Origin of the sequence: Klebsiella sp. HMSC09D12 (assembly GCF_001808475.1) — a bacterium.
GTDB lineage: Bacteria > Pseudomonadota > Gammaproteobacteria > Enterobacterales > Enterobacteriaceae > Klebsiella > Klebsiella oxytoca.
Map to the genome: position 1 here is coordinate 1 of NZ_KV793383.1, position 57,671 is coordinate 57,671.

At 53.0% G+C, this 57,671-nt stretch carries 52 protein-coding genes and 4 pseudogenes (1 of these 56 running past the window's edge); 29 read left to right on the forward strand and 27 right to left on the reverse strand.

The genetic code is table 11. The features are described from left to right. The first annotated feature begins 123 nt into the window (after positions 1-123). Positions 124-627, forward strand: coding sequence for a GrpB family protein (locus tag HMPREF3178_RS01505; protein WP_017146558.1), 504 nt, complete (start codon positions 124-126; stop codon positions 625-627). 320 nt (positions 628-947) lie between these two features. Here HMPREF3178_RS01505 and HMPREF3178_RS01510 read toward each other — a convergent pair whose 3' ends face one another. From HMPREF3178_RS01510 to HMPREF3178_RS01520, 3 genes are all read right to left on the reverse strand, one after another. Continuing rightward, on the reverse strand, positions 948-1,235 hold the full coding sequence (locus tag HMPREF3178_RS01510; RefSeq protein WP_315942936.1) for a phosphoribosyltransferase family protein: 288 nt from the start codon (positions 1,233-1,235) through the stop codon (positions 948-950). 377 nt (positions 1,236-1,612) lie between these two features. After that, positions 1,613-4,105, reverse strand: coding sequence for an SIR2 family protein (locus HMPREF3178_RS01515; protein ID WP_017146560.1), 2,493 nt, complete (start codon positions 4,103-4,105; stop codon positions 1,613-1,615). Between the two features lie 678 nt (positions 4,106-4,783). Next, entirely contained in the window at positions 4,784-5,695 is a 912-nt protein-coding gene (locus HMPREF3178_RS01520; RefSeq protein WP_017146561.1) for a LysR family transcriptional regulator, read from the reverse strand. Positions 5,696-5,873: 178 nt separating this feature from the next. Between HMPREF3178_RS01520 and HMPREF3178_RS01525 the strand changes: the two genes are divergently transcribed. The 6 genes from HMPREF3178_RS01525 to HMPREF3178_RS01550 all read left to right on the forward strand — a co-directional run bounded on the left by HMPREF3178_RS01525 (position 5,874) and on the right by HMPREF3178_RS01550 (position 10,909). Further along, positions 5,874-6,332: a (R)-mandelonitrile lyase gene (locus HMPREF3178_RS01525; protein ID WP_017146562.1), complete on the forward strand. Its 459-nt coding sequence runs from the start codon at positions 5,874-5,876 to the stop codon at positions 6,330-6,332. A gap of 10 nt (positions 6,333-6,342) precedes the next feature. After that, entirely contained in the window at positions 6,343-7,119 is a 777-nt protein-coding gene (locus HMPREF3178_RS01530; protein WP_017146563.1) for a carboxymuconolactone decarboxylase family protein, read from the forward strand. A 22-nt stretch (positions 7,120-7,141) separates the two neighbouring features. Beyond that, entirely contained in the window at positions 7,142-7,879 is a 738-nt protein-coding gene (locus HMPREF3178_RS01535) for an SDR family oxidoreductase (RefSeq protein WP_004110842.1), read from the forward strand. Positions 7,880-8,078: 199 nt separating this feature from the next. Next, positions 8,079-9,287: an MFS transporter gene (locus HMPREF3178_RS01540; protein ID WP_004110839.1), complete on the forward strand. Its 1,209-nt coding sequence runs from the start codon at positions 8,079-8,081 to the stop codon at positions 9,285-9,287. Between the two features lie 85 nt (positions 9,288-9,372). Next, the gene (locus tag HMPREF3178_RS01545; protein ID WP_017146564.1) at positions 9,373-10,416 is read left to right on the forward strand and encodes an alpha/beta hydrolase; all 1,044 of its coding nucleotides are present in this window, start codon (positions 9,373-9,375) and stop codon (positions 10,414-10,416) included. 64 nt (positions 10,417-10,480) lie between these two features. After that, positions 10,481-10,909, forward strand: coding sequence for a cyclophilin-like fold protein (locus HMPREF3178_RS01550; protein ID WP_017146565.1), 429 nt, complete (start codon positions 10,481-10,483; stop codon positions 10,907-10,909). Between the two features lie 192 nt (positions 10,910-11,101). Here the strand turns inward: HMPREF3178_RS01550 and HMPREF3178_RS01555 are convergent. The 7 genes and pseudogenes from HMPREF3178_RS01555 to HMPREF3178_RS01575 form a co-directional block, all read right to left on the reverse strand. Continuing rightward, a pseudogene (locus tag HMPREF3178_RS01555) lies at positions 11,102-11,635 on the reverse strand (MFS transporter); the annotation flags it as partial. 502 nt (positions 11,636-12,137) lie between these two features. After that, positions 12,138-12,314 (reverse strand): annotated as a pseudogene (locus HMPREF3178_RS31465) (glyoxalase); the annotation flags it as partial. A 26-nt stretch (positions 12,315-12,340) separates the two neighbouring features. Next, complete coding sequence (locus HMPREF3178_RS01560) at positions 12,341-12,592, reverse strand: zinc ribbon domain-containing protein (RefSeq protein ID WP_004110826.1); 252 nt, start codon at positions 12,590-12,592, stop codon at positions 12,341-12,343. A gap of 127 nt (positions 12,593-12,719) precedes the next feature. Beyond that, positions 12,720-13,484 (reverse strand): SAM-dependent methyltransferase, encoded by a 765-nt coding sequence (locus tag HMPREF3178_RS31470; RefSeq protein WP_227499114.1) that lies wholly within the window; start codon positions 13,482-13,484, stop codon positions 12,720-12,722. A 339-nt stretch (positions 13,485-13,823) separates the two neighbouring features. Continuing rightward, a pseudogene (locus HMPREF3178_RS31475) lies at positions 13,824-14,354 on the reverse strand (class I SAM-dependent methyltransferase); the annotation flags it as partial. Positions 14,355-14,365: 11 nt separating this feature from the next. Next, the gene (locus HMPREF3178_RS01570; RefSeq protein WP_004099227.1) at positions 14,366-14,917 is read right to left on the reverse strand and encodes a GNAT family N-acetyltransferase; all 552 of its coding nucleotides are present in this window, start codon (positions 14,915-14,917) and stop codon (positions 14,366-14,368) included. 10 nt (positions 14,918-14,927) lie between these two features. Further along, entirely contained in the window at positions 14,928-15,185 is a 258-nt protein-coding gene (locus HMPREF3178_RS01575; protein ID WP_004110819.1) for a YjhX family toxin, read from the reverse strand. Between the two features lie 581 nt (positions 15,186-15,766). On the opposite strand from HMPREF3178_RS01575, the gene uxuA reads away from it, so the two are divergent. The 5 genes from uxuA (at position 15,767) to foxA (ending at position 22,794) form a co-directional block, all read left to right on the forward strand. Then, on the forward strand, positions 15,767-16,951 hold the full coding sequence (uxuA, locus tag HMPREF3178_RS01580; RefSeq protein ID WP_004099225.1) for a mannonate dehydratase: 1,185 nt from the start codon (positions 15,767-15,769) through the stop codon (positions 16,949-16,951). A 74-nt stretch (positions 16,952-17,025) separates the two neighbouring features. Next, on the forward strand, positions 17,026-18,501 hold the full coding sequence (locus HMPREF3178_RS01585) for a fructuronate reductase (protein WP_004110817.1): 1,476 nt from the start codon (positions 17,026-17,028) through the stop codon (positions 18,499-18,501). A 135-nt stretch (positions 18,502-18,636) separates the two neighbouring features. Further along, positions 18,637-19,413, forward strand: a complete 777-nt coding sequence (gene uxuR / locus HMPREF3178_RS01590; RefSeq protein WP_017146569.1) for a Uxu operon transcriptional regulator — start codon at positions 18,637-18,639, stop codon at positions 19,411-19,413. A gap of 161 nt (positions 19,414-19,574) precedes the next feature. Next, positions 19,575-20,564: a helix-turn-helix transcriptional regulator gene (locus HMPREF3178_RS01595; protein ID WP_017146570.1), complete on the forward strand. Its 990-nt coding sequence runs from the start codon at positions 19,575-19,577 to the stop codon at positions 20,562-20,564. A 121-nt stretch (positions 20,565-20,685) separates the two neighbouring features. Next, positions 20,686-22,794, forward strand: a complete 2,109-nt coding sequence (foxA, locus tag HMPREF3178_RS01600; RefSeq protein WP_016809599.1) for a ferrioxamine B receptor FoxA — start codon at positions 20,686-20,688, stop codon at positions 22,792-22,794. Positions 22,795-22,834: 40 nt separating this feature from the next. On the opposite strand, the gene HMPREF3178_RS01605 is transcribed toward foxA, so the two are convergent. Next, positions 22,835-23,086: a zinc ribbon domain-containing protein gene (locus tag HMPREF3178_RS01605; RefSeq protein WP_004099220.1), complete on the reverse strand. Its 252-nt coding sequence runs from the start codon at positions 23,084-23,086 to the stop codon at positions 22,835-22,837. Between the two features lie 225 nt (positions 23,087-23,311). Here HMPREF3178_RS01605 and gabD point away from each other — a divergent pair, with 225 nt between their 5' ends. From gabD to HMPREF3178_RS01670, 13 genes and pseudogenes are all read left to right on the forward strand, one after another. After that, a complete protein-coding gene (gene gabD, locus HMPREF3178_RS01610; RefSeq protein WP_016809600.1) occupies positions 23,312-24,760 on the forward strand; it encodes an NADP-dependent succinate-semialdehyde dehydrogenase in 1,449 nt (482 codons plus the stop codon). Between the two features lie 336 nt (positions 24,761-25,096). Then, positions 25,097-26,501: pseudogene (locus HMPREF3178_RS01615) on the forward strand (undecaprenyl-phosphate glucose phosphotransferase). Continuing rightward, the gene (locus tag HMPREF3178_RS01620; protein WP_004099216.1) at positions 26,491-27,777 is read left to right on the forward strand and encodes an outer membrane beta-barrel protein; all 1,287 of its coding nucleotides are present in this window, start codon (positions 26,491-26,493) and stop codon (positions 27,775-27,777) included. The pseudogene HMPREF3178_RS01615 and the gene HMPREF3178_RS01620 overlap by 11 nt, the downstream one beginning before the upstream one ends. Beyond that, positions 27,774-28,328 (forward strand): polysaccharide biosynthesis/export family protein, encoded by a 555-nt coding sequence (locus HMPREF3178_RS01625; RefSeq protein WP_017146573.1) that lies wholly within the window; start codon positions 27,774-27,776, stop codon positions 28,326-28,328. The genes HMPREF3178_RS01620 and HMPREF3178_RS01625 overlap by 4 nt, the downstream gene beginning before the upstream one ends. Position 28,329: 1 nt before the next feature. Then, on the forward strand, positions 28,330-30,417 hold the full coding sequence (locus HMPREF3178_RS01630; protein WP_004099205.1) for a GumC family protein: 2,088 nt from the start codon (positions 28,330-28,332) through the stop codon (positions 30,415-30,417). Between the two features lie 5 nt (positions 30,418-30,422). Next, positions 30,423-31,640 (forward strand): lipopolysaccharide biosynthesis protein, encoded by a 1,218-nt coding sequence (locus HMPREF3178_RS01635; RefSeq protein WP_004099203.1) that lies wholly within the window; start codon positions 30,423-30,425, stop codon positions 31,638-31,640. Continuing rightward, complete coding sequence (locus tag HMPREF3178_RS01640) at positions 31,631-33,013, forward strand: hypothetical protein (protein WP_004099201.1); 1,383 nt, start codon at positions 31,631-31,633, stop codon at positions 33,011-33,013. Before HMPREF3178_RS01635 ends, HMPREF3178_RS01640 begins: the two co-directional genes overlap by 10 nt. Further along, positions 33,006-34,031 (forward strand): glycosyltransferase family 2 protein, encoded by a 1,026-nt coding sequence (locus tag HMPREF3178_RS01645; protein WP_004099199.1) that lies wholly within the window; start codon positions 33,006-33,008, stop codon positions 34,029-34,031. The genes HMPREF3178_RS01640 and HMPREF3178_RS01645 overlap by 8 nt, the downstream gene beginning before the upstream one ends. Beyond that, complete coding sequence (locus HMPREF3178_RS01650) at positions 34,012-35,226, forward strand: glycosyltransferase family 4 protein (protein WP_016809607.1); 1,215 nt, start codon at positions 34,012-34,014, stop codon at positions 35,224-35,226. Before HMPREF3178_RS01645 ends, HMPREF3178_RS01650 begins: the two co-directional genes overlap by 20 nt. Further along, a complete protein-coding gene (locus HMPREF3178_RS01655; RefSeq protein WP_017146574.1) occupies positions 35,223-36,338 on the forward strand; it encodes a glycosyltransferase family 4 protein in 1,116 nt (371 codons plus the stop codon). Before HMPREF3178_RS01650 ends, HMPREF3178_RS01655 begins: the two co-directional genes overlap by 4 nt. Next, complete coding sequence (locus HMPREF3178_RS01660; protein ID WP_004110797.1) at positions 36,335-36,745, forward strand: hypothetical protein; 411 nt, start codon at positions 36,335-36,337, stop codon at positions 36,743-36,745. The genes HMPREF3178_RS01655 and HMPREF3178_RS01660 overlap by 4 nt, the downstream gene beginning before the upstream one ends. Before the next feature lie 2 nt (positions 36,746-36,747). Continuing rightward, positions 36,748-38,166, forward strand: coding sequence for a DUF4832 domain-containing protein (locus tag HMPREF3178_RS01665; protein WP_017146575.1), 1,419 nt, complete (start codon positions 36,748-36,750; stop codon positions 38,164-38,166). A gap of 2 nt (positions 38,167-38,168) precedes the next feature. Continuing rightward, on the forward strand, positions 38,169-38,675 hold the full coding sequence (locus HMPREF3178_RS01670; protein ID WP_004099190.1) for a serine acetyltransferase: 507 nt from the start codon (positions 38,169-38,171) through the stop codon (positions 38,673-38,675). 82 nt (positions 38,676-38,757) lie between these two features. Here the strand turns inward: HMPREF3178_RS01670 and crl are convergent, their stop codons facing one another. The 3 genes from crl to gpt all read right to left on the reverse strand — a co-directional run bounded on the left by crl (position 38,758) and on the right by gpt (position 41,023). Next, positions 38,758-39,156, reverse strand: a complete 399-nt coding sequence (gene crl, locus HMPREF3178_RS01675; protein ID WP_004099188.1) for a sigma factor-binding protein Crl — start codon at positions 39,154-39,156, stop codon at positions 38,758-38,760. Positions 39,157-39,213: 57 nt separating this feature from the next. After that, on the reverse strand, positions 39,214-40,458 hold the full coding sequence (gene frsA, locus HMPREF3178_RS01680) for an esterase FrsA (protein ID WP_004099186.1): 1,245 nt from the start codon (positions 40,456-40,458) through the stop codon (positions 39,214-39,216). Between the two features lie 106 nt (positions 40,459-40,564). Beyond that, on the reverse strand, positions 40,565-41,023 hold the full coding sequence (gpt, locus tag HMPREF3178_RS01685) for a xanthine phosphoribosyltransferase (protein ID WP_004099178.1): 459 nt from the start codon (positions 41,021-41,023) through the stop codon (positions 40,565-40,567). Positions 41,024-41,280: 257 nt separating this feature from the next. Here gpt and pepD point away from each other — a divergent pair, with 257 nt between their 5' ends. Next, the gene (gene pepD, locus HMPREF3178_RS01690) at positions 41,281-42,738 is read left to right on the forward strand and encodes a cytosol nonspecific dipeptidase (RefSeq protein ID WP_004099176.1); all 1,458 of its coding nucleotides are present in this window, start codon (positions 41,281-41,283) and stop codon (positions 42,736-42,738) included. A 56-nt stretch (positions 42,739-42,794) separates the two neighbouring features. Here the strand turns inward: pepD and prfH are convergent, their stop codons facing one another. From prfH to dinB, 4 genes are all read right to left on the reverse strand, one after another. After that, positions 42,795-43,394, reverse strand: coding sequence for a peptide chain release factor H (gene prfH, locus HMPREF3178_RS01695; RefSeq protein ID WP_017146576.1), 600 nt, complete (start codon positions 43,392-43,394; stop codon positions 42,795-42,797). Continuing rightward, positions 43,391-44,530 (reverse strand): RNA ligase RtcB family protein, encoded by a 1,140-nt coding sequence (locus HMPREF3178_RS01700; protein WP_004110783.1) that lies wholly within the window; start codon positions 44,528-44,530, stop codon positions 43,391-43,393. Before HMPREF3178_RS01700 ends, prfH begins: the two co-directional genes overlap by 4 nt. Before the next feature lie 175 nt (positions 44,531-44,705). Continuing rightward, positions 44,706-45,161 carry a GNAT family N-acetyltransferase gene (locus tag HMPREF3178_RS01705; RefSeq protein ID WP_029496870.1) on the reverse strand — a complete coding sequence of 152 codons (456 nt, stop codon included), beginning with the start codon at positions 45,159-45,161 and terminating at the stop codon, positions 44,706-44,708. A 2-nt stretch (positions 45,162-45,163) separates the two neighbouring features. Further along, the gene (gene dinB, locus HMPREF3178_RS01710; protein ID WP_017146578.1) at positions 45,164-46,219 is read right to left on the reverse strand and encodes a DNA polymerase IV; all 1,056 of its coding nucleotides are present in this window, start codon (positions 46,217-46,219) and stop codon (positions 45,164-45,166) included. Between the two features lie 160 nt (positions 46,220-46,379). Between dinB and HMPREF3178_RS01715 the strand changes: the two genes are divergently transcribed. Beyond that, the gene (locus HMPREF3178_RS01715) at positions 46,380-47,237 is read left to right on the forward strand and encodes a glycerophosphodiester phosphodiesterase family protein (RefSeq protein ID WP_004099170.1); all 858 of its coding nucleotides are present in this window, start codon (positions 46,380-46,382) and stop codon (positions 47,235-47,237) included. A gap of 32 nt (positions 47,238-47,269) precedes the next feature. On the opposite strand, the gene nqrM is transcribed toward HMPREF3178_RS01715, so the two are convergent. The 7 genes from nqrM to HMPREF3178_RS01750 are packed head-to-tail and all read right to left on the reverse strand — an operon-like array spanning position 47,270 to position 53,329. Continuing rightward, on the reverse strand, positions 47,270-47,485 hold the full coding sequence (gene nqrM / locus HMPREF3178_RS01720; protein WP_004099168.1) for a (Na+)-NQR maturation NqrM: 216 nt from the start codon (positions 47,483-47,485) through the stop codon (positions 47,270-47,272). A gap of 2 nt (positions 47,486-47,487) precedes the next feature. Beyond that, complete coding sequence (gene nqrF / locus HMPREF3178_RS01725) at positions 47,488-48,711, reverse strand: NADH:ubiquinone reductase (Na(+)-transporting) subunit F (protein ID WP_004099166.1); 1,224 nt, start codon at positions 48,709-48,711, stop codon at positions 47,488-47,490. 11 nt (positions 48,712-48,722) lie between these two features. Further along, positions 48,723-49,319 (reverse strand): NADH:ubiquinone reductase (Na(+)-transporting) subunit E, encoded by a 597-nt coding sequence (nqrE, locus tag HMPREF3178_RS01730; RefSeq protein WP_004099164.1) that lies wholly within the window; start codon positions 49,317-49,319, stop codon positions 48,723-48,725. Between the two features lie 6 nt (positions 49,320-49,325). After that, entirely contained in the window at positions 49,326-49,964 is a 639-nt protein-coding gene (locus HMPREF3178_RS01735; protein WP_004099162.1) for an NADH:ubiquinone reductase (Na(+)-transporting) subunit D, read from the reverse strand. Beyond that, positions 49,957-50,751: a Na(+)-translocating NADH-quinone reductase subunit C gene (locus tag HMPREF3178_RS01740; RefSeq protein WP_004099160.1), complete on the reverse strand. Its 795-nt coding sequence runs from the start codon at positions 50,749-50,751 to the stop codon at positions 49,957-49,959. Before HMPREF3178_RS01740 ends, HMPREF3178_RS01735 begins: the two co-directional genes overlap by 8 nt. Continuing rightward, positions 50,744-51,982, reverse strand: coding sequence for an NADH:ubiquinone reductase (Na(+)-transporting) subunit B (locus HMPREF3178_RS01745; protein ID WP_004099158.1), 1,239 nt, complete (start codon positions 51,980-51,982; stop codon positions 50,744-50,746). Before HMPREF3178_RS01745 ends, HMPREF3178_RS01740 begins: the two co-directional genes overlap by 8 nt. A 3-nt stretch (positions 51,983-51,985) precedes the next feature. After that, positions 51,986-53,329: a Na(+)-translocating NADH-quinone reductase subunit A gene (locus tag HMPREF3178_RS01750; RefSeq protein ID WP_017146579.1), complete on the reverse strand. Its 1,344-nt coding sequence runs from the start codon at positions 53,327-53,329 to the stop codon at positions 51,986-51,988. 413 nt (positions 53,330-53,742) lie between these two features. On the opposite strand from HMPREF3178_RS01750, the gene dpaA reads away from it, so the two are divergent. After that, positions 53,743-54,483, forward strand: coding sequence for a peptidoglycan meso-diaminopimelic acid protein amidase (gene dpaA / locus HMPREF3178_RS01755; protein WP_004099152.1), 741 nt, complete (start codon positions 53,743-53,745; stop codon positions 54,481-54,483). On the opposite strand, the gene HMPREF3178_RS01760 is transcribed toward dpaA, so the two are convergent. Beyond that, on the reverse strand, positions 54,454-55,221 hold the full coding sequence (locus HMPREF3178_RS01760) for a class II glutamine amidotransferase (protein WP_004099151.1): 768 nt from the start codon (positions 55,219-55,221) through the stop codon (positions 54,454-54,456). The two genes, dpaA and HMPREF3178_RS01760, sit on opposite strands and share 30 nt — an antisense overlap. A 209-nt stretch (positions 55,222-55,430) precedes the next feature. Further along, complete coding sequence (gene lpcA / locus HMPREF3178_RS01765) at positions 55,431-56,012, reverse strand: D-sedoheptulose 7-phosphate isomerase (protein ID WP_004099149.1); 582 nt, start codon at positions 56,010-56,012, stop codon at positions 55,431-55,433. A 238-nt stretch (positions 56,013-56,250) separates the two neighbouring features. Between lpcA and fadE the strand changes: the two genes are divergently transcribed. Next, positions 56,251-57,671 carry the 5' portion of an acyl-CoA dehydrogenase FadE gene (gene fadE, locus HMPREF3178_RS01770; protein WP_017146580.1) on the forward strand. 1,024 nt of this gene lie beyond the right edge of the window, so 1,421 of the gene's 2,445 nt are visible here — the first part of the coding sequence; its start codon is at positions 56,251-56,253; its stop codon lies beyond the right edge, outside the window.

Here is a 57,671-nt window from a genome sequence, read left to right on the forward strand (position 1 = left end):
AGTGTGTTGCGTCCATCGGTTGAACTCACAGCCAAAAGCGGACGTTGTGGCCTCATGCAACTTCGATGGATCTGCTTTAGGCATTTTTATGTTAAGAACCTCAGGGAAAAGAAGGGGGAATTTATGCGGGAAATAGTTGTGGTGCCATACGATGAAAAATGGCCAGAGATGTTTAAAGCTGAACATTTTCTGATACAAGAATTACTGGGAGACGTGGTTAAGAATGTTCATCATATCGGTAGTACGTCAGTGCCTGGACTCTCAGCAAAACCCGTAATTGACATACTGCTGGAAGTTTCCGACATAAATGAGCTGGATACCTATGGTTCTGCAATGTCCCGTGCCGGGTATGTTGCTCGCGGCGAGAACGGGATTCCGGGGCGTAGATATTTCATTAAGGGAGGTGATCAGCGTAGCCACCAAGTGCATGCATTTACTGTAGGAAATATGCAGATATTAAGACATCTTGCCTTTCGTGATTATCTTAGAGAAAACAGCGACATTGCAGAGAAGTATGCTGAGGTAAAACACTCGGCTGCATTACTCAGCAGGAACGATGTTCATCGCTATAGCGCGCTCAAAGCGAATTTTATAGAGCATCACCTCCAACTCGCGCTAACTGCTTGAGAACGATAGGGACTGAATTTCATATGATAAAAGCATTCAGTCGCCATAAGTAAATGTCTGTTCCTCGCTCACAGCGGACCTTTAGCTTAGTTAGCTTGTCCGCTCCGTGCCAAAAGCGGACATTATTTCGGACTACTGCCAGTCTAGTCATTTTCCGTAATTGACTGTTTTTGTTATCACCACCTGGCCTAGTTCTATCAAAAGTTCTGGGACTGGCGGGAGAGGAATCTGCGAACTCACTGAAAAATGATCCAGATAAACTAACTATTAAAGGCAATTTATCTGTAACCGAGTCCCACTTAATAGAAGTACACTAGTTATTATTTCAGCAATTTAACAATGTTGGGGCGATTATGGTATTTATTATCCCATGGCATACCATAGCCAATGAGTAGGTCATCACTCTCCATTTCATAGGCATAATACTGTTTTACAGGAATATTCACTCTTCTTGGTTTGACGAAAAGGACGGCAACAGACAGCGATGCCGAACTAAAATTATCTAAGATGTATTCAATAAGGCGTTTCATCGTGCCGCCAGATTCAATTGCATCATCTATAAGAATGACATGACGATTTCCAATCTCAATGTTTTGATGATAAACAATAAAAACTTGTCAAATGTCTCATGGCGTGACGCGGACATTTCACACTTCTGCTTAAATGACCAAAATCGGTATGCCACCACAGTGATATTTCTCGCCCTATATTGCCAAAATAGTGACGCAGATAATTGGCTCGGTGTATCGCTTGTCTGGAAAACAATAGCTATCGCCCTAAACGTTCAACGTCAACAAATACCGGCACTGGTAAAGTCACTCTGGTTCTGGAGTTACATTATTCCAATAAGATTGTTATTGTTAAGGGGAAATGGCATATTCTATATTTATGTAGCCAGCATCTAACTGAAGAGAACAGATTTATAGGGAATTTTATGGCGGGATACATTGTCGCCAATGCAAACCCGCCTTTATGGACTTTATTTTTATTGCATTTTTTCTAAAATTCTAATTAACGAAAGTTCACAGGATCTTATTGAATATTCACCTGCATCTATGTTGCTCAGGAATTTCATTTGAGACAGCATGTGCTCACAACATGATTTAAACCCATTTTTATTTTTCACTGAAAGAATATTGTATTTAAGATTAAAGAATCTTTCATATTCTTTTACTTGTCTATATCGATACTTATCATTCTCACACTTAGATAACAAAACATGTGCACTTATAAAATAATCCCACACAGCTTTATCATGCTGTTCTTTTATCGCTTTTTTAATGTAAAGCCTTGCCTGTTGAGTATCTATACTAGATGTTGAATAGTTTCTTATAGCTTGTTTTTCATTAGCCCACTTATATGCTGTCTTTAGATCATTTTGAGCATCATCGAGTCTGTCATTGGCTATTTTAGCCATTGCTAGCTGAAGCCAATAATGAGATTCCCTGCTCAACCACTTAGCTTTTAATATCAGATCGCTATAATAAGTGAAAAGATATGATTTTTTACCATCCATCTCTTTCAGCAAATTATCAATATTACTAAATCTCATTATCTCCTTGATAAGACTATCTTTTAGATGGATTATGTTGCTATCTTTTTCACTGTTCCTCCTCCCTTTTTCAGTTTCAATCAAACCTACCAAATTTAGAAATGTATCAGTCTTGTATTTGTTTGCAAAAAGATTTTTTAATGTTATTCTACAAAAAATGCTAGATTTATTTGTAAATCCAGAATTTCTATCATCGGAGTAAAATAATGAGATGTATTCGTTTTTTTTGAATGAAATTGAGTCAATATAATCACTACCTAGCAATCCTCTTATTATGTAATTATCAATATGGATGTTAAGATATTTAAATAACAATATCAAAAATGATATATCTCTAGTCTTCGGGTCTTTTACTATTGAATCAAGGTACTCGCTTATTTTGTTTATGATATTTTCAGATGAAAAAAGGTCTAATAATGTTTCGCTTATTTGATTTTTATAATCTTCTGCTAATATTTTTCTTTTCGTGTTTATTGGCAATGTTACTTTTTCTTCACCCCAAAAGTTAAGAATATCCACAAGCTCAATTAAATAATCAACTTCACTCTTCAGGCTTTCATCGATGGATTTAGTCGACAGTTCATCTATAATGATGGTGTCAAAATCAACATTCATGAAATCAATTTTATCGTACTCTATATTCCTGATGCTTGAGATTAATATTACATTATTTGCATTTTTTAACATTGAAAAATCAGAAAGCAAATATTGGTTTTGGTTCAGATCATCACATATTATCACTGATAATACATTCGAGTCTCTCAGTTTTTCTAAGTCATCAGAATATGAAGGAGGGCTCGATATATCTATCTCGGTCGGTGTGTATATATTAACATCTTCAGTTTCTGATAAGTGCTTTATTAATTGTTCCAAGAGAACACTTTTTCCATTTCCTATTTCACTTTTTATAAGTATATTTTTGTTTTTTTTGATTTTCTCAACGCATTCCAGAATATAAGTAATCCTGGGGATGAAATGATTTTTTTCGTTATTCAGGAAATTTTTATAATCACTATGTATTTTCTTTCTGTCAATTTTTCCAAACAACAAGAAGTTATTAATGTCAACCATTGTTATTTCTTTTCTGTCATCGCCATCATCATGCTTTACAAGATTCCTTAGCGCATCTTGTTTAATTGGTAATATTATTTCATTGTACTTTCCTCTTATCATTTCAGCGAAAGATTCGGTACCAATATTTAATACGTGACCGTAAATCTTTAACTTGAATAAATCAGATGGGCTAGCGTATGGGGACGTTATAATAAATGTTTTTTCTCTGAATCTATCATTTGATTTAAGAATCTTTTTTATCATCTCATCGTAGAGAGAGTAACCTATGAACACAATTGCTGGTGCACTTTCAAAGTCTTTTCTTAAAAGCTTAAACCAATACGTTTCATCAAATTTATTATGAACATATGATATGTCACCAAGTGCAAATTCATTTGAAAGTGACTCTTTACTTAGTATATTCATATCACCATTAATATGAATGCAAACATTACCATCACGAAGATACTCAGACCCAGTGAGTGGATTTATTGTTCTCATTTTTTTTTGTATATTACTACAAGCTAATTCAAAACCAAAATCATAGTTAGTTGTATAACATCTTCGCCAATTTATACCTGCTAGTTCTCTATGATAATTACACACCTCACTAATTAAAAACTCATCTTCCAAGGTTGCTATTAATTCATTAATTTTGTTTTCATTTATGTAGAAATCAACGATATCTTTAAGCGGTATTTCATTACTATCTACAATCCCCGCATCTTTCAAAAAAATCGCTGACAAATCAGCAACCCCTTTCGGTTGCGAACTTTTTAAGTTAGTCATTCCATAAGAAAAACCTGCTCCTGTAAATAGAACTGGATCTCCAAATTTCATTTTTTCTATTAATAGATCAATTTTCTCTTGCATTAAATTCCCTTATTAAATAGATGAACTACAGCTTTATTTTCGATAAATAACCATTTTGTGTTCGGCAACCAGCCTGGTACGAAATACCCTATTCGGAAGCAGGCTTAATGAATTTACATCCCTGATTTCGTATAAGGTTGATAATTTACCTGTTTGATAGTGACAGACATCACATCAGCACAGAGGGCAATGATATCGATAATACGCCATGATTTTTTTTTGTCTACCCAGTGCAGCGTAATAAACACCTTAACAGTGTAACTAACTGTCTGAGGCAATTAACTTTTTTACTTCCAAAAAGGACGCTCCATGTATGCATCTCATTTGCAAGCAACTATGCGGTTGAAAAACAGTAGCATTTCAAATCTGTCAAGTGGGCAAAATCGCATCCCTGATACTAAAGGTTTTCTTCTCTAAGATGCTGATCTAAAAAAGCTCAGAGTGCAAAAAATGCCAAATTTTATTGTTATCTAGAAAATTTGGCCTCGGTAAATTTCACTTATGGCGGGCTAGCGGCCCGTTAAACCAACGTCGGCTTGATTATGGCAATGTCAATCTTTTGGTAAATCATGATTTTTTCAACAATACCAATACCTTACTATTCAATGTTATTGGTGCTTAGCCTCGAATAGAAGGTCCGCTTATCGCTCATAGCTGACCGTCATTTATCAGGAAAGATTAACTCTGATGCTTCTCGCGTGTTGAATAGCGAAGTTCATCAACTAGCAGGCTAAATGCCGGGGTGGGTTGTCGGTGGCCTGGATAGTAAAGGTGATATCCAGAGTAAGGTTCACACCAATCCTCAAGCACGCGAACAAGAGCCCCGGATGTTATATAGGGTTCAAGCTGCCCTTCTGGTAGATAGGCTAGCCCTCGACCTTCAAGCGCCGCTTTCAGTATCATGCTTCCCGTATTGAAAACCAGTTGCCCATCAACTCGCACATTCAGTTCTCGCCCGTCCTTTTCAAACTCCCATGCATAGAGTCCTCCATGCCCGGAAAGGCGCAGGTTTATACAACAGTGTTCTGTCAATTCCTGTGGAGTAATGGGCGCATGCCGGTTAGTGAAATAATCTGGAGATCCCGCCACTGCCATCCGCATATCTGGCGCAATACGAACAGCAATCATGTCTTTGGCAATAGTTTCTCCGGGACGTACACCGGCATCAAAACGATCTCTGACGATGTCAGTTAGCCCATAATCTGTAAGAATTTCGACTTTAATATCGGGGTATTTTTTAACGAGACGCGACACTGCTGGCCAGAGTATTGACTCTGCTGCATATTCTGTTGCGGTAAGTCGTATTGTACCGGCTGGCTTATCACGTAATTCACTCAGCACCATTAACTGCCGCTGAATATCCTCTATCTGAGGTCCAACTGAAGCGAGTAAACGTTCCCCAGCTTCAGTTGGGACAACTCTTCTGGTCGTTCGGTTAAGCAACCGGATCCCGAGTTGTGCTTCCAGAACACGAACAGTCTGACTGAGCGCTGACTGTGAAACACCCAGACGTTTTGCCGCTCGCGTGAAATTCTGTTCCTTAGCCACCACCATAAATGCAGCAAGGGCATTCAGATTATCATCAGCCATTTAGAGATTCTCCTTATAATTTCAATCTCATTTTACCATCTAATCACTTAATACGTCCTCAGATATACTTTCTTCGTTCACTAAATAACCATTCCTCCCGACAAAAGGCGTTTTCATTTGCAGGGAATTAATGTAATCCGCTACGCCATTTAGCCGAAAGTAACCAGCGAGGTGAAAGATGAAAGCGATTATTGCTGCTGCAGCCATATCCGTACTGGGGGCCGCCCAGGTTTCTGCCGAAGGTATTGAAATTCGCCGTAACGGGCAGACACCTTCTGTCGTCGGCAAGGCCGATAACTTCTCGGGTCATGCTGTTGTCAGCCCGTTATTACCGCCAAACGAGTCCACGCGTGCCAATCTGGGCCAGGTGGATTTCGCCCCGGGTGCGCGTACGGCCTGGCATACTCATCCTGCCGGACAGTTGCTGATCGTTACGGCCGGTAAAGGCTGGGTTCAGGAAGAAGGTAAGGCTCGTCAGGATATCGCCCCGGGTGACGTTGTCTGGATCCCTGCCACCGTACGCCACTGGCATGGCGCCACGGCGACGTCCCCCATGAGCCATCTGGCCATGACGTATATGGTGGACGGTAAGAACGTGGACTGGCAGGAGCCCGTCTCAGACGCACAGTACCAGTAAGGGGGATAATATGAAAACTTCAACGGCAGTTGCGCTGGCGCTTTCTCTCGGATCGGCTGGCGCCCTTGCAGAAACGGGGGCGCAGCGGGGCCCGCTGTCAGACACCGACATAGAGGCAGTATCCCCCGCGCTCGGACGCTATGCCAGCACCAGGCTGGCAGGAGACCTCTGGAAAAGAAACGATTTGTCGCCACGCGATCGCAGCCTCGTGACCGTTGCAGCGGTTATTGCCCGGAATCAGACCGTACTTTTACCGGAGCAGCTGGAGCTGGCGCTGAAAAACGGTGTTAAGCCGGCTGAGCTTTCCGAAACCATCACGCAGCTGGCGTTCTATGCCGGCTGGGGCAATGCCATTGCGGCCGCAGCGGTAACGAAAGAGATATTCCTGCAAAAAGGAATTAACGCTGAACAGCTTCCTCGCGCGGAGGAGGCGCTGCTGCCGATCGATGAAAAAGCGGAAGCAGCTCGCGCTGCACGCGTGGAACAGAGTATCGGTAGCGCGGTGCCGGGGCTTGTCAGCGACACCACCGACGTGCTTTTCCGGGAATTGTGGCTGCGTCCCGGGCTTGCACCACGGGACAGAAGTCTGGTGACCCTGTCTGCCCTGATTGCAAACGGGCAGGTACAGCAAATTCCGCCGCACCTTAACCGGGCAATGAATAACGGCCTGACCCGGCAGCAGGCTTCAGGCGCACTGAGTCACCTTGCCTACTACTCCGGCTGGCCTAATGCTTTTTCCGCCGCGCCGGTTTTCAAAACGGTGTTTGAGCAGCGTGAGTCGAAATAACCATTCCTTACAGGAGGACAGTATGTCTCAGGGTATCGAAAACAAAATCATCGTCATCACCGGTGCCAGCAGCGGCCTGGGAGCAGAAACAGCCCGACACCTGTCGAAACTGGGCGCAAAGGTGGTCCTGGGGGCGCGCCGTATGGAGAAGCTTGAGCAACTTGCCGGCGAACTGGGGCTGGATGCCAGAGCCATACTCCGCACCGACGTGACGGACCGTACACAGGTCCAGTCCCTTGTTGACCGGGCGGTAGAGCTGCACGGCCGTATTGACGTCATCATCAATAACGCCGGCTTAATGCCGAGTTCGATGCTCGACAAGCTGAAGGTGGATGAATGGGACCGGATGATCGACGTGAACATTAAGGGCGTACTTTACGGTATTGCCGCCGCGCTGCCGTATATGAAAGCGCAGAAGTCCGGACAGTTTATCAACGTGTCATCAGTAGCCGGACACAAAGTTGGGCCCGGCGGAGCCGTCTATGCCGGTACCAAATGGGCCGTCCGCGCTATTTCAGAAGGCCTGCGTCAGGAAGTGAAGCCCTGGAATATCCGCACAACTATTGTTTCTCCCGGCGCGGTAGATACCGAACTGACTAAAACCATCACCGACGAAGATATTGCGAAAGGTATGTCGAAAACCTACGAGAATGCGATCCCGGCAGAGGCTTTTGCGCGGGTCGTTGCATTTGCCATCAGCCAGCCTGACGACGTGGATGTTAACGAAATACTTTTCCGGCCGACCGTACAGGTTTATTGAAACACAACCAGGCGGGTAGCTGACGCCTGCATTATATCCGGATGGTTTATATCATCCGGATATAAAAAAAGCATTACCAGATAACGCATCTTTCAACACAGGAAATTCAAACCTGAATTTTCTGCGGGCTACTTCGCGCCCGAAAATTACATACGCGTATACGACATTCTGTTCATTTAAAGGTAAGGGGCTGCATTATATGCCTGTAAAACATTCTCAAAATAATTCCGGTGCCCGGGTTGTCGCAGCGCTGATGCCGGTAATGGCCGCGGTTCTGGTCGGTTTTATCATTATCGGCGTCGCGCTGCCCGTCCTGCCGCTGCATGTCAAAAATGACCTGGGCTTCGGGACGTTTATCGTAGGCCTGGTTGCCGGGGCACAGTTTGCGGCATCGCTGATTTCCCGGGTGTGGTCCGGAAGTTATTCAGACAGGCGCGGCGCCAAAAAGGGCGTGGTGGCCGGGCTCATCGCCGCGGCCGTTTCAGGGCTACTGTACCAGGTGTCGCTCTGGCTGGTCGGCATGCCGGTACTGTCAGTGGGTGTACTGCTTGCCGGGCGCGCGATCCTTGGGGGGGCGGAAAGCTTCATCATTACCGGCGCCGTGGCATGGGGTCTGGCCCTCGTGGATAAAGAGCACGCAGGTAAGGTTATCGCCTGGGTGGGCACCGCAATGTTTGCTGCTATGGCACTCGGCGGGCCGGTGGGCACGATGTTGTTTGATGCCTTCGGCTTTGAGGCGATCGCACTACTGACGCTCCTGCTTCCGCTGCTGGTACTGGCATATCTCGCCCGCATGCCCGCGGTAGCGCCCCATCCCCATGCCGCACAGGCAACCTTTGGTTCCGTCATGCACGCCGTCTGGTTACCGGGGCTGGGCGCGGCACTGGCCAGCACAGGGTACTGCACCATTCTGGCCTTCAGCTCACTGTATTACAGCGCCATGAACTGGCAGCCCGTCTGGATGGCATTCACTGCCTTTGGCGTTGCGCTGATTGCTGCCCGAACCGTTGCGGGCCATCTGCCAGATCGCTTTGGTGGCGCGCGTATTGCGCTGATTTTTGTGCTCGTACAGGCCGCCGGGCTGTTCCTGATATGGCTTGCCGGTACGTCCCTGATTGCGACGACAGGTGCTGCCTTAGCCGGTTTTGGCTACTCATTGGTTTACCCGGGCCTCGGTATTGAAGCCATCAGTGGTTCAACACCCCAGAACCGCGGCATGGTGATGGGCATCTACACAGCATTTCTTGACGTGGCAATGGCGATCGGCAGCCCTGCGCTCGGCTGGATAGGAAGCCACCTGGGACTGAACGCGATATTTCTGGCCGGCGCGCTGGCAGTGCTGTCTACCGCTGTGGTGGCATTCCTGCTGTTAAAACGCCCGGGCCAGAGTCAACAAAATCCGGCCTGAACAGGTCCTGCTGTCCGGAGGTTTATTGCTCTCCGGATTTTTCACTCCGTTTGTCTTAACACCGTTATTTAATTCAGGAGGTAATATGAAATTGCATTCAAAAGGGAAATTAAAAACCCTGGCCGCACTGACGATACTCAGCGTCGCTCTGGGTATGGGGGCAAACACTGCCGTCGCGGCGGATATGTCCCACGGTGCGGATAATTTCTATCAAAGCGATAAGGTGAAAACTGAAATCGTAAAATTCAAAAATATTTACGGTATGGAAGTTACCGGCACGTTATTTACTCCACGCAATATGGAAGCCGGTAAAAAATATGACGCCCTTATTGTCGGCCATCCTTTTGCTGCAGTAAGACAGCAGGCTGCTAACCTCTACGCAACCAAAATGGCGGAAGCCGGTTTTGTTGCGCTGTCCTTCGACCAGTCTTTCTGGGGTGAGAGTGCGGGTACGCCGCGTGGGGCCGTGCTGCCTGATGTCTATGCAGAAAACTTCAGCGCTGCCGTTGATTTCCTCGGAACCCGTACGTTTGTAGACCGTGAAAAAATTGGTGTAATCGGCATCTGTGGTAGTGGCGGCTTTGCCATCGCCGCGACAAAAATGGATCCCCGCATCAAGGCGCTCGCCACCGTCAGCATGTACGACATGGGTGAATATTTCCGTACCGGTCTGAACCATGAGCGGACCGTGGAGATGAGAAACAAGGACCTGGCGATTGCCGCAGAACAACGCTACAAAACCGCTGAAACTGGCCAACCCGTTTATGGTCCGGGGCAAAACGATCCGGTGTTCATCGAAGGTAAAGAGTCTAATGACTTTTATCAGACGGAGCGCGGTAAGGTGGCATCCAACGATCGCCGGTCAACGCCGTCGACCTATGCGAAGTTCATGAACTTCCATCCGTTTATCGATATCGAGTCCATTTCACCGCGACCAATACTCTTTGTCGTGGGTGATGCTGCACCATCCCGCACCTATACCGATACCGCCTATAAAATGGCCGCAGAGCCGAAAGAGCTGGTGGAGATTAAGGGGGCTAACCGTATCGACCTGTATGACCGCACTGAACTCATCCCGTGGGACAAGCTGGTCTCATTCTTTAACACCAATTTGAAATCAGATAAATAATGTTTCTGAACGGCACTATTGCAGTGCCGTTATTCCTGAAAATATAAAAACAACGGAGAGTTTTATGTTCAAACCAGTCATGCTTGCTCTGGCCTCCCTGACGGCGGTGTCATTTTCATCTTTGGGGGGTGAGGCCGAAGGTATCCGGGTCAAGATCACCGCAGGTGACCAGGTGATGACGGCAACGTTTTATGACAATGCCACCACCCGGGCGCTGGTCTCTCGCTTTCCGCTGACGTTGCCTATGGAGGATTTATATGGACGTGAAATGTGCTACCGGTTCCGGGATGCGCTGCCGGCAAACGAAACGAAAACCAGCGGTTATGAGGTGGGCGATATTGTTTACTGGGCACCCCGCCACAGCTTCGTCATCATGTACGAACAGAACAATGAACGGATAGGTAACCTTCAGAAAGTGGGCCGAATCCACTCTGGAGTGGGGATTTTCAGACATACGGGTAATATTGATGTGACATTTGAAATGGCACATTGATCCGTTATTCAATTCCGATAATTTAACGCAAGGACATTAGTTATCTTCATTGAGTATGGCTTCGGTGTCCGGGTCAAGTTGGTTATGAAGACCAGTCTCATTTCAGTCGCGATTACAAGCGCAAATATGGCGAGCCGCCAGCGCGAAATATCGCACGATTGCGGAATATGGCTGCTCAAGGGGCAGGTGGTTAATCGCCAGCAGCCAGAAAATGGCATGCCACGAGGTGACTTTAATCATCTGCCCGCCGATCAGGGGCCCGGCAATCGGTGCGATGGCCATGATTATCATCAGTGTCGAAAGCATTTGTGCTGCACGAGTGCGGCTAAATAGGTCTCGGATCATTGCTCGAGCCAACATCGGCCCGGTACAGGCACCTAACGCCTGAAAAACACGCCAGAAGACAATTTGCACGATATCCGTTGATAACGCGCAGCCCACCGAGCCGACGATGAACAGACCTAAACCGATAACCAGCGGCAGTCGACGTCCATAACGATCGCTAATCGGTCCCCAAATCAGTTGTGCAATGCAAAAGCCGATAAGGAAGCCTGTGATTGTCAGCTCTGCGTCACCCTGCAAATCTTTGGCCATCATGGGCATGGCGGGTAGATAGATATCGGTTGATAAAGAGGTTACAGCCATCAGGGCGCTGAGAATGAGTAGAAACGATAGACCGGTTTTTTTAGCTGTAGCCGACTGTGTTTGTGCCTGTTGATTAAGCATGGTGATCCGTTGGACATGAAGACATAGGGGTATGTTAACGGGTTTGTGCTTGTTGATAATTATTGGCAGAAGGATTGGGACTATGAGTGATATTCATTAATCGAAAATATCATTGCAGGTTTTGTGGGGCCAGCGATAAGCAGTTTTCTCATGGTGTTATCTCTTCCTGCATGTTGCTAAAGTCGCCAGTACAACATGTCAGGCAATAGCGTTCAGATGACCGCTACCGTCGAAAGCAATAAATGATTTTGCGAACATAGTATTGTGCCTTACTGCCAGACAACACGCAGGCGTAAGCCGTCCCTGAAGGGCAGGCAGACGCCATGCTGTTGTTCAGATTAAAAGGATTGAGAAGGGTATCGCGGTGCGGTTGCCACACTATGGCGTTCTGGCGTAAAAACTGTCAGAAATCTCGGCATTTATCAACTCATCCTATGCTCCTCTGAAATCTACGGGATAAGTTTAGTTTCAGATGGGGCGCTAAGGCCCCGGTTTAGTGTTCTCAGGATTGTGCGTTGTAATAGACGAATGTCAGCTTGTTGCCATCGGGGTCTATGATGTAAGCGTTGTGAAAACCTTCGCCGTAATGCGGGCGCAGGCCTGGTGCTCCCTCGTCGGTGCCACCGTGATTTAAAGCTAGCGCGTGAAGCTGCTGGGTGTGTTCGGCAGAACGAGCAATCCGGCCGATCGGCACACCATTTCAAATCACTCGTCCGCTTTATGAGCCCAGGCAGGCATTGCCGTCAGATAACGTTTTGCACGCTTCTGTGCTTCTTCTGGACCGACTTTTTGCCAGGAATCAAGGAAGCTGGCCAAGCCTGATACCGCCTCTTCCCAGGGTTTAAGATTGCCGTTGCTGTCGCTGCAGTACGCACAATATTTATCACTGGCACTGTGTGCATCGGGCGCCGACATCGGCATTCCGCAAGCCTGACAGAACTGTTCATGTTGTGACATATGATGTTCCTTATGGTGACATCCTGATTAATAAATATACTGAATATGTATTGTGCAGGTGATGCATCAGATCAAAGCAAAGGCGAAGCCCCCGGTATATCCATTCAGAAATACCGGGAACCTGTTGTTACTTGGCGATGAGCGCGAACACGCCCCAGCCAAAGTATTCCCGTGCGTACGTTACGTGGCGTTTCGGCGAGAGTGTTAGCTCGGCCCTGACTTCCTCCGCAAAGTCGTCGTCAGGGTTGGCCTCCAGCCAGCGGCGCATGGTCAGCCATTTCGCGGCTTCATATCGGTCCCAGCCTTCCTGATCTGCCAGTACCATTTCCACCACGTCATAGCCGAGGTCATCGAACGCGCTGACAAGCCCTGGCAGCGTCAGGAAATCGGTCGTCGAGCTGACGCCACAGGCGTGGGCTATCTCGTCTGTTGCCGGTAGCTGACGCCAGTAGGGTTCGCCGATAAGCATGAACCCGCCCGGTTTCAGGCTTTGCGCCAGCAGCTCCATCGTCCCGGCAAACCCACCGCCAATCCAGGTTGCGCCTACGCAGGCGGCGATGTCGCATTTTTCATCGGCCACATAACCAGCGGCGTCCTGATGGATAAACGTGACGCGGTCGGCAACCCCGAGCTCTGCTGCCCGCTGCTTAGCCTGCTGGCTGAACAGCGCGCTCATGTCGACGCCGGTGCCGCTAATACCGTGGTCGCGCGCCCAGGTACAGAGCATCTCCCCCGATCCGCTGCCAAGGTCGAGTATCCGCGTTCCGGCCTTCATCCGCAGCACGCGGCCAAGCGTGGCGTATTTTTCCGGCGTAAACGGGTTATGGATGCGGTGGGCGCTTTCACTAATCGTAAAAATACGTGGGATATCCAATGTTGGTATTCCTTTCATTGAGTGGGTAGTAAGAGAATAAGATTCGTTTTTTTCGGCCAGCAGCGCGTACAGCTTGTCGGTAAAAGTATCGCTGACCGGCCATGCCGCCCCATCCGGGCGGATAATTGAGGTAAAACCTGCCGTATGCAGCAGGTCGAGCCAGGCGTCATCCTGCCAGGCGGTCATCTGACTGCCGAAGCGCGTCACGTTGCCGTTCTCTTCAATCGCCATAAATCGCGTTGCGCTGGTTTGCGCAGCGGGATCCCAGGCGTGCTCCGTCAGCAGCAGGTGCGGTACATCCAGAAATAGCCCCTGCGGACAGCGCTGCCAGCTGGGTTCAGCCATCCCCTGCCGTTTAACTTCAGCATAAGTATGAACTTCGATAAGCAGTTTTCCTCCCGCCACCAGCCACTGCGCGCAGCGATTAACCAAGGCCTGGGTTTCAGCCGCGCTGAACACATTCAGTTCACCAAAGGTCATCATAATGAAATCGAACTGCTCTTCCGGCTGGTAGTGGCGAACGTCCTGCTGGTGATAGGTAATATCAAGGCTGGCCGCCTGCGCCTGCTGACGAGCCCAGGCGATCGACGCCGGAGAAAAATCCACGCCCGTACAGCAAAAGCCGCGCTCCGCCAGCTGGCGCGTATAAAAACCCGGCCCGCAGCCGAGATCCAGAATGCGCGCGCCGGCGGGCAGCTGCCCGGCAAGCCATGCCACCTGTTGTTCAATAACCGCCAGCCTGCGGCTGGCCCAGTCGTGCTCCTGCGACAGATGATTCTCCAGCATACGCTGGCTAAACGCCGGTTCATCCCAGGGGATTTTGCGCTCCACCTCCGGCAAAACTGCGTTTGCGGAATCCCTGATAATCGTACTAATTGTCATCATCATTTCCTTATTGATTACTCGCGCCAGTGCTCGGGTTTCATTAACGCCCGGGCGCACTGTATCTGACCGGTTATCCCCAGCGGCCGGGACGAAAGCCGCTGCAGCATCCAGCAGGCTTTATGCTCCTCGGGAATGGGATAAGGCGCCGGATAGCCTTTATCTCCGGCACAGGGTTCAAAGCCATGCCGCGGGTAATAAGTGGCATGTCCCAGAACGAATACCGCCAGGCTCCCCATTGCCTTCAGATGCTCAATACCGCTTTGGATAAGTAATCCGCCAACACCCATGCCCTGGTATTCCGGCACCACCGCCAGGGGGGCAAGGATATGCATCATCGGAGAGTCAGACTCCCCTTTGAACGTCGCCAGGGTGAACAAAATATGCCCAACTGCTTTTCCATTATGTTTGGCCAGCAGAGATAATCTCGGGTGAGCACTTTCATCGTTGAGCAAATCGGCAACCAGGTCGGCCTCTTTGCTAAAGCCGAAGGCCCGGGTTTCAACTTCGCGAATATCATCAGCATCACGCTCTGAGGTGATGTGAAAGGTGAAGTTATGGTTTGTCATCAGTTGCTCCTTAGCGGTTGTCCAGCTGAGCGCGAACGTTGTTCAGCCCGGTGGTATTGATACGGTAGGGCTGCCCGTTGACGGACTTAATGAGTTTTTTGGTTTTGAGTTTTTTGAAAACGGCGAGCGTGCAGTCGCTGAGCAGGAGCCCTTCGCGGCTGTAGCATTCAACAGAGGTTACGCGGCCTGATGCATCGCGAATATGCGCGATCCGGCCACCTTTAGCGAGAACGTGTAAGGTACGTTGTTCCTGACGGGATAGATTCATACTGAAGAAACCTGTTAATCATCATGCGTAAAAACGAGCCAACACCCACGGGTGTTCGCGTAAAGTTTAAGCGCAGCGATAACCAGTCCGGCCTGATAAGGTCGGGAAGCTGATTATCTAATGATGACATTCTCCAGCATCAAAGCCTCGGTGAGAGTTGAAAAGATATTTACCAGCGAAATGATAACACGTAGTTTTTATAAGGAAATCGTATTAATTAAAAAGTGTGATCTGTTGCAAGCCCAGCGGATTTCTGACGCATCTGGTCGATATGTTGACGCCATTGGTTAACCATTTATAAAGACCCGCTTCGCGGGGCCTCATGCCCTCCTGAGCTTCAGCAGAATCTCTTCGCGCGACGCAACGAGCCTGAAATATCGATGGGTTAGCACTCAGGCCATTAGCGAATCTCCATCACATTTTGGTTTACCAATTTTGCTGTTATGGTTGACATGTTTGACCAATTGGAGGAACTTATACGCCATATCGTCTGGTTTCTCTCCGTTACGATGGTTGACCGGAACCGACACTCCCATCAAAGCAGCGGCCTGGAACAGGTCAAAACGTGAAAGAGGTTAAGCATGGAACAGACATGGCGCTGGTATGGCCCTAACGATCCGGTCACTTTAGCTGACGTCCGTCAGGCGGGCGCGACCGGAGTGGTCACCGCCCTGCACCATATCCCGAACGGCGAAGTGTGGACGGTTGACGAGATCCTCAAGCGTAAGGCCATCGTGGAAGAAGCCGGGCTGGTGTGGTCGGTAGTTGAAAGCGTACCGATTCACGAAGAGATCAAAACCCATACCGGCAACTACGCGCAGTGGATCGCTAACTATCAGCAGAGCCTACGCAATCTGGCCCAGTGCGGCATTCGTACCGTGTGCTACAACTTTATGCCGGTCCTCGACTGGACCCGTACCGACCTGGAATACGTCCTGCCGGACGGCTCCAAAGCCCTGCGTTTCGATCAAATTGAATTTGCCGCCTTTGAGCTGCATATCCTTAAGCGTCCGGGTGCGGAAGCGGACTACACCGCCGAAGAGGTCGCCCAGGCGAATCAGCGCTTCGCCACCATGAGCGAAGAGGATAAAGCGCGCCTGACCCGTAACATCATCGCCGGTCTGCCGGGCGCGGAAGAAGGATATACTCTCGACCAGTTCCGCCAGCATCTGGCAACCTACAAAGATATCGATAAAGCCGCACTGCGCGAGAACTTCGCCGTCTTCCTGAAAGCGATTATTCCCGTTGCCGAAGAGGTTGGCGTGCGTATGGCGGTCCACCCGGACGATCCGCCGCGTCCGATCCTCGGCCTGCCGCGCATCGTCTCAACGATTGAAGATATGCAGTGGATGGTCGATACCGTGAACAGCATGGCGAACGGCTTTACCATGTGCACCGGCTCCTACGGGGTACGCGCCGACAACGACCTGGTTGATATGATTAAGCAGTTCGGTCCGCGTATTTACTTCACCCACCTGCGCTCTACGCTACGTGAAGAGAACCCGAAAACGTTCCACGAAGCGGCGCACCTGCACGGCGACGTGGACATGTATGAAGTGGTGAAGGCCATTGTCGAAGAAGAGCACCGCCGTAAAGCGGAAGGTAAAGAGGATCTTATCCCGATGCGTCCTGACCACGGCCACCAGATGCTCGACGATCTGAAAAAGAAAACCAACCCCGGCTATTCCGCAATTGGTCGCCTGAAAGGGCTGGCCGAAGTCCGCGGCGTGGAGCTGGCGATCCAGCGCGCTTTTTTTAGCCGCTAATTCCTGACCGGCGGAGCAGCAGGCTCCGCCTTTTCCTCTTCGGCCGCCTGTTGCGGCCCACTCTGGAGTTTGCTATGACTGCAACCATTGCCGACAGCAACCTGCCGGTTACGCGCCCTGCATGGGATCGTTCTCGTCTCGAATCCCGCATCGTTCATCTGGGCTGCGGCGCATTTCACCGCGCGCATCAGGCGCTTTATACCCATCATCTGCTGGAAACCAGCGATAGCGACTGGGGCATCTGCGAAGTCAACCTGATGCCGGGCAACGACCGCCTCCTGATTGAGAATCTGAAAAATCAGCAGCTGCTTTATACCGTGGCGGAAAAAGGCGCTGACAGCACCGCGCTGAAAATTATCGGTTCGATGAAAGAGGCGCTGCATCCGGAAATCGACGGCTGTGACGGCATTCTGCGCGCCATGACGCGACCGCAAACGGCGATCGTTTCGCTGACGGTAACGGAAAAAGGCTACTGCACCGATGCGGCCAGCGGTCAGCTCGATCTGAATAACCCGCTGATTCAACACGACCTCGCCCATCCGGCGACGCCGAAATCCGCTATAGGCTACATCGTCGAAGCGCTGCGCCTGCGCCGCGAAGAGGGGCTAAACGCCTTTACGGTGATGTCCTGCGATAACGTTCGCGAGAATGGCCACGTGGCGAAAGTGGCGGTACTTGGCCTGGCGCAGGCCCGTGACCCAGCGCTGGCGGCGTGGATTGAAGCTCACGCGACCTTCCCGTGCACCATGGTTGACCGCATTGTGCCCGCGGCAACGCCTGAAACCCTACAGGAGATTGCCGACCAGCTTGGGGTCTACGATCCGTGCGCCATCGCCTGTGAACCGTTCCGTCAATGGGTGATTGAAGATAGCTTCGTCAACGGCCGCCCGGAGTGGGACAAAGTCGGCGCGCAGTTTGTTGAAGACGTCGTGCCGTTTGAAATGATGAAGCTACGCATGCTCAACGGCAGCCACTCTTTCCTGGCCTATCTCGGCTATCTCGGCGGCTATGAAACCATCGCCGACACCATGACTAACCCGGCATACCGCAAAGCGGCTTTTGCCCTGATGATGCAGGAGCAGGCGCCGACGCTCTCGATGCCGGAAGGCACCGATCTTCAGGCCTACGCCACGCTGCTGATTGCCCGTTTCAGCAACCCTTCCCTGCGTCACCGCACCTGGCAGATAGCCATGGACGGTAGCCAGAAGCTGCCGCAGCGCCTGCTTGACCCAATTCGTCTGCATCTGCAAAACGGCAGCAGCTGGCGCCATCTGGCGCTCGGCGTGGCGGGCTGGATGCGCTATACCCAGGGAAGCGATGAGCAGGGACAACCCATTGATGTTGTCGACCCGCTGCTAACGGAGATCCAGCAGATTAATCAGCGTTATCAGGGCGCGGAGCGCGTCGCCGCGCTGCTGGCCATCAGCGGGATCTTTGCCCACGATCTGCCGGACAATGGCGACTTCGTCAACGCGGTTACCCTGGCGTATCAACAGCTGTGCGAGCGCGGCGCCCGCGAGTGCGTGGCGGCGGTTAGCGCCAGTCTGTAATCTCCCTTCTTTCACGGGTCAACTGAACAATAATTTGGTTGACCCGTTTTCCCTCTCCGGGCCGAGAGTGATGCCAACCCGCCGGCCAAATGCTATAGTCAACCACCGGGCTACTGCATATCACAACTTAACACCATGAAATCACAAACTTCTCAGCACAGACCTTATCAGGAAGTCGGCGCGTTAATTCGCGATCTCATCGTCAAGACGCCCTATAACCCTGGCGATCGCCTGCCGCCTGAGCGCGAGATCGCCGAGATGCTGGATGTAACCCGTACCGTGGTCCGCGAAGCGCTGATCATGCTGGAAATTAAAGGGCTGGTCGAAGTGCGCCGCGGCGCCGGGATCTATGTGCTGGATAACGTCGCGGCGGAAGGCGCGGCGGAGAGCGCGGACATGAAGCATTGTAATGATGCCGGTCCATTTGAGCTGCTGCAGGCCCGCCAACTGCTGGAAAGCAATATCGCCGAATTTGCCGCCCTGCAGGCAACCCGGGAAGATATCATCAAAATGCGCCAGGCCTTACAGCTGGAAGAGCGCGAGCTGGCCAGCAGCGCGCCGGGCGGTTCCGAAAGCGGCGATATGCAGTTTCATCTGGCCATCGCCGAAGCGACGCACAACAGTATGTTGGTAGAACTGTTCCGCCAGTCATGGCAGTGGCGGGAAAATAATCCCATGTGGATCCAGCTGCACCGCCATCTCGGCGACACTCACTACCGTGAGGAGTGGCTGGTGGATCATAAACGGATCCTTGCCGCCTTAATCAAAAAAGACGCCCGGGCGGCAAAACTCGCCATGTGGCAGCATCTGGAAAATGTTAAACGCCGTCTGCTGGAGTTCTCCAACGTCGATGATATTTACTTCGACGGCTACCTGTTTGACTCCTGGCCGTTGGATAACGCCGACGCCTGACTCTCCCGCGCGCGGATAGCGGCTATCCGCGCGCCGTTCTGCAGTAACCGCAGCATGCAATGCAAACACTGATAATCATTCTCATCTTTATTGTCGCCCTGCCCGCACAATGGTAAGGTTACCTCATCCGATGAAGCCTCATCTCCAGTGCAGAAAACCGCATGAACAATACTCCTGGGCAGAACGAGCCGGCCCGCCAGGCGCTGAGAAGAACCTTCTCCGTCAGCGAGTTTATGGCGTTTGGTGAACGCTATGGTATCGACTATCGCTTTCCGCTGCTGCAAACGCCGGAGCCCTCGCACGCCAGCCCGGTGCTGCAGGGTGAAGTGGAAGAGATGACGCTGCCCTGCGGGATGTGCATCACCCACTCAGATGTCCACGTATTGCAGCCCTATGAAACCACCTCCCGCCATAGCAGCCCTCTCTATATGCTGGTGGTGCTGGAAGGCAGCGTTTCCCTGACTCTCAACGGCGAGCAGCACCTTGTGCGTTCCGGGATGGCGTTCACCTCACGCCTTAGCGAACATCAGGTCATGTGCGCCCGTCACGATGCCAACAGCAGGCTCCGCACGCTCTCCCTTGGACTCTACCCGGACGGCGCCTGGCGCGACGGACTGCTTGCTTCATTAATGCGCGAATGGGAAAGATGCCAGACGCCAACGCTCATCTGGCAGATACCGGGTTTTCTGCTGAGCGGCCTGCAATATGCCCAGCAGAGCGCGCCGGGCCGCGTTTCCCGGCAACTGATGCTGGAGGGGCTGATCCTGCAGCTGTTCGGCCATGGTCTGAGCGTGTGCCAGGATGAAAGCGCGAAGCAGATCCTCCCGGCGGGCGGCGAGCAGCTGCGCCTGGAGAGAGTTCGCCGCCTGCTGGAGCAGGCGCCGGAAAACGACTACACCCTGAACGAGCTGGCCCAGCGGGCCGCGATGAGCTCCAGCAGCTTGCGCAGTAAGTTTCGCCAGACCTACGGCTGTTCGGTTTTTGATTACCTGCGCGATTGCCGACTGGCGCGGGCCAGAGGCTATCTGCTGGAGGGGTACAGCGTGCAGCAGGCGGCCTGGATGTCGGGCTATCAGCACGCCACCAATTTCTCTACCGCCTTTCGTCGACGCTACGGTATCTCCCCCTGCGACGTGCAAAAGACGGGCTAATCTATTTTTCACCTTTTCGCGAAGTCTGTTTTGCCGCTTTGGCAGCGCGCATACGCATCCTGGCATTGCGCATAGCTATAGAATGCCTCAAAAAGGTAATAATTCTTATTAACAATTAGAAATGCCTTTGGAGATGTTCATGTTTGCGAAAACTCGCCTGGCGCTACTGGTAGGATGGGTGACCGGCGGCGTCGCTTTCCCGCTGCTGGCCCAGGAAACAACAAAAAACGAAACCATCGTCGTCACTTCGCAGATGCAAAGCGGCGCGACCAAAATTGCCACGCCGGATATTGAGACCCCGCAATCGGTATCCATCATCACGCGCGAGCAGTTTGAAGAGCAGGGAGCGATCAGCGTCCGTCAGGCCGTGAGCTACACCCCCGGTGTTTATAGCAACCAGATTGGCGCTTCCAACCGCTTTGACTATATCGTCCTGCGCGGCTTCTCCGATGGCAGCCTGGATAACGTCTATCTTGACGGCCTGAAAATGATGGGCGATACCAACTCCCATAGCTCACTGGTGGTCGATCCGTGGTTCCTGGAGAATATCGAAGTGGTGCGCGGCCCGGCCTCGGTGCTGTATGGTCGCTCTTCGCCCGGCGGCATCGTCGCCCTCACCTCGCGTAAGCCCTCTTTCGATCCCGGAGGGGAAATCAAGCTGTTTGCCGGTAATAACAACCAGCGCGGGGCGGCGTTTGACGTCACCGGCGCGCTGGACGATAACGATCGGGTGGCGGCGCGATTAAGCGGCATGACCCGCTATGCGGACTCCCAGTTTGATACCTTGAAAGAGCAGCGCTACGCGATTATGCCCAGCCTGACCTGGCGCATCACCGACCAGACGCGCCTTGATTTAATGGCCTATCTGCATCGCGATCCGGAGGGCGGCAGCCACTCGGGTCTCCCCTATGAAGGTACCGTGGTACCGCACTACGGCAAGAAAATTGCTAACACCTTCTTCGAAGGTGAAGATGATTACGACAAGTACGACCGCCGTGAAAATATGGTCGGCTACAATTTCGAGCATATGTTTGATAACGGCTGGTCGGTGCGGCAGAAGCTGCGCTACCTGCATACCAAAGTCGAGCTGAATCAGGTCTATGCCGCGGGCTGGCTGAACGAAACCGAACTGAACCGCGGTTACTCCGGCTCGGACGAAAAGATGAACGCCATCACTCTCGATAACCAGCTCGACGGCAGCGTCGATACCTGGGCCGTGAACCATCGCCTGCTGATAGGCATTGACTATCAGGATCGCAGCAACAACACCACCGGCTACTATGGCGCATTCCCGGCCATCGACGCGTTTAATCCGGTCTACGGCGCGAAGCCGGATTACATCACCATGTACAGCCGTGAAAAACACAAGCTGCGCCAGACCGGCTACTATCTTCAGGACCAGATGTCCTGGGACCGCTGGCGCTTCACCCTGGGCGGGCGCTACGACCAGGTCAGCGTGTCGAATATCGATAAGCTGAATCAAACGCGCAGCGATCTGGATAAGAACAATTTCAGCACCCGTGCCGCCCTGCTGTATCTGTTCGACAACGGGTTTGCCCCGTACATCAGCTACTCTACCGCCTTTACGCCCACCAGCTTCGCCGACGAAAACGGCAACGTGCTCGATCCGATGAAAGGCAAGCAGTGGGAAGCCGGGCTGAAGTATGAGCCAGAAGGAATGAACAGCCAGTTCAGCGCCTCGGTATTCCGCATCAATCAGACCAATATCGCCACCAAAGAAGAGCCGACCGATCCGTACCGCTCGATTGGCGAAATTGAGTCGAAAGGGGTGGAGCTGGAGGCCATCAGTCAGCTAACCGACAGCCTCCGTCTGCAGGCGGCCTATACCTACACCGACATCCGCTATAAGAAAAGCAGCCCGGAAGAGCAAGGCAAGCGCGCCGTTTACGCGCCGCGCAATCAGGCCAGCGCCTGGCTGAGCTATGATGTGAAAAGCGGCCCGCTGGATGGTCTGACGCTGGGTTCCGGCGTGCGTTACGTCAACGGTATTACCAGCGACCGCTTGAATACGCATACCCTTCCATCCTATACGCTGGTGGATATGACGATTGGCTATGACCTGTCGCAGGTCGGGATTAAAGGCCTTAGCGCGCAGCTGAACGTCAATAATCTGACCGATAAGAGCTACGTTGCCGCCTGTAACTCGCTCTCTTACTGCTACTTTGGCGCAGAGCGCAGTATCGTCGGCAGCGTCTCCTGGAAGTTCTGATCGCGCTAAAAAGCCCGGAGTTTTTGCTCCGGGCTGCAGGTTAATCTTCCGCTTTATGAGCCCACGCGGGCATGGCCGTTAAATAGCGCATCGCTCGCTTGCGCGATTCCGCAGGCCCAACTTTCTGCCAGGAATCGAGGAACTCAGCCAGGCCGGAAACGGCATCCTCCCAGGACTTAAGCTTCCCCTCGCTATCGCAGCACCAGGCGCAGTAATCGTCGCTTGCGCTTTTCGCCTCCTCGGCGGACATCGGCATTCCGCAGGCCTGACAAAACCGTTCTTGCTGTGACATAGGGCGCTCCTTTCTCGCAAATTGAGCATAAAAAATACAGCATTGTTTGCACAATAACGTTCTGCCAGTTCAAATAACCGTAAATTATTTATGGTTATTGTTGTATCACCCAGTACTGCTCCCGGTTCTCTGAACGTGTTCGTCTACACTAAACAGGGACAGGTGTTTGACGCAGCTGATTCAGGCGCATCCACGGTTTAAAACAGATTAAGACAGGACGCAATCATGCAACTTAACGACCCTACCCTTTTTCGCCAGCAGGCATTCATTGACGGACGCTGGCGCGACGCCAGCAGCGGAGAAACCCTCGGGGTTACTAACCCCGCCAACGGTCAGCAGCTGGGCAGCGTGCCCAAAATGGGCGCCGAGGAAACTCGCGAGGCGATCGATGCCGCCGCTCGCGCGCTGCCCGCGTGGCGCGCCCTTACCGCCAGGGAGCGCGCCACTATCCTGCGCCGCTGGTTTGATTTGATGATGGAGCATCAGGACGATTTAGCGCGCCTGATGACGCTGGAGCAGGGGAAACCGCTGGCGGAAGCAAAAGGCGAGATCGGCTACGCCGCCTCCTTTATCGAGTGGTTTGCCGAAGAGGGTAAACGCATTTACGGCGACACCATTCCCGGTCATCAGGCCGACAAACGGCTGCTGGTGATTAAACAACCGATTGGCGTAACCGCCGCTATCACTCCGTGGAATTTCCCCTCGGCAATGATCACCCGTAAGGCGGGCCCGGCTCTGGCCGCAGGCTGCACGATGGTGCTCAAGCCCGCCAGCCAGACGCCGTTCTCCGCGCTGGCGCTGGCGGAGCTCGCTAATCGCGCAGGGATCCCCGAAGGCGTATTTAACGTGGTGACCGGTTCGGCCAGCGAAGTGGGTAACGAGCTCACCGGTAACCCGCTGGTGCGCAAACTCTCCTTTACCGGCTCGACGGAAATAGGTCGCCAGCTGATGGAACAGTGCGCGAAAGATATCAAGAAGGTCTCGCTGGAGCTGGGCGGCAACGCGCCGTTTATCGTTTTTGATGACGCCGATCTGGATAAAGCTGTCGAAGGCGCGTTGGCCTCCAAGTTCCGCAACGCCGGACAGACCTGCGTCTGCGCCAACCGCCTGTACATTCAGGATGGCGTCTACGATCGCTTCGCCGAAAAGCTTCAGCAGGCGGTCAGTAAGCTGCAAATCGGCGATGGCCTGCAGCCGAACGTCACCATCGGGCCGCTGATTGACGAGAAAGCGATCGCCAAAGTGCAGGAACATATTGCCGATGCGCTGGACAAAGGCGCGCGGGTGGCTACCGGCGGGAAACCCCATGAGCTGGGCGGAAACTTCTTTCAGCCCACGATTCTGGTGGACGTCCCCAGCGATGCGAAAGTAGCGAAAGAAGAGACCTTTGGGCCCCTCGCCCCGCTCTTCCGCTTTAAAGATGAGGCAGATGTTATCGCTCAGGCCAACGATACCGAGTTCGGCCTGGCGGCTTATTTCTACGCCCGCGATCTGGGCCGCGTCTTTCGCGTTGGCGAAGCGCTGGAATACGGCATTATCGGTATTAATACCGGCCTTATCTCCACCGAGGTGGCTCCCTTCGGCGGCGTGAAATCCTCCGGCCTCGGTCGCGAAGGTTCGAAGTATGGCATAGAGGATTACTTAGAAATCAAATACATGTGTATTGGGATTTAATCTACCCTCGCGCCAGCTTCTGCTGGCGCAGCTTATTTAGCGGTCATTTCCCTCGGTAATAGCTGGAAATACGTTTCGCGGCTGGGTTCATGAGGACATCCCGATATCCTGCCCGTCTCAGCGCCATTCATTATGCTTAATAACAATGCGAAAAAGGGCGTTGGCTATAAAAAAGTTATCAATCATCCATTCCGGGCAGGTTCGACATAGGATTAATCGTAGGCTACAATAATCAACGCCGGTCTGAAGCTTAATTTCTTAATAGATTCATAGAGATAAATTTTGCTTTTCAGCGGGATATGACATCATTTTATTGACTATAAAACGAGCAAAAAGATGACGGATAGCACAATTAAAATTTATAACGCCCGCTACAGTAAGCTAATGAAGCTACTGGATTTTTTTTGCCGTTAACCTGTTCATTTTTGCTTATTTAAAATACTTTCTCGTCGAACCATCGACGGCCTCTCTGTTCCTCGGAATAATATATTCCCTGATTTTTATCCGGGCCAACGAGCACTTTCAGTTATATTCAGGCCAGTTTAAAGGTCAGTATTTTAAAAAATTAACGAAGCTTTTTTTTAGCGTCTGTATTAGCGGACTGCTGACGTTTTTATTGTTTGTGATTGCTGAACTATTAATGAACAATCATGCCAGTACGAACGCGCTGCTGCTGGCTGAAGTGATTGCACTATGCTCGCTGGCCATATTCATTAGTATGTTTCTTATTCGTATTATCTCCAGCCGCTATTTTTTCAAATCCAGACTCAAGGTGGCTATTTTAGGTATTACGCCAGCCGGGTTGGCCATTGAGCAGGCGCTGTTTAAGGAGTATACCCATAACGGTATTGAAATTACCTTCTTTGAGGACCGCGCCGTACAGCGCGACAGCCGCCTGCTCAGCATTGAGAAAAAAGGCAACTCGCGCGACCTGCTGGCGCTGGCAAAAGCAGGCGAGATAGATGAAGTCTATATCGCCCTGCCGATGGTCGCCCAGCAGCGCATTCGCCAGTTCTTAAACGAATTTTCCGATACCACCGTAGATGTGTTTCTGGTACCGGACCTGTTTTCCTATAGCTCACATATTTCGCAGCTGCGGATGTTTGGCAATATCCAGACCATCAGCATTTTTACGTCGCCGTTTGAAGGCGAAGGCGCGGTGCTCAAGCGTATCGAAGATATTCTTCTCGGCCCCTTGTTCACCCTCGTCAGCCTGCCGGTAATGCTCGCGGTGGCCATCGGCATCAAGCTGACGTCGCCAGGCCCGGTGCTGTTTAAACAAAGTCGTTATGGTCTGAACGGTAAGCAGATCGCGGTATGGAAGTTCAGAACCATGCGCGTGATGGAAAACAGCGCGGTCGTCACCCAGGCCACGCGTAACGATCCGCGTATTACCCGCTTCGGCGCCTTTCTACGCAAAACATCGCTTGATGAACTGCCGCAGTTTTTTAACGTGCTGCAGGGAACCATGTCGATAGTGGGTCCCCGCCCGCACGCGGTCGCGCACAATGAGCAATATCGCGTGCTGGTGGAAAACTACATGATTCGCCATAAAGTGAAGCCCGGCATTACCGGGCTGGCGCAAATTCACGGCTTTCGCGGCGAAACTGACACGATTGATAAAATGGAAAAACGCATTCAGTACGATCTGGAATATATTCAGTCGTGGTCGCTGCTGCTGGATATCAAAATCGTATTTTTAACGTTTTTCCGCGGATTTGTGGGCAAAAATGCGTTCTGAACTCACTTTCCTCGCGGGTCTGCTGGCGATACCTTGCGCATGGGCGGACCTGCAGGCAAAACCACATACCGGCGTGGCTGGCATCGATTTCGAGAGCCAGGTGGGTTATGACGTCGGTTACAATGACAACGTGACCTGGCAACGCTACGGCGGCAACGAAATTGCTTCCTCCTGGCAGGGTATTAAGCCGATTTTTAAAGCGATCGGCGAGCGCTATGAAGACCGCTATTTACTGATGTACTCGGGCGATTACCGCCGCTACGCCAGCGATAGCGCTGATAACCGTGATAATCATTTTTTTATGTTTAACGGCAAGTGGCGCTTCGGCAGTATGCATGGCCTGTCATTGGATCTTGATGAAACGTTCGGCCATGAAGAGCGCGGCCGCGATACCACCGAGGGGTTTCTGCCCGAGCAGTTCAAAGAGTTTGGCATTAACAAGCCCATCGCCACGCGCTTCTTTAACAGTGAACTACGCTATAGCTACGGGGCGCCGGAAGGGCGCGGCAAAGCAGAAGTTGCGCTGATGCATAAACAGCTGCGCTTTCGCAATCTTGACAGCATTGAGGACGCCAGCGCCGACTTCCATTACTACATGCACGATCAGGAGTGGCATGAAAACAGCCTGGTCGCCGAGCTTTTTGATCAAAAAGCCAAAACGCTGCGCTACCGCTACAGTTTTATTACCAACCAGCGTCGCTATGAGCTCAACCCGTTAAAGGACAGTAATGAATACTATCTGCTGATGGGTATGAAAAACCGCCTTTCCGGCAAGACCGAGATCAACGGCAACGTCGCATGGCTGTATAAAGATTTTATCCATAACCCCGACTCACAGGGGTTCAACGGCCTGAACTGGGATATTAATGCCGACTGGAAACCGCTTGAACAGATAAAACTCAACTTACACAGTTCACAGCGGATAAAAGATCCCACCGACTCCGGCGGCTATATTCTGGTATCCAATTTTGGCCTGGGCTACGAGCACCACTGGCTGGTCGACAGATTCTCCACCCTGGTTGATTACTCTTATATTACAGAGGATTACAAGCACCAGACCAACGGACGTAAAGATCGATCAAACCTCGTATCGCTGACCTTCAACTACGACTATCGACCATCCGTTAATTTTCAGCTGAAGCTGCAATGGAACACGATGCATTCGAATAAAGAAAAAGATGCCTTTTATATTGGGCCAGACTATGACCATGAGGTCGAGCGCACGCTGGGCTACAACGACTCGGCCATTATTTTTATGACGCAGGTACAAATATGATCCTTAGCTATGGAAAACGGGCGGCGATTTCTCTTCTGGCGCTATGGCTGGCGGGCTGTTCGGCGCCACCGCAGACGATCCGAACGCCGCCGGATGCCGTTTATCATCTGGACCAGGGGGATGAGATCAATATCGCGGTTTCCGGCGAGCAGGATCTCACTATGCGCGTAAAAATCGATAATAGCGGCAGCGTTGATTATCCTTATATAGGCTCCCTGATGCTGAAAGGAAAAACGCCCGAACAGGTCAGCAATGAAATTGCCGATAAGCTGCGCGGTAACTATCTGCAGGCGCCAATGGTGACCGTGAGTATTGCCGAATACCGTAAAATTTATCTGTTAGGCGAAGTCAAAAAACCGGACGGCTACGCCTGGGAGCCCGGCTTAACGGCGGAAAAAGCCATTGCGCTGGCTGGAGGGTTCACCGACCGCGCCGATCGCCATGACATCCGCATTCGCCAGTTTCGCAGCGGTAAACTGCTGGAAAACGTCGCCGCCGACTCCGCCGTACAGGCCGGAGATACCATCATCATTGGCATGAGTTTCTTCTGATATGGCTATTTCATTAGTTGAAAATGGAAAGAAGAAAGAAGGCTTTATCGACTTCACGCCTTATTTCAACAAAATCAAGCACAAGCTGATTTGGTGCCTGGTGGTGGTCGTGGTGGCTGCGGCGGCGTCGTGGATCCTGACGCGCTTTATGTCATCCAGCTATACGGCAACCGCAACGGTGCTGTTTAAAGCGCAGTCGCAGGATGTAACCCCCCTGCCGCGGCTGGAAAACTACGATTCCACCCGCAGCGATTACTATGAAACCAAATACGCGCTGATGGGCTCCCGCGTGGTACTGGAAGCCGCAGTGAAAGCGCTAAAGCTGGATCAGGACCCGGAATTTAACGGCGGGGATAAGCTTGATGAGGCCGCGCGCGTCAATAATGCCGTGCGCGCCCTGCAAAAAAACCTGACCATCTCCGGCGTGCGCACCACGCAGCTGGTATCCGTTTCGATGGAGGCGAAATCGCCGCAAAAAGCCGCCGATATTGCCAACGGCGTGGCGCAGGCCTTTATCGATTACAGCCTGGCGCAGAAGCAGAAAATATTACTTCAGGCCCAGGGCTGGAACGAAAAAATGATGGACGATCTGCGCAATAAACTCGATCGCCAGAAAGCCGATATCGATGATTTTCTCAAACAGAACGGTCTGCTGACTTTTCGCAGCATGGATGGCTACGAAACCGAGCGCCTGGGGATCGTGATTAACCATCTGGCTGACGCGACCCAGCGCCGTTTGAAAGCGCAAACGGTATGGGACAAAGTGCGCCGCCAGCAGGGAAAAGCGCCGGAAGCGATCATCTCACTGCCGGAAATTTCCGGTCATCCGCAGATTCAGGATCTGCGGATCGCGCTGATCCAGACGCGACGTAACTTATCGGAAGCGGCAAAACACTATGGCCCTAAGCATCCGAAATACCTCCAGGCTCAGGCCCAGCTGCAGGTCGTTAACGGACAAATAGGCCAGGTGCTGGGTGAACTGCTCAATGGGTTACGTCAGCAGTATCAGATTGCGCTGGACGATGAGCAGCACTATCAGCAGATGCTCAACGATCAGAAAGCCGACTTCCAGGCACTGGGCGCTAAGCGCGATAAATACAACACCATGATGACCGCGCTGAACAAAACCGAAGAGCTGTATAAATCGCTGTATCAGCGGGCGAACGAGCAGAAGCTCTCCGAGAGCTTTTCGGTTCCTGATGAAGTGATCTACGATGCCGCCGTGCCGCCAAATCAACCGTCTAAACCGCAGCGCGGTCTGCTTATCGTGATGGCGACCCTGATGGCGCTGGCGCTGTACATTATGTACCTGATTGTCAGCACCGCGCTGGATAAAACGGTCAACAGCATCAGCGAACTTAAAGCTAAAACGGGCCTTGATGCCAGCGGTGAATTCCCGCAATTGCCTCAGGCGAACAGCGCGAAGCTGACGTTCCAGAACCTGCTGTATGCCGACATGATCCACAGCCTGCGCCTGGCGCTGCTCGGTCAGAATAATCATGGCGGGATGATACTGGTGACCTCGGCGCAGGCCGATGCCGGCAGCAGCCTGATTGCCGAAATGCTGGCGTGGTCCGCCGCTAAGTCAGGTAAAACGCTGCTCATTGATGTGGACTACCTGGCAAGCGATGGGCTCTCCGCGCGCTATCCGCAGCATAAAACGGGCTTTAGCGAGCGTCTTGATGGCCGCAGCGCCGCGCCTCAGGCGGTGGTCCCCCTGGCCGACACGCTTGATTTTATGCCGCGAGGCGAGCTGAGCGACTCCGCGCTGCTGCTGTTCACCTCTGAGCGGCTCCCGGCGCTGCTGACGACGCTGCGGCAGACCTACGATTATCTGATTATTAATGCGCCTTCGCTCGGGCTGGCGCAGGACGCCCTGCTGCTGGCGCCGCACGTCGATATTACCCTGCTGGCGATCAACGCTGGCGAGCAGGCGTCGCGCATTCGCGACGCGCAGAATCGTCTGCAAACCGCCGCGCCTACGCCAGTCGCCACCATGCTTAACCGGGTTCAAGAAGAGAATCTGGAGACTCAGGAAGGCAAACGCCTGCCCGAGCGCGGCATGGGCGAACTGATTTCACCGAAGTAGCGATTATGAATTTAATTAAGAGTATTTCTTCAATCGCCAGCTCCTCGGTTCTTTCGCAGGCGATCGGCGCATTTTCCGTGTGGCTGATTTCCCATCGCTACGGCATGGCGGAAGTCGGACACTATGCGATGATCTACAGCAACGTGCTGATTGGCGCTCAGGTTTGCACCTTTGCGTCGCAGCTGCTTATCCCGCGCCAGGAGGAGCATGAGCTGGGGCAGAACGTAGTGTTTTGCCTGCTACAAAGCCTGATTCTGGCGCTGCCCTGGGCGGTCATCACCGGGCTGATTTTCCATCTCAATATTGCGTTTCTCTATCTGCTCACCTTCGGCTATGCGCTGGTTTTGATTGCCGAGAACCTCTCGCTGCGCGGCGGCAACTATCAGTTTCTGACCTTTCAGCGCATCGCCGTGTCGCTGGTCGTAGCGATAGCCCTGCTGGCGATGCCGAATACCACGCTGTTCTATATCGCCTGGATGGCCGGTATTTTGCTGCTGCTCAGCCTCTGTCTGCTGCGCTTGTTCCGCTTCAGTACCCTGACGCCAGCGCATTTTTCTCCGCGCGCGAACGCTCTTTTTGCGCGTCAGCACTGGCAGCATCTCAGTCGCGTCGGCAGCGCGGAAGTGCTGGCGATGGCCAGCAATAACCTGCCGACGATGTTGATAAATGTCTGGTTTTCACCGCTGGTCGCGGGCTATTTCTCGGTGGTAAGCCGCTTCTGTTTATCTCCGGTGATGATTGTCGGTAACGCGGTGCGCAACTCCATCTTTTCAAAATGGTCGATGGATTTTCGCAACCGCACCTTTAACTATCCGGAGTACAAAAAGATTCGCCTGCTGCTGATGGCCGCGGCGCTGATCTGTATCCTTGGGATCTGGATTTTCTATCCGCTGGTTATGCGCCTCGGCTTTAGCCAGGAGTGGCTCAATTCCATTCCGACCTCACGCTATATGTTGCCCTATCTGTTCGCCGCGCTGGCCGTCAGTCCGCTGACCGTTATTGAGCTTATCTTTGGTTCTAAACGCTATTTTTTACGTATTCAGATAGAGCAGTTGCTAATCATCGCCGTCGCTTTTGTCGTTCTGCCTAAGTTGGGCCAGAGCTATGAGATAGCCCTGCTGACGTTCTCTCTTCTGACCAGCATTCGCTATCTGTTCATCCTGCTGAAAATGAACAAACGGGCGCTACAGCTCTCCCGGCAGGAGCAGAAAATATGCAGCTAAATACCGGCCGCTATCTGGAAGCATTCGCGCTGACGACCATCGTCTTCTGCGGCACGATTCAGTATTTCACCGGCGTGGCAGCCGTACTGTGGCTTCCTTTTTTCATGGTGCTGGTGATGGTGATTCTGCTGATGATGCAAAGCCGGGCGCAGCCGCTGGCGCTTAGCGCGCGTGAGAAGGTGGTGCTGGCGCTGTACCTGACTTTTATCATCCTCAGCCTCTGCGCCACGGTTTTACAATCCGGCATCGTCACCGCTATCGTCGGCTTTAAAAACGAACTGGCTCTGTCGCTGGTGATGTTTTGCATGCTGCTCGGCATGTTTCGCGAGTCGCAGCTGCATCGCCTGACACAGCTTTTTTACTGGCTATTCTACGTCCAGTTCCCGCTGGCTATCTATCAGGTGCTGGTAGTGGTGCCAAAACGCGTGGCGCTACGCGGTGAGGATGAAAAGTGGGATTCGGTGGTCGGCACGTTTGGCGGCGACCCGATGGGCGGCGGCAATACCGCAGCAATGGGGATGTTCTGCCTGCTGATTATGCTGCTGAAGGTGTCCGAATTTAAGCACGGTATCTGCTCGTTCAAGTCGATGGCGACGCATATCGTGCTGGCCTTTTTCCTCTGCGTGGTCGGCGAGGTAAAATTCGTGATTCTGCTGTCGCCGTTCTTACTGGCGCTGCTGTGGATCATGCCCGCTTACGTTAGCGGTATCAGTAAAGTCACCCTGCGCTCATTGATGATTATCGCCGCCGGCATGGTGGTATTAATTTTTGCCGCTATCACTATTCTGGCGTCCAACTACTCGTCGGCCTTCGGCGGAGATCCGACAAAAAGCGCGCTCTCGGTATTTATCGATTCCCTCGGCTATATCTTTGATACCAACTACATTATGGAAAGCGGCGAGCTCGGCCGATTTACCACTATTTTCTTCTGGCTCCAGCATAACGAACTTTTTGGCCCCGGCGGAATGCTGTTTGGTTACGGTCTGAACGCCACCAACAGCGGCAGTACCGTCTCCCCCGGCTATATTGGCGCCTGGTATCACCTTATTCTCGATTCCACCGCGCTGAGCATGCTGCTGTGGGAAGTCGGTATTATCGGGGTGATCTTATTTATCGCCATGATTGCTTCTATTCTCGTCGGTATGCGGCCGAAAGAGACCTTTTCCCGCTACGATCTTAAACGTGAAGATTTACAGCTGCTCAGCTCCGCGCCTGCATTTTACGTCTTTGCCATTGGCTGTTTGCTCAGTCTTCCCTACAGCCAGATCCTGATGATCATTCCCATGCTACAGTTTTTATTATGGCTGGCCCTCGGGGCGCTTATTGTCATTCATCGTTCTGTCCGTCTGAATTCCGGTACCCAATATGAATAAAACGCCATCAATTACCGTCAGCATTAAAACCCTCAACGAAGCGCAGGGTATTGAAAAAACGATCGACAGCGTCCGCAAGCAATTGCAGCCTTATCCGCATCAAATTATCGTCGCCGATAGCCTGTCCACCGACAATACCCGGGAGCTGGCCGTCGCCAAAGACGCGATGGTGGTCTGCCTCGATAACGCGAAAGATCGCTGCTGCGGCGTGGGTCATCAGCTGGGCTGGTTGTTCAGCGAAGGGGATTACCTGCTGCTGCTGGATGGCGATATGGAGCTGGAGCCGGGTTTTCTCGACACCGCTGTGGCTTTTCTCGAAACGCATCCCGAGTATGCGGGCGTGGCGGGCAGCGTCGAGATGGATGACGCCGCTAACTATGAGTTTAAATCGCGCAAGCAGCGTCTGCATCTTATCTATCCGCAGGGCGATACCGATCATCTTGGCGGCGGCGGACTCTATCGCCGTTCAGCAATCGAGAAAATAGGCTATCTGACTAATCTGAACCTTCACGGTTATGAAGAAGCTGAACTGGGGATCCGTTTGCAGGCCGCGGGCTATAAGCTCCATCGTCTTGCCGCACCCTATTTTAGCCATGCATCCTATACCATGCCGACCTTCAAAATGCTGGCCTATCGCTGGAAGAACGGCTTTTTATGGGCGCCGGGTGAACTATTACGCAACTGCTGGGGAAAAAAGCATTTCCCCGCCGCGCTTAAGATTGTTCGCAACGAACTGATATTCACGCTGTATATCCTGATATTGATTATTTGCCTGCTGACGTTCAATCCCGGGGTGATTATCATCGCCCTGCTTCCGCTGCTGGCGTTTATCGCGCTGAAGGCGATTAAAAATAAATCGCTGCGCGACGGCGTCCAGAGCGTGATCAACTTATCGTTATTTTCCGCAGGCATGGTGCGAGGCGTCATTAACCCCGTTCGCGATCCGCTGAAACAGCCCGCCGTGACCGTCTCTAACCCAAAACATATCCAGACAGAACATGAAAATATTATTCGTTAATAAATTCTTCTTTATTAAGGGCGGAGCGGAAACCGTTTTTTTTCAGGAACGAGACGCCATGCTGCAAGCCGGCTATCAGGTTGTCGACTTCAGCATGCAGCATGCGGAAAATAAGCCTTCGCCCTGGGAGAATTTCTTCGTACATAACGTAGATTATCATCAAAGCCACGGCCTGACGGGTAAGCTCAAAGCGGGTATCGATTTTATCTACAACGCCGAGGCCTGCAATAAACTCAATACGCTGCTGCTGGAACAGCGCCCGGATATTGTGCACTTTCACAATATCTATCATCAGCTGACGCCCGCATTGATTGGCGTCGCTAAACGCTTTGGCTGCAAAACGGTACTGACGGCGCACGATTATAAAATCGTTTGTCCATCTTACACTATGCTGCGCGATGGCCACGTCTGCGATGACTGTCTTACCGGTTCGGTGAGCAATGCCTTTCGCCATCGCTGCCAGCAGGGAGACACCTTTAAAAGCCTGCTGCTCTCGCTTGAGGCCTACTGGCAAAAGTTCGCGCAAAATTACGCCATGCTCGATTGCATTATCGCTCCCAGCGAATTTATGCGTCAGACGCTGCTGCGTAAATTACCCAGGTCGCGGATCGATGTGATCGTCAACGGTATTGATGCCAGCACCACGGTCCCGGGCGATACTGCGGGGGATTATTTCCTCTATATCGGCCGCTTGAGCCGTGAGAAAGGCGTGGCTACCCTGGCGCTGGCGCAGCAAAAAATGCAGCAGTCCATGCCGCTGAAAATCGTCGGCGATGGCCCTCTCGGCAGCGACCTGCGCGCCCGCTTTAGCGGTCCGGAATTTCTCGGCTATATGCGCCATGGAGAAGCGCTCAACGCGCTGATTCGCGGCGCGCGAGCGGTGATCGTCCCTTCCGAATATTATGAAAACTGCTCGATGTCGGTGCTGGAGGCGATGGCGTTCGGCCGCCCCGTCGTCGGCGGCAATATCGGCGGTATTCCGGAGCAAATTCGCGATGGCATTGATGGCTATCTGGTGGAACCAGGAGATGCCGACGCGCTGGCGCGCATCATGGATAGCCTGGCCGCCAATCCTCAGCAGGCGCGTGAAATGGGCATTAACGCACGCCAGCGGTTAGAGGATAAATACGATCTCGCCCGGCATATGCAGGTTCTGCAGGAACTCTATCAGCAGCTTGTGGGGGAAGCGAAATGAAGCTTAAAGTGACGGTGCTCGGCACCCGCGGTATACCGAACGTCCAGGGCGGCGTGGAGACCCATTGCCAGAATTTGTATCCCGAAATCTATCAACAGAATCATGCTGATATCTGCGTCATTGCCCGCTCGCCGTACGTCGACTACCGCCGTAGAGAATATAAAGGCGTACAGCTGAAAAGCCTGTGGGCGCCCAAAAGCCGCAAGTTCGAAGCCATTATTCACTCTACGCTGGCCGCCTTCAGTACCCTGTTCGACGGTTCAAATGTCGTGCACGTTCACGCGGTCGGGCCTGGCCTGGTGGTCCCGCTGCTGCGCCTGCTCGGCAAACGCGTCGTTTTTACCCACCACGGCCCGGACTATGACCGGCAGAAGTGGGGGAAAATGGCGAAGGAGATGCTGCGCCTCGGTGAAAAATGGGCGGTGAAATATGCCAACGAGGTCATTGTTATCTCGGAAGTGATTAATACGTTGATTCAGACCAAACATGGTCGTTATAACGCGAACGTGATCTATAACGGCGTGCGCCAGTCGCAGCTTCCCGCCGAAGAGGCCCGGCAGGCCACGTTGGATCAGTACTCTCTCAAAGCCGGGCAATACGTTGTCGCCGTCGCCCGCTTTGTTGAAGAAAAAGGGCTGCACGATCTGATTGCCGCCCACAAAGCCGCCAACTGCTCGCAGCCGCTGGTGCTGATTGGCGATGCCGATCATCCGGATGAGTATAGCGAGCGGCTGAAGAAACAGGCGGCCGCTACCCCGGGGGTGATTATGACCGGTTTTATTAGCGGCGATCCGTTGCATACCCTGTTCTCACAGGCCGGGCTTTTTGTTCTACCGTCTTACCATGAAGGGCTGCCTATTGCCCTGCTGGAGGCCATGTCCTGGTCACTGCCGGTTATCGTCAGCGATATCCCCGCTAACCTGGAGATTGGCCTGCCTGCCGGGGACTATTTCCCGGCAGGTGATGTCGCCGCGCTGGCGCAAAAGTTGCAGTCCTGGAGCGGCGAGGAGACCGTGGATTACAGCCAGTTAATGCCCAAATACCGCTGGCCGGACATTGCAGCGAAAACGGCTCAGGTCTATCAGCGATTAACGAATAAGAGTCAACCGTGACAAAATCAACATCCGACCTGGTCATCGAGCGCTTTTATTCCGCGCTTGACCCGGAAACAGAAGCCTCATTAACGCCGGAGCAGAAACGCGGTATCGAACAGGCGCTGGTGAGATCGAGCCTGGCGTCGCGCCATCGTATCGACTTTCGCCATAGCTTTCCGTTTCTGCATCGTCGCTATTTTGTAGTCTTTTTATGCGGTCGCGATCTGCGCAAAATTCCGCGAGAAAGCACGCTGCTCGGGCGTATATTTTCCACCCTGGCGATTACGTTTGCCGTACTGTTTGCCATTCTTGCCGTGCTGCTGGCGCTCTATATGCTTAAATCTGCGCTGGGTATCGATGTGTTTAAAAACTTCCACGTGGGTATCTGGACGTGGTTTGTAAACCTCCACGATAAAGTGAATTAACGATGAGCTCTTTTTCACTGCGCCGCGCCGCGCTGCTTTTGGCGCTACTGCTGGCCGGAGCCATACCCTCTGCAGCGGTACTGGCTGAACGTACGGTTGTCACCCCGCCGGCCTTCACCGGTCTGTTAACGAATCCTGGGATCGGCGTGGCCAGTTTCCACGATGGTTATGGTCAGAAGCCCTCTCTGAAAGAGTATCCGGACACCGGATTTGAATACGATCGCTTTTACTGGAGCGATCTGGAGCCTGAAGAAGGCGTCTATAATTTTGCGCCGATCGATCATGCCTTCAGCGTCGCCGCCCAGCATCAGCCGGCGATGAACGTCGGATTACGTTTCATGGCGCTCGATGAGCCACAATCAGGCTCGAAAATCCCCGCCTGGCTTATCGCCAAAGGCATTCAGGGACAATGGGTCGAAAATGGCAAAACCTTTGTCCCGGATCTCAACGATCCGACTTTTATCGCCTATGCGCAAAAGCTGCTTAACGCCCTCGGCGCGCGTTATGACGGCAATCCTGAACTGGCGTTTGTCGATATCGGCATGGTGGGTTCCTGGGGCGAATGGCATAACTCCAATTTCCCTGACGTCGCGCCGTTGATGGAAAAGTACACTCCGCAACAGCTCAATCGCTACGTTGATATGCACTTCAGCAGTTTCCCGAAAACGCCCAAAATTATGTTAATCAGCGGCGGCGACTCGCTGGCCTGGGCCAGCCAAAAGGGCGCCGGATGGCGCGCGGACTGCTGGGGAGACTGGCATAACTTTTCCCCGGAGTGGAGCCATATGCGCGATGACTATCCTCAACGCCTGGCCGCAGCGCAGACGGCGTGGGCCGGTTTTAACACTGGCTGGCAGCACGCTCCCGTTAGTCTTGAAATTTGCGGTTATATGGCGGAGTGGGAAAGCGTTCAGCACTATACCCGCGAGGAGGTTCAGGCCAGCTTTGACTGGGCATTAGCGCAGCACGCCAGTACCCTGAATCTGAAATCGCGTCCGGTACCGGCCGCCTATCGCGATATCGTTGATAACGCATTATTGCGTATCGGCTATCGCTACCGGGTGAGCCGGCTGGAATTTGATACGCCCGTGCGTAGCGGCACTCCGCTTACGCTGAATGTTACCTGGCGTAACGACGGCGTCGCTCCAGCCTATCTCCCGTGGCTTGTACAGTGGCGAATAGTGAATGATGCGGGTACGACGATGACGCAAGTCCGTACGTCGGACGATGTTCGCCAGTGGCTGCCCGGCGACCATCAAAGCAACGTCACGCTGCCGCTGCCTGCGGGCCTGCCTGACGGCCAGTACCGCCTGGAAGCGGCGCTGACCAACCATCAAAATCTACCGCGTATACAACTAGCTAACGAAGGTCAAACCGGTGACGGATGGTATTCACTGGCTTCGTTTAACCTTAAGGAATAACCATGTTTGAGGCTATCAGGCTGGTCGGCCGGGAAATCAAATCCTGCGGCGGCATTAAAGCGAAAATCGCGCTTCTGCTCTATCGTCTGGCAACGCTCTACCGCAGTCGTAACCCGCTGTGGAAGATCTGCGCAATTCCGTTCGTTATTCTCAATATCGTGATTAACGAGTGTTTATTTTGCATTGAGCTGCCGTGGCGAGCGCGCATTGGATATGGGCTGAAGCTGTTTCATCCGCACTGCATCGTTATTAATCGGGGAACGATCATCGGCCAAAATTGTACTCTGCGCCAGGGGGTCACTATTGGCAGCGTGACCGATAGCCAGGGTCAGGAAGGCAACAGCCCGCGAATCGGCGATAACGTAGAATTTGGCGCCCACGCCGTGGTGATCGGCGCGGTCACGCTAGGCGATAACGTCAAAGTCGGGGCAGGCACGGTAGTGACCAAAGATCTGGCCGCAGGCATGATTGCCGTCGGTCAACCCTATCGGGTATTAAACGGCAATTAGTGTGGGTTTGCCTGGGGACAAAACCCACGCTGGTAGAAACGCGGGTTTTATTGCTAGCCGGATGGCAACAGAAGGTTGACTCTTAGGCTCTCAGCTTAACCGGCTCGCTAAAATCATCAGCAGGTTCCAGCTTAAGGTTAAACGTTGCCAATAGCGCTTCGGCTCGTTGGTGAAAATCGCGCAGCGTCTTTTCGAGCTTTTCGGTGACTTCAGGATCGTCAATCGCGACCGGACGCCAGTCGCCTTCTTTATCGAATAATCCAAACTGGTAGCTATAGGTGAAGCGCGATGCCTGCGCTTCCATCTCCATCCACCATCCCCAGAACTCGCGTTTTTCAGGCGCCGGTTTTACGTTGACGCAAACTGCCAGGCAATCGAAAAAGAAGCGGTTGTCTTCACATTGCTCCTCACGGATGTAAGGGCCTAGCGCCGTGAATTTCTTAATCAGCTTACTCTTTAGGTGTCCACTCGGTAACGTCATTGCAATCTCCTTTGGTGATGCCATGACGTTACCAAATCGATAGAATTTAGCAATATATTAACTAAATCTATGGCTAATCCAGCGGGCGATCTGCCGCAGGGCGTGATCGAAATTGCGATAAACCGGATTGAACGGGATCTCCAGCAGCTTGCCGTCGGATGAGGATGAAGTGATCAATCGCGACTCCTCTTCCGGGCTGAACGGATCGTCTTTCCAGAAGCCCGAAAGCATCGGCGTAGGGCAGCGGCGCCCCAGCAGTCCCTGAACCTTCAGGGAGTAGCGGTTAAGCTCCACGCGCAGCGCTTCGTCGGAAGCATCGTGCATTCCCAGACGCGAAGCCAGAACGTCAAGATACATTTCCGGCACCCGTCCCTGATGCAGCGGATCCACCAGCAGGCCGTGCACCACCGGGCCCAGGCAGGCAACCGCCTTCAGGCGCTGGGATTCCAGATAGCCCAGCCGTACGGCAATGTTGGCGCCAAAACGGAAACCAAAGGCGGCCACGCGGGTATGATCGACCCATGGCACATTGGCCAGATGCTGCAGCACATACTGGTGCAGCATACTGGTATCCTGGGTCAGCTTGCATTTTGACGAGAAACCAATTGAAGGCATATCCACGGTCAGCATAGCGATGCCCAATGGCGCAAAATAGTTCTCATACAGGTTGTAATAATCGGTCTGGAGCGCGTCAAGGCCGCCGCACATCAGCACCGTCGGGAACGGCCCCTCGCCTGGCGGCATATGCAGGAACCCGGTGATCGGCGCCGCGCCAGGGATGGAAAACTCCAGCTCGCGCAGCTTGCCGGGCAGCCGCTGAGCCGCCTCTTCGTAAGCCCGGTATGCCAGCACCTGCGCCTGTTCCGCCAGCTCATCGCCTTTAATGTGCGGATAGGCGGCAATGCTGTACAGATTTGCCGCATGCAGCCAGTGGCGGCCGCTGATGAGCAGATCCTCTTCCTGGCCGGCCTTTTGCTGCCAGTCCATCGCCTGTTTCGCCCATTCAAAGATCCAGTTGCCGCCGCGATAGCCGACAACCGTATCGTAAAGCTCCGGATCGGTTCGCTCCGCATCGCTCATGACGATGCGCGCCTGCACGTCGAGGATTTCCTGCGGCGTCACGCCACGCCAGATCCACATCAGGCGATTAATCAATCGATACCAGTGATCAACGTTATTGCCGCTGAGCGCGGACTGGATCGGTTGCTGCGCTCCGGTATTGAACCGGCGCACCAGCGTAGAGGTTTCCGGATGTTTGAATCGGGGTTTAAACAGCGTTTCGCTAAGGTTAGCCTGGGACATGTGCAGCCTCCATCATGTTGCCACTGAAGCTATTGTAACCTGCGCAAGGGTAAAAAAAACCACGCCCGGCAAAACCGGGCGTGGTAATTAGCATTTATGCGGGAAATTAACGGCCTGCGATAGGCGGTACGAACACCACGCCCATATCCCACGGCTGTTCAATCCAGGTATCCTGCGGAATATCAATAACATAATCGTCAACCAGCGGACGGCCGGCCGGTTTTGCGAAAATAGTGACAAAATGCGCTTTAGGATACATTTCGCGGATAGCAACGGCGGTACCGCCGGTATCGACCAGGTCATCGATAACGATGAAGCCTTCGCCGTCGCCTTCTGCACGTTTCAGAACCGTCAGCTCACGCTGGTTATCGTGGTCGTAGCTTGAGATGCAAACGGTGTCAACATGACGAATACCCAGTTCACGCGCCAGTAGTGCTCCCGGTACCAGACCGCCGCGGCTAACGGCAATAATGCCTTTCCACTGTTCAACCGGCAGCAGGCGGGTTGCCAGCTTGCGGGCGTGAATCTGCAACATGTCCCAGGTGACGACGTATTTTTCGCTCATGTGAAGTGTCCCAGCCTGTGTAATACGGCTTAAATAATGTTCGAGGGGGAAAATGGTTGCGCGAGATTATAGAGATCTGACGCGCTAAAAACCAGCGTTAAGCGGCCACGACGACTCTTTTTACGTGGTTTACACTACCAGAGCACGCGGAAAGTGGTATTCTCAACCCCATCGCGCAAGCCCGGGCTTGTAGTGTATTTGATTGCTAACCCTCGATCTGCAAACGACTTTTGCAGATGATTGTAAGGAGACTCATCGTGTCTGAACTGTCTCAATTATCCCCTCAGCCGCTGTGGGATATTTTTGCCAAAATCTGCTCTATTCCCCACCCGTCCTATCACGAAGAACAGCTCGCTGAGCACATTATGGGCTGGGCAAAAGAAAAAGGCTTACACGCGGAACGCGACCAGGTTGGCAACATTCTGATTCGTAAAGGCGCCACTGCCGGTATGGAAAACCGCAAACCGGTAGTGCTGCAGGCGCACCTCGATATGGTGCCGCAGAAAAACAACGATACCGTTCACGACTTCACTCAGGACCCGATTCAACCTTACATCGACGGCGAGTGGGTCAAAGCGCGCGGCACGACTCTGGGCGCCGATAACGGTATCGGCATGGCTTCCGCGCTGGCGGTGCTGGCTGACGACAACGTTGTTCATGGCCCGCTGGAAGTGCTGCTGACCATGACGGAAGAAGCCGGTATGGACGGCGCCTTTGGCCTGCAGCCCAACTGGCTGCAGGCGGATATCCTGATCAACACCGACTCCGAAGAAGAGGGTGAAATTTACATGGGCTGCGCGGGTGGGATCGACTTCACCTCTGACCTGGCGCTGACCCGTGAAGCCGTTCCGGCCGGTTTCCAGAGCTTTAAACTGACCCTTAAAGGGCTGAAAGGCGGCCACTCCGGCGGCGAGATCCACGTCGGTTTAGGCAATGCGAACAAACTGCTGGCACGCTTCCTGGCGGGCCATGCTGAAGAGCTCGATCTGCGCCTGGTCGATTTCAATGGCGGCACCCTGCGCAACGCCATCCCGCGCGAAGCGTTCGCGACGGTAGCCGTAGCCGCGGACAAAGCGGAAACGCTGAAAGCGCGAGCGAATGAGTACCAGGAGATCCTGCAAAACGAGCTGGCGGCTAAAGAGAAAAATCTCGCTGTGCTGCTGGAGTCGGCGGAAAATGGCCAGCCTGCGCTTACGACTCAATCTCGTGATACCTTTGTGCGCCTGCTTAACGCCACGCCGAACGGCGTCATCCGCAACTCTGACGTGGCAAAAGGGGTGGTGGAAACCTCTCTGAACGTCGGCGTGGTGACCATGACCAGCGACAACGTGCAGATTCACTGCCTGATTCGTTCGCTGATTGACAGCGGTAAAGATTACGTCGTGAGCATGCTGGACTCTCTGGGCAAGCTGGCCGGTGCGAAAACCGAAGCCAAAGGCGCCTATCCAGGCTGGCAGCCGGACGCCAACTCTCCGGTGATGCATCTGGTACGTGAAACCTATCAGCGTCTGTTCAACAAAACGCCGAATATCCAGATTATCCACGCGGGCCTGGAGTGCGGTCTGTTCAAGAAACCGTATCCGGAACTGGATATGGTTTCCATCGGGCCAACCATTACTGGCCCTCACTCTCCGGATGAACAGGTGCATATCGAAAGCGTGGGCCAGTACTGGACGCTGCTGACTGAGCTGCTGAAATCCATTCCGGCGAAGTAAGACAACAAAGGCCCACTCCTCAGGAAGTGGGCCTTTTCTTTATAACGACTCGCTCATTAACGCCCGCTAAACGTTCGCAGCGGATTGCCGCGCTCAATCTGATGATGGAACATTCTCCGCTCAGACTTCAACGCCGCACTCTCATTCTGCCGCTGCTGTTCCAGCTTCCAGACAATCAGCAGACGCGCCAGCCGTTTGTTCGCATGCTGACTCCGCTCCAACTGCACCTTTACGCTGATGCCGCTTGCCGTATGAATGGCGCGCACCGCGGAATCGGTCTTGTTCACGTGCTGCCCGCCAGGTCCGGAAGAGCGCAGCGTTTCAAAGCGGATCTCGCTGGAGAGCATTTGTTCATCGCAGGAAAAGCGCCCTACGCCAACATACCAGTTTTTGCGCCCGTGATGCGGCCTGAACGGACTGGAAAAGACCCATTGTAAAGTGCCGCACCAGCTTTCGCTGAAAGCAAACGCGCCGTCACCATCCAGCGAAAGCAGAACAGAACGCAGGGTGCCGGCATGACGTCCTGGCTCACTTTCCAACAGCGTCAGGGAAAGCCGCCGCTCTGCGGCTTCCTTTATGAGCCGCTCCAACGTCAGTTTCACCGCCAGACAGCATTCATCCGGCCCCTGAGCGGAAGAGAGTTGCAATAAAATCATGCGCTTTTCCCTCCGCTGGTTTTCAGCGTCAGCAGTGGACGCAGACGGGCGATCGGTTCGACCAGTCCGGCCTGCACCAGACAGTTAAGTACGCTTTCAACGGATTTATACGCCTGCGGCGCTTCTTCATAGATCAGCTGACGATCGCGGCAGATCACCCTGCTTCCCAGCTCGGTGCGCGCCAGCTGAGCCGGCGTATATTTGCCGGACAGGCGCCCTTTGCATTCGGTTCGCATCCATTTCCGCCCGGCGCCATGCGCCAGCGAATGCAGGGTCTCCTCGCGGGTAACAGGCTGCACCAGCCAGCTGTGGTCGCCGCGAGATCCCGGGATTATCACCAGGCCCCGGTCGTCCGGCGTAGCCCCTTTGCGATGCAGCCAACCCTGCAGCCCGGCAACAGAACAGGACTCGACAAAGTTATGCGCGATATCCAGTACGCTCCGTCCGTCGGCCCGTATCTGTTGCAGGATGCGGGTGGCAATCAGATGACGATTCACGCGGGCAAAAGCCAGCGCATCATCATGTTCTGCCAGATAATCCCGAGCCGCAGCGCTACCTTCCGCCAGGCCATCGTGCGAAAAAGCCGCAATATGGCGCTGCAGTATGGATTGCCCGAGGCCGCGCGATCCGCTGTGCGCCAGCAGCAGCAGGTGCTGAGCATCAAGGCCGGCCTGCTGGAAACGGTCGTTATCCACAACCTGCTCCACCTGCTGCAGTTCAGCGAAATGGTTACCGCCGCCAATCGATCCCAGGGCGCTGCGCCAGGGATGGGTCAACAAATTTTCCGGCAGATGCTCGTCCAGCCAGCTTGCTTGCGCAACGTCCCCCATAGCGGACAGTTTCTTCTCAAACTTATCCGCATTGTATTTTCGCGCGAGGATATCCGTTTGCCACAGCGCCATGCCGCAGCCGATATCGTTACCCACCAGTGCCGGGTAGAGATGGCCCAGCGAGAAGAAGGCTGCGCCGATGGGATAGCCACGCCCGGGATGTAAGTCTGGCATTCCCACCACGCGCTGCATGTGGGGTAAATTTGCCGTCGTGTGTAATTGTTGGATCGCTAAACCTTCGATCCACAGATCGTCTGAACGAATATAAGAAATAGATTCAGACGTATAATGAACATTATTGCCCATATACCAATCCATATTAAAAAATAAATAAAGGATGTGGCAGACGTTACCAGGGCAAAAAAGAGAGTTATTCCTGGGAAGGCCTGCAAAGTGCGTTCTGGAAATATGTATTCATGGTGAACCTCCTTTGCAGTTAATAAATAGGTGAAAGTGCGCGTATAGTAATCAGGCGTTAAATCTATTGCAAGCCGATTTGCCGCCGCATCAAATAATTAAGAAATCGTTCACCCCGCGCCTCCACTTCCTGTGGCTGAATAACCGTGAAGCCATGACGCGCAAAAAAGGGCTTTGCCGTAATACTGGCCTCTACCGTATAAATGCGCTCAGGAAGCTGCCTCAATAGCGTATTGAGCAGCGCGCTGGCGACGCCCTGGCGGCTATAGTCGGGAGAAACGAAGAGTAAATCGATATAGTCATCTACGGCAGTGATAAACCCGACCGGCGAGGCATCATTTATTGCCACCAGTACGCGTGACGCCGCGAGTTTTTGCCGCCAGCGGGCTTCATCAACCTGCGCCCAGGCGGCAATTTGCCGGGGGGAATAATCGGCGCTGGCGGTCTCTTTAACGGCGCGTAAAAAGAGTGCGCATAGCGCTGGAAAATCCCCCTCTTCGTACATTCTTATTGTTAACATTGTTACAGTCCCAAAACGAGTTGTCGCTCCAGCTGCGGATCAAGCAGCGTCACATGTAGCCCCACCAGCCTGACTCCCCGACCTCCGCGCCGCTCATGCCAGGCTTTATGCGCGGTGGAAATCAAATCATCTTTATTCAGCCGGGGCCAGACATGCTCCTGGGTCGTGAGCTGGAAATCATTAAACTTCAGCTTGACCCCCTGGCGAGCAATCCGCAAATCCGGTTTAACTTTCGCCAGGCGCCGTTCAAGTTCTGGATAGAGGTTCTCAATAATCGACTCACACTCCGCCCATTCGTGGATATCCTCTATCAGGGTTCGCTCAACCCCCACCGATTTGCGCTGGCGCTCGCTGCTGATTTCTCGTTCATCAATGCCGTGGCTGCGTTCCCACAATATTCGCCCGAATTTACCAAAGCGCTTGAGCAACATTGCCAGATCGCTGTTCTGTACATCTTCGCAGGTTCTCAGGCCCATGCTTTCCAGCTTCGCGGCGGAGACTTTGCCGACGCCCGGGATCTTCGACAGCGACAGCGTTTTGACAAACTCCGCTACCTGGTGCGGCGCAATGACAAACTGGCCGTCAGGTTTATTCAGATCCGAGGCGATTTTTGCCAAAAATTTTACCGGCGCAATGCCGGCAGAAGCAGTCAGATTGAGCTCGCGATGGATGGTCTCACGGATCTCCTGCGCCATCAGCGTTGCTGACCCCTGACAATGGACGCTGTCGCTGACGTCAAGATAGGCTTCATCCAGCGATAGGGGTTCGATTAACGAGGTATAGCGGGAAAAAATCTCCCGGATATGGTTCGAGGCCTCTTTGTAAGCGTCGAAACGGCCGGGAAGGAGCGTCAGGTGTGGGCAAAGTTTCAGGGCGGTGGCGGTTGGCATAGCGCTGCGCACGCCGAACTTACGCGCCGGATAGTTAGCCGTACTGATAACGCCGCGCTGTACCCGACTGCCGCCAATGGCGATAGGGATATCGCGCAGCGCCGGGTTATCACGCATTTCAACCGCTGCGAAGAAGCAGTCCATATCTACATGGATGATTTTACGCATAGCCAAACCTTAGACTGTACATGCATACAGTATAGCAAACTATGGCGAAATTTAATCTTTTTAAATCCACAACCTTAAAAAACGTGCTACAACATAAAAATGCAACAAATATGATTTATTTTTCATATAGTTATATTAATAAATAAGGTAAAACCCAATCATGAAATCAATAGTAACTGCGCTCGGTTTACTTATTGCCAGCAGCGCCTGCGCAGCACCTCAGCTTATTGCTCATCGCGGAGGTACCGGCGATGCCCCGGAAAATACGCTTCCAGCAATAAAACTCGCCCTGGAAAATAAGGCCGAGGCGATCTGGATAACGGTGCAATTAAGCCAGGATGGCGTCCCGGTTTTATATCGTCCTGGCGATCTTTCCGCGCTGACTAATCATACAGGGAAAATCTCAAGCTATAGCGCAGCCGAACTGGCACGCATGGACGCGGGGTGGAAATGGGGTGATGAAACTCACCCCTGGCGCGGTAAAAATGCAACGATTCCCACGCTACAATCGGTGCTGGAACAGTGGCCGGAGACCTTCTTTTATATCGATATCAAATCGCCTGATGCCGACCCTGCGATAATGGCGGCTCGGCTTGGCGATGTGTTAAATAAAACCCATAGCCTCGCCCGCGTACGCGTGTATTCAACGGACGCTCGCTATATCGCAGCGCTACCAGAGTCAATTCCCCATTTCGTCAGCCGGGACGAAACGCGAACAAAGCTGGCGACCATTTCTCTTAGCCACCAGTGTCAGCCCACCAACTCACCAGGGGACGAGCACTGGTACGGCCTTGAGCTGAAACGCAAAGTAGAAGTCATCGAGAAGTTCACCCTGGGCGAAGGCGTATCGCCGGCCACACTCACCTGGGATAAAGAAGCGATGGACTGTTTCCGCTCACAGGGCAAAGCCCATATCATATTCTTCGGCATTAATAATGCTGATGATTTTCGTACGGCAAGCGAGCTTGGCGCCGACGGCGTAATGGTTGACTCACCGGCAAAAGCGAAAACGTGGTAAATCAAAAAAGGCCGCACGGTGCGGCCTGCTAGTTAAATGATGCGATCCTGATTGCGCTGCGCTTCGCGTGCCATGCGTTTTTTACGCGCATCGCAGGGCTCAGGGCAGTCGCAGACCTTTTCCAGACCCAGCGATGAGATCCCCCCGCAGCTGCCCTGGATAGTTTTTCGCTTGATCAGATACCCGAGCGACATTCCCAGAATAACCAGCGCGAAAATCACAAAGGTCGCGACAAATACCGTCAGCATCATTAGCCTCCAAAATCGTCGAGCATGATGTTTTCATCCTCAACGCCGAGATCTTTCAGCATTTTGATGACCGCGGCGTTCATCACCGGCGGCCCGCACATATAGAATTCACAATCTTCCGGCGCCGGGTGATCGCGCAGATAGTTTTCATACAGGACATTGTGAATAAAGCCGGTATGACCGGTCCAGTTATCTTCAGGCTGCGGATCGGAGAGCGCCACGTGGAAGGTAAAGTTCGGATTTTCACGTGCCAGCTGCTCGAATTCGTCATCATAGAACATTTCTCGCAGAGAGCGCGCGCCGTACCAGAAGCTGATTTTACGCTTACTGTGCAGGCGCTTAAGCTGATCGAAAATATGCGAGCGCATCGGCGCCATCCCGGCACCGCCGCCGATAAAGACCATTTCAGCGTCCGTTTCTTTGGCAAAAAATTCCCCAAACGGCCCGGAAATCGTCACTTTATCGCCCGGCTTCAACGACCAGATATAGGAAGACATAATTCCCGGAGGCGCATCAGGTACCTGCGGCGGCGGGGTTGCGATACGCACGTTGAGCATGATGATGCCCCTCTCTTCCGGATAGTTAGCCATGGAGTAGGCGCGCAACGTAGGCTCTTTTACATCCGAGACATAGCGGAAGAGATTAAATTTATCCCAATCGCCGCGATACTCATCCGGAACGTCAAAGTCAGCATAAGCGACCTTGTGCGATGGACATTCGATCTGAATATACCCGCCTGCGCGGAACGGAACCGCGTCGCCGTCCGGCACGCGCAGCTTCAGCTCTTTGATAAAAGTGGCTTTGTTATCGTTCGAGATAACTTCACATTCCCACTTCTTAACGCCAAAAATCTCCTCCGGCAGCTCAATTTTCATGTTCTGCTTCACCGCGACCTGGCAGGCCAGGCGGCAGCCCTCTCTCGCCTCACGCTTGGTGATATGAGAAAGTTCGGTAGGCAGGATATCACCGCCGCCCTCTTTCACCGTCACCCGGCATTGGCCGCAGGAGCCGCCCCCGCCGCAGGCCGACGAGACGAAGATTCCGTTGCTGGAGAGCGTATTCAGCAGCTTGTCGCCCGCCGGAGTACGGATCTGTTTATCCGCTTCGTTATTGATTTCAATGACCACATCGCCCGCATTCACCAGCTTCGAACGCGCGGCCAATATCAGCCCGGATAGCACCAGGACGATCAGCGTGAACATCACTACGCCAAGAATTATTTCCATACTTTCCGCCCTTATAGCTGCACACCGGAGAATGACATAAAGCCCAGCGCCATCAGACCCGTGGTAATAAAGGTGATCCCTAACCCGCGCAGACCCGCAGGCACGTTTGCGTATTTCATTTTTTCGCGAATACCCGCCATCGCCACAATCGCCAGCAGCCAGCCGACGCCGGAACCAAAGCCGTAAACGATGGATTCGGTGAAGTTATAGTCGCGCTGTACCATGAAGGAGACGCCGCCAAAAATCGCACAGTTAACGGCAATCAGCGGCAGAAAGATCCCCAACGCGTTATAAAGCGTCGGGAAGTACTTATCGAGGATCATCTCCAGAATTTGTACCAGCGCGGCAATCACGCCAATAAAGGTGATGAAGTTCAGAAAGCTTAAGTCAACGCCTTCCACCAGCGCGCCGTCGCGCAGCACGAGGTTATACACGAGGTTATTGATCGGTACCGCCAGTCCGAGTACGACCGTTACCGCAACGCCGAGACCGAAAGCGGTTGAGACCTTTTTCGACACGGCGAGGAAGGTACACATTCCCAGGAAGAAGGCCAGCGCCATGTTTTCAACAAACACGGCGCGGACAAACAGGCTAATGTAGTGAGCCATGGTCGGTTACTCCTTTTCCTGCTGTTCAGGCTTCCAGCTGCGCACCGCCCAAATCAACAAACCGATAATGAAGAACGCACTGGGTGCCAGAAGAAACAGACCATTTGGCTGATACCAGCCGCCGTTCTGCACCGTTTCCAGCACGGTAATACCGAATAGCTTACCACTGCCGATCAGCTCTCTCAGGAAACCGACGATGATTAGGATCGCCCCGTATCCCAGACCGTTGCCAATACCGTCCATAAAGCTCGCCAACGGCGGCGACTTCATGGCATAGGCTTCGGCGCGCCCCATCACGATACAGTTAGTGATGATCAAACCGACGAAAACCGAAAGCTGTTTCGAGATCTCATAGGCAAACGCGCGTAGCACCTGATCGACGACGATAACCAGCGAAGCGATAATCGCCATCTGTACAATGATGCGCACGCTATTCGGAATGTGGTGGCGAATCATGGAGATAAACATGCTGGAGAATGCCGTAACCAGCGTCACCGCAATGGTCATTACAAAAGCGGTCTCCAGCTTGGTGGTCACCGCCAGCGCGGAGCAGACGCCCAGTACCTGCAGAGTGATAGGGTTATTAGCGATAAGCGGCCCCACCAGCACGCGCTTCATTTCTTTCATGTCGCCCAAATCAGCCATTATTCAGCTCCCCTTCTCGCACCTTTTGCAGGAATGGGCCAAAGCCCAGTTTGCCCATCCAGAAATCAAAGCTATGCTGCACACCATTTGACGTCAGCGTTGCGCCCGACAGGCCATCAACGGCGTGCAGGTCGCCAGGACGCGCGCCGCCTTTGACGATTCTCAGCGCAGGCATCCCTTTATCATCAAGCACCTGTTTACCGACGAACTGCTGACGCCAGTTGGGGTTTTCAATTTCACCGCCCAGCCCCGGCGTTTCGCCATGATCGTAATAAGTGATCCCTTTTACCGTACGGCCATCGGTTTCCAGCGCCACAAACGCGTACATCACCGACCACAGACCGTTGCCGTAAATAGGGAGTACGACTTCCTGAATCTGCTGTTTTTCATCACGCACCAGATATATTTCGGCGATATTACTGCGGCGTTTAATACCCGCCGGATCCTGGCTGGCTTCCAGCTGCAAGCTCTGCTGCGGATCTTTCAGGGCCTGGGCCTGATTAAATTTGCTCGGGTCTTTATCCAGCAGCTCCCCGCTAGCGAGATCGACTAATCGTGGAGAGATGCGGGCCTTAAAAATATCGGCCACTTCATCTGCGCTCATTCCCTGCTTCATCAGACCGGCAACCGCCAGGATATTGCGCTGTTTATCGAGAGCGCGCTGCTCCTGCTGGCGCGATTTTAGCCCCACGGCAGAACCGGCGACCACGATTGAGCAGACCAGACAAAGCACCAGCACCACCAGCAGCGTTTTGCCGATGCTATCGTTACTTTTATTCTCAGCCACGCGACTTCCTCCGCTTAATATTGGCCCGCACCACCAGGTAATCGAACAGCGGTGCAAAGAGGTTGGCGAAGAGGATCGCCAGCATCATCCCTTCCGGATAGGCCGGGTTGACGACGCGAATCAGGACGCACATCACGCCGATCAGCAGGCCGTAGCTCCATTTACCCTTATCCGTAAACGACGCGGACACCGGATCCGTCGCCATAAACATCATGCCGAAAGCAAAACCGCCGAGAACCAGATGCCAGTACCACGGCATGGCAAACATCGGGTTGGTATCAGAGCCAATGAAGTTAAACAGCGTCGCGGTAGCCACCATGCCGAGGAATACCCCAGCGACAATGCGCCAGGAAGCCACGCGACCGAAAATGATGATGGCGCCGCCGATCAGAATCATCAGCGTCGAAACCTCGCCAATCGAGCCCGGAATATTGCCGAGGAAGGCATCCATCCAGCTTACCGGCTGTCCGCTTGTGACATTAACCAGCGATTCACCGCCGCCGCTAGCCCACTGGGACAGCGGCGTCGCGCCGGAAAAGCCATCCGCTGCGGTCCACACCAGATCGCCGGAAATTTGCGCCGGCCAGGCAAAGAACAGAAAGGCCCGCCCCGCCAGCGCCGGGTTGAGAAAGTTACGCCCGGTTCCGCCAAAGATCTCCTTGGCCATGACGACGCCAAACGTGATCCCGAGCGCAGCCTGCCATAGTGGCAGCGATGGCGGTACAATCAGCGCGAACAGGATTGAAGTCACGAAGAAGCCTTCGTTTATTTCGTGCTTACGCACGATAGCAAACAGGACTTCCCAGAACCCACCGACAAGAAACACGGTGATGTAGATAGGCAGGAAAAATACCGCACCCAGCGTCATCATACTGAGCCAGCCGGCATCAGCGGTGAAGTTTACCCCCAGCCACTGGGCAATGCTGTAGTGCCAGTTCCCGGCGATGACCTGCTGCAGCTGTTCAGCGCTATATAATTTAGCCAGTGCCGGTATGGTCTGCAGACCAACGTTATACATTCCCCAGAACATCGCCGGGAAAACGGCGAACCACACCAGTATCATCATCCGCTTAAGGTCGATGGCGTCTCTGACGTGCGCCGCTCCGCGCGTCACCTGACCGGGTGTATAGAACAGGGTCGCCGTCGCTTCGAACAACGGGTAGTATTTTTCCAGCTTGCCGCCGTGCGTAAAGTGCGGCTCAAGTTTGTCAAACAGTTGCTTTAAGCCCATCACTTATCCTTCCTGCTCAATCTGGGTTAACACGCTGCGCAATGCCGGACCATATTCATACTTGCCGGGACAAACGTAGGTGCAAAGCGCCAGGTCTTCTTCATCCAGTTCCAGACAGCCCAGCGCCTGCGCGCTGTCGGTATCGCCCGCCAGCAAATCGCGCAGCAGCATGGTGGGCAGAATATCCAGCGGCATCACTCGCTCATAGTTGCCAATCGGTACCATAGCCCGCTCGCCGCCGTTGGTATCCGTCGAGAAATTAAATAGCTTACGCTTCAGAAAGTGGCCGACGGTGGTACGGGTAATGGAGAATTTATCTTTCCCCGGCATCACCCAGCCGAATAGCTCTTTCTCGCGCCCCTCTTTCACAACGCTTATCTGTAAATGAAAGCGCCCAAGGAAAGCATGAGGCCCGCGCGCATGGGTTCCGCTGAGGACTGAACCAGAGATAATGCGGTTTTCATCGTCCAGCAGCTCATCTTCAAGCAGTTCATCAAGGCTGGCGCCTAAGCAGGTCTTTAACAAACGAGGCTCTTTGACCTGCGGGCCGCCAAGAGCAACGATGCGTTCGTTGTACAACTCCCCTTCAAGGAACACTTTGCCGACGGCGATAACATCCTGATAGTTAAGATGCCAGATCTGCTTTTTCAGGCTGACCGGCTCAAGAAAATGAATGTGAGTCCCCGCCAGCCCGGCCGGATGCGGACCGGCAAACTGATTAAAGGTCACCTGGCCGACAGGATGCCCGCCAAGCTTGCCGCCGCCAGCCTGACACACGTGAACTTTACCGTCGGTCAACCGCGTCAACAGCGTCAAACCGGCGTCAAACGCTTCGCGCTGGGCCAGAATGATTGGCTGAGGATCGGCCGCCAGCGGATTCGTGTCTATCGCGGTGACAAAAATGGCCGCAGGAACGCTGCCCGGCGCAGGTATTTTACTGAAAGGGCGGGTGCGAAATGCCGTCCACAGCCCGGACTCCAGCAGCTGCTGCTGAACGCTCTCGCGCGTCAATCCGGCAAGTTCGGCTAATTCATAGCGGGGAAAATGAACGGACTCTTCGCCATCCACATCAATAACGACCGACTGCAGAACCCGGCGCTCGCCGCGATGAATGGCGCTGACGGTTCCACTCGCAGGTGCTGTAAAACGCACGCCAGGATTTTTTTTATCTTCGAACAGAAGTTGACCTTTTTGCACCCGGTCCCCTTCACGCACCGCCATTGATGGGCGCATACCGATGTACTCTTCACCCAACAGCGCAACGCGCTTGACCGCAGTCTTCGAAGAAATCTGCTGTGATGGCATGCCAGCTATGGGCAAATTCAGCCCTTTCGTGATTTTAATCATATCGTTAGCAGGTATCCGTTACTTAAACCCCGGTTTCAGGCCGAGGCCAGCATAATTAATGGAATATATGAGGAAGAAAGGAACATCATAGTCCTGGTGATTCACAAGACGGGAGAGAAGCATCCTTTCTTACCCTGAACAGTTAGCGGGCCAAGTGTAACATTTCGTGAGCGGCTCCTGTAGACAAACCGCCACTAAGTGGTTCTAAAATGCGAGCTATTACGCAAAGTTCTGACTGCGCTTTGCCCCAGGATTCGCTATAACGGAAAACTCAGACGTAAACGCAGCACGTCGTGCTTGCGAAAAAATGCCGTGATGCTAATGTGAGCGCTCTAAAACCAGAATACTCTGATTTCGGGTCTCTCTTGCCGTCCTGGCAATGTGGTTATTTGTTTTATCAAGGAACAAGTAGTATGCGCAAAATCGCATTATTTATTGCGATGCTTCTGTTGCCATGCGTTTCATTCGCAGGGCTACTTAGCAGTAACAGCTCGACAACGCCGATGAGCAAAGAGTATAAGCAGCAGCTCATGGGCTCGCCGGTCTACATTGAGATCTTTAAAGAAGAGCGCATGCTCGATCTTTACGTCAAGATGGGCGAAACCTGGCAGCTTCTCGACAGCTACCGCATTTGTAACTACTCCGGCGGTCTCGGGCCAAAGCAGCGTCAGGGCGACTTCAAAAGCCCGGAAGGTTTTTACAATGTTTCCCGTAACCAGTTAAAACCCGATAGTCGTTTCTATAAAGCGATCAATATCGGCTTTCCGAACGCCTACGATCGCGCGCATGGTTACGAAGGCAAATATCTGATGATTCACGGCGCCTGCGTATCGGTCGGCTGCTACGCCATGACCGATACCGGCATTGACGAGATTTTCCAGTTCGTCACCGGCGCCTTAGTTTTTGGTCAGCCCAACGTTCAGGTGAGTATTTATCCTTTCCGCATGACCGATGCCAACATGGCGCGCCACAAGTTTTCCTACTTCGCGGATTTCTGGAAGCAGCTGAAACCCGGGTATGATTACTTCCGCCTGACGCACAAGCCGCCGGTGGTTTCCGTAGTCGATGGCCGCTACGTAGTGAGCAAACCGCTCAGCCACGAAGTCGTTCAGCCACAGCTTGCTTCAAACTACACGGTCCCCGAGGCAAAATAGCGCCCACTCGCCTGGCATGATTTTATGCCAGGTTTCGTTACCGGTCAGCGGCTGGGTGGCGATAACGGTGACCACATCATTCGGTGTGGTCTCGCGTTGAAAGTCAATCTCGACATCCTGATCCAGCAGCGTCGCTACGCCAAACGGCGCCCGTCGCGTAATCCAGTATAAATTCGTTGAGCAAAACGCCATGACGTAGCGCCCATCGGAGAGCAGCATGTTAAACACGCCTTTTTCACGCAGCTCCCCGGCGAGCGTGGCGATAAACCGGAAAACCTCAACCATGTCTCCCGGCATTTCCGGATAGCGTTCGGTGATGCTATGTAGCAGCCAGCAGAACGCCTTTTCGCTATCGGTTTCCCCGACAGGATACAGATTTCCCGTCTCGAGAGACTCATACCCCTCCAGCTGGCCGTTGTGCGCATAGGTCCAGTTACGTCCCCAGAGTTCGCGGGTAAAGGGATGAGTATTTTCCAGCGCGACAATACCGCGGTTGGCCTGACGAATATGGGCGATAACCGAGCAGGATTTAATGGGGTATTCCTGCACCAGCTTAGCGATGGGCGATTGAAAGCTCGGCTGCGGATCTTTAAATGTGCGACAACCTTTACCTTCATAAAAGGTAATTCCCCAGCCGTCCTTATGCGGCCCGGTTCCGCCACCGCGCTGAACCAGCCCGGTAAAGCTGAAACAAATATCAGTTGGCACATTCGCGCTCATCCCGAGCAGTTCGCACATAGATCACCTCATACCACTTACTGAAACATAAAAGGCGTTATTGGTGCAGTCAGTTTGGACACGGCCAGCGCACAGAAACCGGAGCGTACTTCATGTACGTGAGGATGATTCGCTACGCTCACCCTCCGGGCCGCCCTGAAGGGCGTTCAAAACTCGGTGAGTTTTGTCTGAGCACTGACCGGGTTCAAAATGGCTAACAAAATAGCCTCTTAAGCTTTAACCATCTCTTTTTCGATCAGCATAATCAGGATATGAATCACTTTAATATGGATTTCCTGAATGCGGTCGGCATAACCAAAATGCGGTACGCGGATTTCAACGTCCGCAGAGCCTGCCATTTTACCGCCGTCTTTACCGGTCAGGGTAATAACTTTCATGCCCTGAGCGCGGGCAGCTTCGATCGCTTTGATGACGTTACCAGAATTTCCGGAAGTGGAGATCCCCAGCAGTACGTCCCCTGCACGCCCCACAGATTCCACATAGCGCGAGAAAACATATTCATAGCCAAAATCATTACTCACGCAAGAAAGGTGGCTCACGTCTGAAATCGCAATGGCCGGATAGCCGGGGCGATTTTCACGATAGCGCCCGGTCAGCTCTTCCGCAAAGTGCATCGCATCGCAGTGCGAACCGCCATTACCGCAGGAGAGCACCTTACCGCCGGCCTTAAAGCTATCCGCCAGCAGCACCGCTGCGCGCTGAATCGCATGGATATTGGCTTCGTCCTGCAGAAAATTGGCCAGCGTTTCGGCGGCTTCGTTCAGTTCGTTACGAATAAGATCCTGGTACATGAGGATAATCCTTCAGTATGGGTGGGATAACCCAGGCAGTTTACCGGATAGCCGGCGAAGCGAGAAGCCGCAGGCGCGGTTATCCTCTGGCGTTTTGCTTTTATGTGCCGCAATTCCGTACAACAATGTGAGCAAGGTTGTAATTATTTTGTAAACACATTGCTAAAACAAATTACATCCACTACAACCATATCATCACAAGTGGTCAGACCTCCTACAAGACAGGGAGCATTTCTCTATGATGATTTTGAGTATTGTTGCAACCGTTGTTTTACTCGGTGCGCTCTTCTATCACCGAATCAGTCTGCTGCTCAGCAGCGCGATTTTGCTGCTCTGGACCGCCGCGCTCGGCGTTGCAGGGCTGTGGAATATCTGGCTGCTGGTCCCGCTGGCCATTCTTTTACTGCCGTTCAATTTTGCGCCGATGCGCAAATCTATGATTTCAGTGCCAGCCTTCCGCGCTTTCCGTAAGGTCATGCCGCCGATGTCGCGTACCGAGAAAGAAGCAATTGATGCCGGGACAACATGGTGGGAAGGCGATCTGTTCCGCGGCAATCCCGACTGGCAGAAACTGCACAACTACCCGCAGCCGCGCCTGACTGCCGAAGAACAAGCCTTTATTGACGGCCCGGTTGAAGAAGCCTGCCGAATGGCGAACGACTTCGAAATCACTCACGAAATGGCGGATCTGCCGCCGGAGCTGTGGGCTTATCTGAAAGAGCATCGCTTCTTTGCGATGATCATTAAGAAAGAGTACGGCGGGCTGGAGTTCTCCGCTTATGCACAGGCTCGCGTTCTGCAAAAGTTGTCGGGCGTCTCCGGTATTCTGGCGATTACCGTCGGCGTGCCTAACTCATTAGGCCCGGGCGAGCTGCTGCAGCATTACGGTACGGAAGAACAGAAAAATCACTATCTGCCACGCCTGGCTCGCGGCCAGGAAATTCCCTGCTTCGCGCTGACCAGCCCGGAAGCGGGTTCAGATGCCGGCGCGATTCCGGATACCGGCGTGGTCTGCATGGGCGAATGGCAAGGCCAGCAGGTGCTGGGTATGCGTCTGACCTGGAACAAACGCTATATTACGCTTGCCCCTATCGCCACCGTGCTGGGGCTGGCATTTAAACTCTCCGACCCCGACCGTCTGCTGGGAGGTGAAGAAGAGCTGGGTATTACCTGCGCCCTCATCCCGACAACCACGCCGGGCGTTGAGATCGGTCGTCGTCATTTCCCGCTGAACGTTCCATTCCAGAATGGTCCGACCCAGGGAAAAGATATTTTCGTTCCTATCGACTACATTATCGGCGGCCCAACCATGGCCGGCCAGGGCTGGCGGATGCTCGTTGAGTGCTTATCCGTAGGTCGCGGTATCACCCTGCCATCGAACGCCACCGGCGGCCTGAAGTCTGTCGCCATGGCCACCGGCGCCTATGCGCACATTCGCCGCCAGTTCAAAATCTCCATCGGTAAAATGGAAGGGATCGAAGAACCGCTGGCGCGTATTGCAGGCAACGCCTACGTAATGGATGCTGCCGCCTCGTTGATTACCTACGGCATTATGCTTGGCGAAAAACCTGCGGTACTGTCGGCAATCGTGAAGTACCACTGTACCCACCGCGGCCAGCGCTCGATCATCGATGCAATGGATATTACCGGTGGTAAAGG

Coding starts and splice junctions, on each gene's coding strand:
- HMPREF3178_RS01505 (WP_017146558.1), top strand. CDS start 124: ATGCGGGAAATAGTTGTGGTGCCATACGATGAAAAATGGCCAGAGATG.
- HMPREF3178_RS01515 (WP_017146560.1), bottom strand. CDS start 4,105: ATGCAAGAGAAAATTGATCTATTAATAGAAAAAATGAAATTTGGAGAT.
- HMPREF3178_RS01520 (WP_017146561.1), bottom strand. CDS start 5,695: ATGGCTGATGATAATCTGAATGCCCTTGCTGCATTTATGGTGGTGGCT.
- HMPREF3178_RS01525 (WP_017146562.1), top strand. CDS start 5,874: ATGAAAGCGATTATTGCTGCTGCAGCCATATCCGTACTGGGGGCCGCC.
- HMPREF3178_RS01530 (WP_017146563.1), top strand. CDS start 6,343: ATGAAAACTTCAACGGCAGTTGCGCTGGCGCTTTCTCTCGGATCGGCT.
- HMPREF3178_RS01535 (WP_004110842.1), top strand. CDS start 7,142: ATGTCTCAGGGTATCGAAAACAAAATCATCGTCATCACCGGTGCCAGC.
- HMPREF3178_RS01540 (WP_004110839.1), top strand. CDS start 8,079: ATGCCTGTAAAACATTCTCAAAATAATTCCGGTGCCCGGGTTGTCGCA.
- HMPREF3178_RS01545 (WP_017146564.1), top strand. CDS start 9,373: ATGAAATTGCATTCAAAAGGGAAATTAAAAACCCTGGCCGCACTGACG.
- HMPREF3178_RS01550 (WP_017146565.1), top strand. CDS start 10,481: ATGTTCAAACCAGTCATGCTTGCTCTGGCCTCCCTGACGGCGGTGTCA.
- HMPREF3178_RS01560 (WP_004110826.1), bottom strand. CDS start 12,592: ATGTCACAACATGAACAGTTCTGTCAGGCTTGCGGAATGCCGATGTCG.
- HMPREF3178_RS31470 (WP_227499114.1), bottom strand. CDS start 13,484: ATGAAAGGAATACCAACATTGGATATCCCACGTATTTTTACGATTAGT.
- HMPREF3178_RS01570 (WP_004099227.1), bottom strand. CDS start 14,917: ATGACAAACCATAACTTCACCTTTCACATCACCTCAGAGCGTGATGCT.
- HMPREF3178_RS01575 (WP_004110819.1), bottom strand. CDS start 15,185: ATGAATCTATCCCGTCAGGAACAACGTACCTTACACGTTCTCGCTAAA.
- uxuA (WP_004099225.1), top strand. CDS start 15,767: ATGGAACAGACATGGCGCTGGTATGGCCCTAACGATCCGGTCACTTTA.
- HMPREF3178_RS01585 (WP_004110817.1), top strand. CDS start 17,026: ATGACTGCAACCATTGCCGACAGCAACCTGCCGGTTACGCGCCCTGCA.
- uxuR (WP_017146569.1), top strand. CDS start 18,637: ATGAAATCACAAACTTCTCAGCACAGACCTTATCAGGAAGTCGGCGCG.
- HMPREF3178_RS01595 (WP_017146570.1), top strand. CDS start 19,575: ATGAACAATACTCCTGGGCAGAACGAGCCGGCCCGCCAGGCGCTGAGA.
- foxA (WP_016809599.1), top strand. CDS start 20,686: ATGCCTTTGGAGATGTTCATGTTTGCGAAAACTCGCCTGGCGCTACTG.
- HMPREF3178_RS01605 (WP_004099220.1), bottom strand. CDS start 23,086: ATGTCACAGCAAGAACGGTTTTGTCAGGCCTGCGGAATGCCGATGTCC.
- gabD (WP_016809600.1), top strand. CDS start 23,312: ATGCAACTTAACGACCCTACCCTTTTTCGCCAGCAGGCATTCATTGAC.
- HMPREF3178_RS01620 (WP_004099216.1), top strand. CDS start 26,491: ATGCGTTCTGAACTCACTTTCCTCGCGGGTCTGCTGGCGATACCTTGC.
- HMPREF3178_RS01625 (WP_017146573.1), top strand. CDS start 27,774: ATGATCCTTAGCTATGGAAAACGGGCGGCGATTTCTCTTCTGGCGCTA.
- HMPREF3178_RS01630 (WP_004099205.1), top strand. CDS start 28,330: ATGGCTATTTCATTAGTTGAAAATGGAAAGAAGAAAGAAGGCTTTATC.
- HMPREF3178_RS01635 (WP_004099203.1), top strand. CDS start 30,423: ATGAATTTAATTAAGAGTATTTCTTCAATCGCCAGCTCCTCGGTTCTT.
- HMPREF3178_RS01640 (WP_004099201.1), top strand. CDS start 31,631: ATGCAGCTAAATACCGGCCGCTATCTGGAAGCATTCGCGCTGACGACC.
- HMPREF3178_RS01645 (WP_004099199.1), top strand. CDS start 33,006: ATGAATAAAACGCCATCAATTACCGTCAGCATTAAAACCCTCAACGAA.
- HMPREF3178_RS01650 (WP_016809607.1), top strand. CDS start 34,012: ATGAAAATATTATTCGTTAATAAATTCTTCTTTATTAAGGGCGGAGCG.
- HMPREF3178_RS01655 (WP_017146574.1), top strand. CDS start 35,223: ATGAAGCTTAAAGTGACGGTGCTCGGCACCCGCGGTATACCGAACGTC.
- HMPREF3178_RS01665 (WP_017146575.1), top strand. CDS start 36,748: ATGAGCTCTTTTTCACTGCGCCGCGCCGCGCTGCTTTTGGCGCTACTG.
- HMPREF3178_RS01670 (WP_004099190.1), top strand. CDS start 38,169: ATGTTTGAGGCTATCAGGCTGGTCGGCCGGGAAATCAAATCCTGCGGC.
- crl (WP_004099188.1), bottom strand. CDS start 39,156: ATGACGTTACCGAGTGGACACCTAAAGAGTAAGCTGATTAAGAAATTC.
- frsA (WP_004099186.1), bottom strand. CDS start 40,458: ATGTCCCAGGCTAACCTTAGCGAAACGCTGTTTAAACCCCGATTCAAA.
- gpt (WP_004099178.1), bottom strand. CDS start 41,023: ATGAGCGAAAAATACGTCGTCACCTGGGACATGTTGCAGATTCACGCC.
- prfH (WP_017146576.1), bottom strand. CDS start 43,394: ATGATTTTATTGCAACTCTCTTCCGCTCAGGGGCCGGATGAATGCTGT.
- HMPREF3178_RS01700 (WP_004110783.1), bottom strand. CDS start 44,530: ATGGGCAATAATGTTCATTATACGTCTGAATCTATTTCTTATATTCGT.
- HMPREF3178_RS01705 (WP_029496870.1), bottom strand. CDS start 45,161: ATGTTAACAATAAGAATGTACGAAGAGGGGGATTTTCCAGCGCTATGC.
- dinB (WP_017146578.1), bottom strand. CDS start 46,219: ATGCGTAAAATCATCCATGTAGATATGGACTGCTTCTTCGCAGCGGTT.
- HMPREF3178_RS01715 (WP_004099170.1), top strand. CDS start 46,380: ATGAAATCAATAGTAACTGCGCTCGGTTTACTTATTGCCAGCAGCGCC.
- nqrM (WP_004099168.1), bottom strand. CDS start 47,485: ATGCTGACGGTATTTGTCGCGACCTTTGTGATTTTCGCGCTGGTTATT.
- nqrF (WP_004099166.1), bottom strand. CDS start 48,711: ATGGAAATAATTCTTGGCGTAGTGATGTTCACGCTGATCGTCCTGGTG.
- nqrE (WP_004099164.1), bottom strand. CDS start 49,319: ATGGCTCACTACATTAGCCTGTTTGTCCGCGCCGTGTTTGTTGAAAAC.
- HMPREF3178_RS01735 (WP_004099162.1), bottom strand. CDS start 49,964: ATGGCTGATTTGGGCGACATGAAAGAAATGAAGCGCGTGCTGGTGGGG.
- HMPREF3178_RS01745 (WP_004099158.1), bottom strand. CDS start 51,982: ATGGGCTTAAAGCAACTGTTTGACAAACTTGAGCCGCACTTTACGCAC.
- HMPREF3178_RS01750 (WP_017146579.1), bottom strand. CDS start 53,329: ATGATTAAAATCACGAAAGGGCTGAATTTGCCCATAGCTGGCATGCCA.
- dpaA (WP_004099152.1), top strand. CDS start 53,743: ATGCGCAAAATCGCATTATTTATTGCGATGCTTCTGTTGCCATGCGTT.
- HMPREF3178_RS01760 (WP_004099151.1), bottom strand. CDS start 55,221: ATGTGCGAACTGCTCGGGATGAGCGCGAATGTGCCAACTGATATTTGT.
- lpcA (WP_004099149.1), bottom strand. CDS start 56,012: ATGTACCAGGATCTTATTCGTAACGAACTGAACGAAGCCGCCGAAACG.